Raw genomic sequence first — 57,671 nt, forward strand, 5'->3', positions numbered from 1 at the left:
GGTGATTTGTTTTTGTGTTGGTTTGCGCATTGCCCTGTAATGAGCAATGCCGCTATGAATTGATAAAGAAAAGCCTCGCGGCTCACGCCGCGAGGCTTTTTTGTTTAGCTCTCGCTGCTTTCACTACCCGTTGGGCAGATATTGTTGGCGGTCGATACCATGGCGCTGCAGTTTGTCGTAGAAGGTTTTGCGTGGGATCCCCAGCGACTCCAATGTTGCCTTGATGTCTCCTTGGTGGGCTTGAAGCGCGTCACGGATCAGCTGTGCTTCAAACTGCTCCATGCGTTCGGGCAGGCTTTGAGTATTACGCAATACAGAAGCGTGAGGGGCTGCTGGAGCGTCCAGCACGCCCAGCACCAACCGTTCGGCGAAGTGCGCAAGCTCTCGTACATTGCCCGGCCAGTCGTGCGACATCACATACTGATTGATCGAAGCGGGCATGTCAGGAATATCGCGTTGGAAGCGGCGCGATGCATGGCCAAGATAATGCGCAAACAGAAGCGGGATGTCGTCTCGGCGTTCGCGCAAAGGCGGAATACGGATCGTGACGACATTGAGTCGGTAGAAAAGATCTTCACGAAATTTTCCGCGGATGGCCGGATCGCCCAGGTCTTCCTTGGTCGCTGCCACTACCCGCAGGTCCAGATTGCGCACCTCATTGCTGCCCAGCGGCGTGATCTGGCGGGATTCAAGCACCCGCAGCAGCTTGACCTGCACCGCCAAGGGCATGCTTTCGATCTCGTCCAGGAACAAGGTTCCACCGCTGGCGTGTTCGATACGGCCGATGCGCTTCTTCTGCGCGCCCGTAAAAGCGCCAGGTTCATGGCCGAACAATTCGCTTTCGATGACGCTTTCCGGCAGCGCTCCACAATTGATTGCCACCAGCGCGTGATGCCGGCGGCGACTCAACCGGTGCAGCGCGGTGGCGACGACTTCCTTGCCCGTACCCGTTTCGCCTTCCACCAGCACGTCTACGTTTGCGTCCGCAATGTGGCGCAGCGTTTCCTTGATGCGTTGCATCGCCGGCGTCGTGCCAATGAATGGCACTTCGTCCGCCTCGACCGTAAACGCCGCTTCGCGCAGCCGGCGATTTTCCAACACCAGCCGGCGCTTTTCGGCCGCATGCAGGATCGCGGTAGTCAGCCGATCTGGCGCGTAGGGTTTGGCCAGGAAATCGTAGGCGCCGTCACGCATGCATTGCACCGCAGTAGCGATATCTCCATGACCGGTGATGAGAATGACCGGCAGCTCGGGATCCAAGTCGCGCAGACGGTGGAACAGCTGCACGCCATCGATATCGGGCATGCGGATATCCGTGACGACGACGCCTTCAAAGCCTCGGTGCAAGGCAGGCAGCGCAGAGCGCGCGGAGCCATAGGCATCAACCGTCATGCCGTGTAGTTTCAGCGTCTGGACATTGGCGCGGCGCAGCTCTTCATCGTCGTCGATAAAGACGACATGCGGCGGGGCCGGCGCGCGATCTTCAGGCTGCGCGGTGGAATCTGGGTAGGTGTCGGGCATACGGATCATGGCGATGTGGCCGGCCAGGAATTCGCGGCGGGGGCCTTTCGTAATGTGAGAATGAACGTGGCGCCGCCCTGGGCGCCAGGAATGGGCGCAAACGCAGGGTCGTCGGGATTCGCAGCCAACAGCTCGCCGCCGAACTCGGCGACGATGTCGCGGCAGATAACCAGGCCCAGGCCGAGACCTTCCGGTTTCGTCGTGTAGAAAGGCGTGAAAAGGCGCGCGCGCGTATCGCCAGCCAGGCCAGGACCGTTGTCGTTGACGTAGAGCCGGACTGTCGCGCCCAGGTCTTGCAGCACCACAAGCACGCGGCCGTCGCTGATATTTTCCAGCGCCTCCATTGCGTTTTGCAGCAGATTCACCAACACCTGCTCCAAGCGGATACGGTCAGCGCGGACCATCACGTCCAGGTCGTCAGGGCGTCGCACAACGGTGACCCCTTGCCTGCGGGCCCGAGGGCCGACTAGCAGCAGCGCACCGTCCATGGCGTCTTTCAGGCTGGTGGGGCCGACCGATGCCCCCGCCTTGCGCGAAAACGCGCGCAGTTCGCCAGTGATATGACCGATACGCTCGGTCAGCGTGGCAATCGTGCCCAGATTTTCGTGCACGGCGTTCACATCCTCGCGCCGCAGAAATTCGGTGGCGTTGTCCGCATAGGCGCGGATGGCGGCAACGGGCTGATTGATTTCGTGCGCAACGCCAGCAGCGACCTGACCCAGCAGCGCCAGTTTGCTCGCCTGCACCAACTCGTCCTGCATCGTGTGCAGACGCGCTTCGGCGCGTTGCCGTTCGTCCATCTCGTCCATCAGTTGCTCATTGACCTCGCTCAGTTGGGCCGTGCGCTCTCCCACCAATGCGGCCAACTGCGCCTGGATGGCGGCGTGCTGTTCGGCTTGCTCGCGATTGCGTTGACGGCGGTAGAGCACAAGGCCGATGGCGGCGGCCGACAGACTGAGCGCCAGCAGAGCGGCCAGTTGCGCGTTCGCGGTCGCTTGGTTCATCGCTGCCTGCACGGGCGACAACAGATGCAGCGTCCAACCCGCCGACTCGGCAATCGGCAGCGTCGTGTGCAGCAGCGGCGCACCTTTTGGAACTTGCGGCAGGGCCTCGTCGAGGTGGACCAAATCGCCATCGCTAATCAACGACAGGGGCGGGGTCAGCGGCAAGGTCTGAAAACGCGCATCACCGAATTGAAGGCTGGTGCGCAAGGTCTGCGCCAAATCAGCCGTGAGCGGCGCAAGGACGTCAAAGCGCCAGTCCGCCACACTGCCCAGCAGCACTACGCCGTGCTCGTCGGTCACGAAGATGGGCGCGCTGGATTGCCGCCAGTCGGATTCAATATCGCGGAAATCCACCTTCAGGACGATCACGCCCAACATGGCGCCGCGAGCATCGTCCACGCGACGAGACAGGTACAGCCCGGCTTCGTGGCTGATCGTGCCCAATGCAAAATGCTCGGCCCAGCCGCGCTCGACAGCGCCTTGAAAATAAGGTCGAAACTGATAATCCACCCCGACGAACGTGGCGGGCTCGCGCCAGTTGCTGGCGGCTATCGCCAGTCCCGTCTTGTCCAGCAGATAGATCGCCGAAGCGCCAACGCCACGCGTAAGCGTGTCGAGTTTGTCATCCAGCGATTCGATCTGGGTGGTGGTGGCGCCTTGCAGCACGGCGCGAACATCCACGTCGCGCGTCAGGACGAAGGGCAGCGCGCGGAATTTGTCCAGGTTGTTCCGCAGCAGCGCCGCGTTGATCTGGCCGGCACTGCGGGCCTGGACGGTGGCGTTTTTGAGCGCGGTTTCGCGCGCCCAATTCGTGGCAACTTGCAGCACCCCCGCGACCACGGCAACGGCGATCAATATCAGCAATGCGCGCGCACGCCAGGACCCTCTGGACCTGCGCGGCAGCAGCGCGCCAGACGACGACGGGCTTGACTGGGATGGAAAGGAGGAGGGCGGCTTGGACATGGTGTGCGGGTTTCCGCACATTCTATCCCGCTTTTGTGTGGCTTTCCGCTCATCTGGTCGCCCGTCGGGTGCATTCCTTCGGAAAAATCCAAGAATTATCAAAGACTTGCCTCTGTTTCGCGCTGCGCAAACCCGCTGGCACGGGTCTTGCATATAGACCGGTAAGCCGATGCGCGACCTGCGTGCGGTGAAATCGGCGTGCGTCCACTGCGCATTGCCATAAAACAGAAAACGCTCCGTCGCCCGCTGCGCTTAATCGCTCAAGGCTAGGGGCATTGGTGGGGACAAATCCCGATGATCGACGTAGATCAAGGCGCGCCCGCGCGCAAGCTCAAGTTCCATCAAATCCTGTATGTGCAGGTAATTTTCGCCATCGTGATCGGGGTGCTGCTGGGCGCGTTCAAGCCTGAACTCGGGCAGCAGATGCAGCCGCTGGGCGACGCATTCATCAAGCTGGTCAAGATGATCATCGCGCCCGTGATTTTCCTGACGGTTGCATCGGGCATCGCCGCCATGAGCGACCTGAAGAAGGTCGGGCGCGTGGCCGGCAAGGCGATGCTGTACTTCCTGACTTTTTCGACCCTGGCGTTGATCATCGGTATGATCGTCAGCCACATCGTGCAGCCGGGCGCGGGCATGCACATTGACCCCAGCACCCTGGACCAGAAGGCCGTGGCGAATTTCGTGGCGAAAGCGCACGACTCGACCATCACCGGCTTCCTGATGAACATCATCCCGACGACGATCTTCAGCCCGTTCGTGGGCGGAGACATTCTTCAGGTGCTGTTCGTGGCCGTGCTGTTCGGCATTGCGCTGGCGATGGTCGGTGAACGCGGCAAGCCGATCCTCAACTTCATGACGGCCCTGGCCCAGCCCATCTTCAAGCTGGTCGCCATCTTGATGAAGGCTGCTCCCATTGGCGCGTTCGGCGCGATGGCATTCACGATCGGCAAGTACGGCATCAAGTCGGTCGTGAACCTGGCCATGCTGGTGGGCACGTTCTACGCGACCTCGGTGCTGTTCGTCGTCGTGGTGCTGGGTCTGGTCGCGCGCTACAACGGTTTTTCGATTCTGAAGCTGGTGCGCTACATCCGCGAAGAGCTGCTGCTGGTGCTGGGTACGAGCTCGTCGGAAGCCGCCTTGCCCACCCTGATGCAGAAGATGGAACGCGCTGGCTGTTCGAAGTCGGTGGTTGGTCTGGTGGTGCCCACCGGCTATTCGTTCAACCTGGACGGCACCAATATCTACATGACCATGGCCGCGCTGTTCATCGCGCAGGCGTGCGACATCCCCTTGTCGCTGGGCGATCAGATTCTGTTGCTGGCCGTGGCGATGCTCAGTTCCAAGGGCGCAGCGGGCGTGACGGGCGCGGGCTTCATCACCCTGGCCGCCACCTTGTCCGTGGTGCCGTCGGTGCCGATCGCCGGGATGACGCTGATCCTGGGCGTGGACCGCTTCATGTCCGAATGCCGCGCCTTGACCAACCTGGTGGGTAACGCCACCGCCGCCGTCGTGGTGGCGCGCTGGGAAGGCGAGCTGGATCAGGAACAGCTGCATGCCGCGTTGGACGGCCAAGCAACTGCGACGGAACCGCTGGGCGATATGCCTGCCCCTGACTCGCGGGCTGCCATCAGCCACTCTGCCTGATCACCTGGCAAGGCTCGGATAAAAAATCCCCCGGCATCGAATTCGATGTCGGGGGATTTTCTTATGCAGAAAGCAGAATGCAGGATCCCGTTCAGGGGATCGGAATGCCAGCGCTGCGCAGCAGATTGGACGTTTCAAACAGCGGCAAGCCCATCACACCCGTATAGCTGCCGGAAATGTGCGAGATGAAGGTGCCCGCCAGACCCTGGATGCCATACGCGCCCGCCTTGCCGAAGGGCTCGCCGCTATCGCAATAGCGGCCGATTTCGTCGTCGCTCAATTCGCGCATGTGGACCTGGGTAATCGACACCGCCTCAAGCAATTGCTCACCTGCGGCGCAAACGGCCACGGCGGTATGCACCTCGTGAACCGAGCCTGACAGCGCGCGCAGGATGCGCATGGCGTCTTCGCGGTCGGCGGGCTTGCCCAACACCGCGCCATCGAGAATGACCGTGGTATCGGCCGCCAGAAGCGGCAGTTCGGCAAGTGACTGCGCGCGCATCCAGTCGCGTCCGCGCAGCGCCTTGTCGCGGGCGGTGCGCCGCACATAGTCGCTGGCGCTCTCGCCGTCGTGTTGGGGTTCGTCTTCGCCCGGCGGGGCGGGTACGAGCAGGACTTCGTGCGCCAGGCCGATCTGCGTCAGCAATTCACGCCGTCTCGGGCTGGCCGAGGCCAGGTAAAGGCGGGCGGGCGGGGCGTCGGTGTCTGCGATGTGAGTCATGCGTAAACAAGTGGGGCGCCGCCCGGCCAGCGGTCAGGCGCGGTGGTAGGGATGATTGGTCATGATGGCCCACGCGCGATAGAGCTGCTCGGCCAGTACCACGCGAACCATCGGATGAGGCAGCGTCAGCGACGACAAACGCAGTTGTCCGCTGCATGACGCCTTCAGGTCGGCATCCAGCCCGTCCGGGCCGCCGACCAGGAAAGCGACGTCCTGGCCGCCCGCGCGCCATTGTTCCAGTTTTTGCGACAAGGCCATGGTGGTCAGGTCGCGGCCGCGCTCGTCCAGCGCCAGGCGCAGCGCGCCCGGAGGCAGCGCGGCCTCGATACGCTTGGCCTCGGCGGCCATCATCTGGGCGGGCGTTTTTCCGGTGGTGCGCGGTTCGGGCTTGATCTCGCGCAGTTCAAGCGCGCAATCGGCGGGCAGGCGCTTGGCATAGTCGGCCCAGGCGGTCTCCACCCAGTCCGGCATGCGCGTTCCCACCGCGGCAACGATCAGTTTCACGGCTGGAACTCAGGCTTCGTCTTCGTCGTAGCCGTTGTCGGTCGGGATGGGGGCGACCCGGGTCGACTCGGGCAACAGCTTCACACGGACCGGCTTGCCGCCCCAGATTTCTTCCAGGTTGTAGTACTGGCGGATGGCGGGCTGCATGATGTGCACGACCACATCGCCCAAGTCGACGACGACCCATTCACCGGTGTCTTCGCCTTCGATGGTGATGCCGGTCAGTTCCAGAGAGCGGCCTCGGTCGGCGACGCTGGAAGCCAGGGCCCGGGTTTGGCGGTTGGAGGTGGCACTGGCAATCACGACGCGATCGAACAAGCTCGTCAGATGCGTGGTGTTGTAGACCTTGATGTCTTGCGCCTTGACGTCTTCGAGGGCATCGATGACGGCGCGTTGGAGTTTCGTTATATCCATAGCTGCAAATATAACCCGCGGACGGTCGGCGGATGCCGGCTCCGTGGCGCGTTCAGCGCCGGGCGGGTGTGGGTTTATCGGTAAAGTTGGTGCGCCGCAATATAGGCGGCGACAGGCGGGGCCAGCAGGCCGTCCGTGGGTTCGCCCGCGGCCAGGCGACGGCGGATGTCGGACGCGGACACCGCCATCGGGGCAAAGGGCAGTTCTTCCAGCTGGTGGCCTTGTTCGTGCAACCACGCGCTTAACTCCGCAGGCGGCGTCAGCGCGGTGCCGGGACGGGTAGCCACGGCCAGATCCACCAGGCTGGCGATGTCGCGCCAGTTGCGCCACGTGCAGAAATTGGCAAGTTGGTCGGCGCCCAGCAGCCAGACATAGCGGGCGTCCGAGGGCAGGGCGCGCAGCGTGTCGATGGTGTAAGTGGGGCCGTCGCGTTCGATTTCGATGGGGTTGACGAGCAGGCCGTCGTGGCCGCCGATGGCCAATTCAAGCATGTCGCGGCGCTGTTCGCCGGTGGCATGCAAGGCGGCGCGTTGCCACGGGTTGCCTGCGGGGATCAGCTCCACGGCGGCCAGCTCCAGCGTGGACAGCGCGTTTTGCGCCAGCGCAACGTGAGCGACGTGGACGGGGTCGAAGCTGCCGCCCAGGAGACCGATGCGCTTCAAACCCAGTCCCGCGGTGTCAGGTAGGGGGCAAGCTCGGCTTCGGGCGTACCCGGTTCGGGATGCCAGTCGTAGCGCCATTGCGCCATGGGAGGCATCGACAGCAGAATGGATTCTGTCCGGCCGCCCGATTGCAGCCCGAACAGCGTGCCACGGTCGAACACCAGATTGAATTCCACATAGCGTCCACGGCGGTAGGCCTGGAAGTCGCGTTCGCGTTCGGTGTAGGCCAAGCCGCGCCGGCGTTCGACGATAGGCAGATAGCTGTCCAGGAACGCGTCGCCCACGGAACGGGTCAACGCGAAAGAAGCATCAAAGCCGGGCGCGTTCAGGTCGTCGAAGAACACGCCGCCGATGCCGCGCGTTTCGTTGCGGTGCTTCAGGAAGAAGTATTCGTCGCACCAGCGCTTGTAGCGCGGGTAGTACTCGGGGCCATGGCTGGCCAGCGCGTCACGGCAGACCGTATGGAAATGGCGAGCGTCTTCCTCGAACGGGTAGTAGGGCGTGAGGTCTATGCCGCCGCCAAACCAGAAGATGTCGGCTTCGTCATGCCCGGGGCGAGCCGCCGCCACAAACATGCGCACATTCATGTGCGTGGTGGGCACGTAGGGGTTGCGCGGGTGCAGGACCATCGACACACCCATCGCCTCCCAGGCTCGGCCGGCAAGTTCCGGGCGATGCGCGCTGGCGGACGGTGGCAGTTTCGTGCCTTTGACATGGCTGAACAGCACGCCCGCGCGCTCGAACAGCGTGCCGCCTTCCAGCAGCCGCGACAAGCCGCCGCCGCCTTCCGGCCGGACCCATTCGTCGGCGCGGAAAGGGCCGCCTTCCGCGGCTTCCAGCGCCTGGACGATGCGGGCCTGCAGGCCGGTGAGGTAATCGCGGACAGTGGCGACGGGCAAGGCGTTCATCGGCGGCTTTCGGTTACGCGTTGGACTTGGGCTTTTGTTGCGACGGCTTGAGCGCGCGCCAGCCGATGTCGCTGCGGTACTGGCGACCATCGAAATGGATGCCGTCGATGGCTTCGTACACGCGGTCGCGGGCCATCTTGACCGAGTCGCCCAGGGCCGTCACGCACAGCACGCGGCCACCGGTGGTCTTGGTTTCGTCGCCGACCAGTTCGGTGGCGGCGTGAAAGACCATGCAATCTTCGGCGTCGGCGGGCAGGCCGCGGATGACGTCGCCCGTGCGCGGCGTGTTCGGATAGTTGTGCGAGGCCAGCACCACGCCCAGCGCGGTGCGGCGGTCCCAGACGATGTCGGCCTGGTTCAACGTGCCGTCCACGGCGTGTTCAAGGGCGTCCAGCAGGTCGCTCTTGACGCGCATCATGATCGGCTGCGTTTCCGGGTCACCCATGCGGCAGTTGAATTCCAGCGTCTTGATTTCGCGGTCGGGATCATCGCCCGGGGCGATCATCAGGCCGGCGTACAGGAAGCCGGTGTACGGAATGCCGTCGCGCGTCATGCCCTGCACGGTCGGCAGGATGATTTCGCGCATGATGCGGTGGTGCAGTTCCGGCGTGACGATGGGCGCGGGCGAATACGCGCCCATGCCGCCCGTGTTCGGACCCTGGTCGCCATCCTGCAGGCGCTTGTGGTCCTGGCTGGTCGCCAGCGCCAACACGTTGCGGCCATCGCACATGACGATGAAGCTGGCTTCTTCGCCCACCAGGCATTCTTCGATGACCACGCGCGCGCCAGCGGCGCCCATCGAGCCATCGCCCAGCATGGCGTCAACGGCGGCGTGCGCCTCTTCCAGCGTGGCCGCGACCACGACGCCCTTGCCGGCAGCCAGGCCATCGGCCTTGATGACAATGGGGGCGCCTTCCTGGTCGATGTAGGCATGCGCCTGGACCGGGTCGGTGAAGGTGGCGTAGCGTGCGGTCGGGATGTTGTGCCGGACCATGAAGGCCTTGGCGTAGTCCTTCGAGCTTTCCAGCTGCGCGGCGGCCTTGGTGGGGCCAAAGATCTTCAGGCCGCGTGCGCGAAAGACGTCCACGACGCCCGAGGCCAAAGGCGCTTCGGGCCCGACGACCGTCAGGGCGATCCCTTCGCGCTGGACGAAATCGGCCAGCTCCTCGGCATTGGTGAGCGGGATGTTTTCCATCTGCTCGGCTCGTTGCGTACCGCCGTTACCCGGCGCGACGAACACTTTGTGTACGCGCGGGGAGCGGGCCAGCCGCCAGGCGAGGGCATGTTCGCGGCCGCCCGAGCCAATTACCAGGAGTTTCATGTTGCGTGATTCTGAAGGTTGCCACTCTAGCCCGTGGAGAAGGCGACGGACCCGGGACAGCCCGGGGCCGATTCATATTCCGGCGTGCCGGCGGCCGGAGCCGTCGACGCGCCGGACCCGTGGGGTTTACTGCGCTTCGTCGAAAATGACGGTCGTATAGACTTCCTGCACGTCGTCCAGGCCTTCCAGGGCGTCGAGCAGTTTTTGCATCTTGATGGCGTCTTCGCCGGCCAGCTCGGTTTCGTTCAGGGCCTTCATGACGATGCCGTCGACTTCGGCTTTCAAGCCGGCCTCGTCGAAAGCCTTGCGCACGGCGGCGTAGTCGGCCGGCGCGCAAACGACTTCGATCACGCCTTCTTCGTCGGTCGTCACGTCTTCGGCGCCGGCATCCAGAGCGGCTTCCATGACCTTGTCTTCGGGCGTGCCGGGGGCGAACAGGAATTGGCCGCAATGCTTGAACATGAAGGCGACCGAGCCTTCCTGGCCCAGGTTGCCGCCGTTCTTGGCGAATGCGTGGCGAACTTCGGCCACGGTGCGGGTGCGGTTGTCGGTCATGCAGTCGACGATGACTGCCGCGCCGCCGATGCCGTAGCCTTCGTAGCGGACTTCCTCGTAGGCATCGCCGTCGGCGCCGCCGGCGCCACGCTGGATGGCGCGCTGGATGTTGTCCTTGGGCATGTTGGCGTCGGTCGCCTTGTCCCAGGCCATGCGCAAGCGCGGATTGCTGTCCGGGTCGGGGCCGCCGGCGCGCGCCGCCACGGTAATTTCACGAATGATCTTGGTCCAGAGCTTTCCGCGCTTGGCGTCTTGGCGCCCTTTGCGGTGCTGAATATTGGCCCATTTGCTGTGTCCGGCCATGGCTTCCCAGGATAAATTGTCTGCAAAAAAGGCATTTTACCGTGCCAGCGGCCATAGCGCCCGGGGCGTGTCCGCCTGTGTCGATATTGCCACGCGCACAAGCCACGCGGCAGGCTCTACACTTGGGCATTCTTTAGCTTCCTGGTCCCGGAGCGTCGCTCATGCCCAACCCCATCGTCATAGCCAAGAACGCGCAGACCGAGTTGGCGCTGCTGCCCGCCCTGGCCAACCGGCATGGTTGCATCACCGGAGCCACGGGCACCGGTAAGACCGTCACCCTGCAAGTACTGGCCGAATCCTTTTCGCGCATCGGAACGCCGGTTTTCATGGCGGACGTCAAGGGCGACCTGACTGGCATTTCGCAGGCAGGAACGGCCAGCCCCAAGCTGGCCGAGCGGCTCAAGAGCCTGGGCCTGGAAGAGCCGGCCTGGTCGGCCAGCCCGGTCACGCTATGGGACGTATTCGGCGAGCAGGGCCTGCCGGTGCGGGCAACCATTACCGACATGGGGCCGCTGCTGCTGTCGCGCATCCTGGAATTGAACGACACGCAGGAAGGGGTGCTGACCCTGGTATTCAAGGTGGCGGACGACGAGGGCCAGTTGCTGCTGGACCTCAAGGATCTGCGCGCCATGCTGCAAAACGTGGCGGACCGCTCCGCCGAGCTCAAGACGCGTTATGGCAATGTGTCGTCCGCCAGCGTGGGGGCGATTCAACGCGGCCTGCTGGCGCTGGAATCGCAAGGCGCCGAAAAGTTCTTCGGCGAACCCATGCTCGATGTTGCCGACCTGATGCGCACCGACGCCCAGGGCCGGGGCATGGTCAACGTGCTGGCCGCCGACAAGCTGATGCAGGCGCCGCGCCTGTACGCCATCTTCCTGCTCTGGCTGCTCGCCGACCTTTACGAAAAGCTGCCCGAAGTGGGCGACATGGACCAGCCCAAGCTGGTTTTTTTCTTCGACGAAGCGCACCTGCTGTTCAACGACGCGCCGCCCGCGCTGCTGAACAAGATCGAGCAGGTGGTGCGGCTAGTCCGCTCCAAGGGCGTCGGGGTTTACTTCGTGACCCAGAATCCGCTGGACATTCCCGACACCGTCCTGGGCCAGTTGGGCAATCGCGTGCAGCACGCCCTGCGTGCTTTCACCCCGCGCGATCAGAAGGCGGTCAAGACCGCGGCGCAGACGATGCGGCCCAACCCCGGGCTGGATATCGAAGCGGCAATTACCGAGCTGGGTGTCGGCGAGGCGCTGGTGTCATTGCTGGACGCCAAGGGTCGCCCGATGCCGACCGAACGGGCTTACATCGTGCCGCCGGCCAGCCGCATCGGCCCGGCGACCGACACCGAACGCCAGCAGTTGCGCAACGCCAGCCCGATGGCCGCCAAATACGAAACCGCCATCGACCGGGAATCCGCCTACGAGGTCCTGGCCCGGCGCGCGGCGGTTCCCGCTGACCCGTCTGGCGGCGCCCGCGACGTGCCGGGCGGGCAGGCCGGGGGCGATGCCGCCGCGCCATCCCAGGATTCGGGCGGCGGCCTGATGGGCCGTTTGAACGACGTGCTGTTCGGCTCGACGGGCCCTCGCGGCGGAAAGCGTGACGGAGTTGTCCAGACCATGGCCAAAAGCACCGCCCGCTCCATCGCGCGTGAACTTACCCGTGGCATCCTCGGGTCGCTGCTGGGCTCCAAGACCCGGCGCTGATACGTTCATCGTCCTCGGTCATATCGGTCCTCGTGCGACCTCACCGTTTTGTAACGGGGGGTATTGCGCGTGGGCCGTTTATGCCTATGATTCTGGGCGGTCTATCAAAGGAAAACACAAGGAAACGTGGTGGCTAAGAAACACAAGATTGCGGTGATTCCAGGGGACGGGATTGGCAAGGAGGTCGTTCCCGAAGGCTTGAAGGTGCTTGACGCCGTGGCAACGCGGTTCGGCATCGAATTCCAATGGGATCATTTCGACTGGAGCTGCGACTATTACGCCCAGCACGGCAAGATGATGCCGGACGACTGGAAGGCGCAGATCGGACAACACGAGGCGATTTTCTTCGGCTCGATCGGCTGGCCCGCCACCGTGCCCGACCACGAGGCGCTGTGGGGCTCGCTGTTCAAATTCCGTCGTGAATTTGATCAATACATCAATTTGCGACCGGTGCGCCTGATGCCTGGCGTGCCGTCCCCGCTTGCCGACCGCAAGCCGGGCGACATCGATTTCTTCATCGTCCGCGAAAACACGGAAGGCGAATACTCCAACAGCGGTGGCCGCCTGTTCGAAGGCACCGAGCGCGAAGTCGTCATCCAGGAAAGCGTGTTCACGCGCATCGGTGCGGAACGCGTGCTGAAGTTTGCGTTCGAACTTGCCCAAAAGCGCGGCAAGCACCTGACCGCCGCCACCAAATCCAACGGCATTTCGATTTCGATGCCGTGGTGGGATGAGCGGGTTGCCGAAATGGCCGGGAACTATCCTGACGTGCGTTGGGACAAATATCACATCGATATCCTGTGCGCGCATTTCGTGCAGCATCCGGATTGGTTCGACGTGGTGGTGGCTTCCAATTTGTTCGGCGACATTCTTTCCGACCTGGGACCGGCTTGCACGGGCACGATCGGTATCGCCCCGTCGGCGAACCTGAATCCCGAGCGCAAGTTTCCGTCCTTGTTCGAGCCGGTCCACGGTTCGGCGCCGGACATTTACGGCAAGGGCATCGCCAACCCGATCGGGCAGATCTGGAGCGGGGCGTTGATGCTTGATTTCCTGGGTTACCCCCAGGCCTCGGAGGCGGTGGTCAAGGCGATCGAAACCGTGTTGGCGGATGGTCCGCGCACACGGGATATGAAGGGCACCGCGTCGACCGTCGACGTCGGCAACGCAATTGCGTCGCTGATCTCGGCTGGTTGAATGCATTCAGCGGGTACGGCCAATCAGGCTAGTTGATGGAACATTCAATCTCCTCCACCTCTGCCGCCCACGTGGGCGGTGGCCGTGCCGACCGCTTTGTGCGCAAGCTGTTCCGTTTGCTGCGTTCGCGCACGCAACGGCACAACCAGCACCTGTGGCCGTTCGTGCGTATCTGGCGCGACCGGTCGGGGGCCATCTGCGGGTTCCGCGCATTTGGCCGCTCGCTGCCCTTGACGCCGCTTTCGGAAGGGTACGACCCCGCCGATGACACGGTGCACCTGATCCTGAGCGGCCCGTCGGTCGCCCAGATTCCCTACGACCAGCTCGACATACGGGTGGCGATGGGCGTGAATGGCGCGATCGCGCTGGCCCGCAAGTTCGATCTGCCGTTCAAGTACTACTGCATCATCGACCAGAATTTCGTGCGCGAGCGCATCGCGCTGGTGCGCGAAATCGTCTCCCGCGACCTGACGCTTTATGTCTTTCCGGAAGTACTGCGCTACATCATGCAGGGCATTCCGCAAGACCAGATCCGTTGCCGCATCTGCATCATCGAAATGATTTCCGAGCGCGCCTACCAGCGCAGCGCGGCCCCCGCCGTGCTCAAGCGGATCGCCGCCGCCACGCCCGACGTGCAATTGCTGGATGCAAAGCAGGGCCTGGGCTACAGCTTCGACGCGTCGCTGGGCGTGTTCGACGCCGACACCGTGGCCTATGCCGCTTTGCAGGTGTTGGTGTCGGGCGGCGCCCGCCAGGTGTTCGTGCACGGGCTGGACCTGACCGTGCAGAACGGGATGCGCTTCTACGACGAAGGCGGCCGGCCTCAGACCAGCCGCCTGACCCGCAATTTCGCGCATCTGATCGAACCCTCGTTCCGCTTTGCCGCCGCGCAATGGCGGACGCGCGGCGTGTCGGTGTTCAATCTATCGCCCGTCAGCGCCTTGTCGTCCGACATCATCGAACGGCGCGATTGGCAGGCATTCTTGAAGCAAGACGCGCTGGACATGCAATAGCCGTTGCTGAACGGTCGGCCAAAAAAAATGGGCGCCAGCGATTTCGCTGGCGCCCATTTTGCTGTTCGGACGGCTTGCCTCAGTGAGCGCCCGCCGCCGCTTCGGCCGCGCCGCCGTCGCCCGACTTGGCCGAGCGGGGGCGTGCAAACCATACCAGGCCCGTCAACATCAGGAAGATCACGGCCGACGCATAGAACACGTCGACCGCTGACATCGTGAAGGCCTGCGCATTGATCAGGCCGTCGACCATGCTCAAGGCTTGTTGATGCGACATGCCCATGCCGTTTTGCAGCGTCGCGACCGTCTGGTCAAACGCCTGCTGGCCCGGCTTGGCGATTTCGGTCAACTGCGCATGATGCATGGTCGCGCGGTTTTCCCATAGCGTGGTGGCGATCGAGGTGCCGAAGGCGCCGGCCGTCAGCCGCAGGAAGTTCGACAGGCCCGACGCAGCGGGAATGCGCCACGGCTCGATGCTGGACAGCGTGATGGACGTCAGCGGCACGAAGAACGCCGCCATCGCCGCGCCCTGGATGATGGTGGGCAGCATCAGCGTGCGTACGTCGGTCTGCGTGTTGAAACCGGAGCGCATGAAACACACCAGCGCAAAGATCAGGAACGCCACCGTCACGATCTGGCGCGGGTCGCGGGTGGCCAGCATCTTGCCCACGATCGGGGTCAGCAGGATGGCCAGCAAGCCCACCGGCGCCGTCACCATGCCGGCATAGGTGGCGGTGTAGCCCATGTTGCTTTGCAGCCATAAGGGCAACAGCACCACGTTGCCGAAGAACACGCCATAGGCCACCGCCAGCGTCAGCGCGCCGACCGTGAAGTTGCGGACCTTGAACAGTCGCAGGTCCACCACGGGGTGGGCGTCGGTCAGCTCCCAGATCAGGAAGAACACGAAAGCCACGAAGGCAGTCGCCGCCAGCAAGATGATGGTGGGGCTGGCGAACCAATCCAGCTCCTTGCCCTTGTCCAGCATGATCTGCAACGCGCCGACCCAGACGACCAGCAGCACCAGCCCGAGTTTGTCGATGGGCAGCTTGCGCGTGACCGATTCGCGGTTGCCGTAGATGCGCCAGCTGATCCATGCGGCCAAGAGACCCACGGGCACGTTGATGTAGAAGATCCACGGCCAGGTGTAGTTATCGGAAATCCAGCCGCCCAGCAGCGGCCCGGCCACCGGCGCGACCAGCGTGGTCATCGACCAGACCGCCAGCGCCATGCCCGCCTTCGACTTCGGAAAGCTGGCCAGCATCAGGGTCTGCGACAGCGGGATCATCGGACCGGCCACCGCGCCCTGCAACACGCGAAACGCGATCAGCGCTTCGAGCGATGGCGCGAAGCCGCACAGCCAGGACGCCAGTACGAACAGCAAGGTCGAAATCAGGAACAGCCGCACCTGTCCGAAGCGCTGAGTCAGCCAGCCGGTCAGCGGCACCGTGATGGCGTTGGCGACCGCGAACGACGTGATGACCCAGGTGCCTTGGCTGGTGCTCACGCCCAGGTCGCCCGAGATGGTGGGGATGGACACGTTTGCGATCGACGTGTCCAGCACATTCATGAACACCGCCGTGGACAGCGCGATGGACCCGATGATGCGGGCCGCGCCTTCCAGCGGCGGGTGAGTGCCCGGCGGGCGGGCGGGTTCGACGGGGGGCGCGCCAGCGCCCGCGGGCTGGGCGGTCGTGCTCATGATGCGAGGTTGTCGTCGATGATTTTCTTGATCATGGCGTCGACGTCGTCGTGCGCGGGCTCGAAGGCGCGCGTCGACCAGGCGGGTTCATTGCGCACGGCTTGCATCAGCCCTTCGCCTTCCTGCTGGCCGACGTCCACTTCGACGTCCATCGACAGACCGACACGCAGCGGGTGCTTCTTCAGGTCTTCCGGGTCGAGCAGAATGCGCACGGGCACGCGCTGCACCACCTTGATCCAGTTGCCCGTGGCGTTCTGCGCAGGCAGGAGCGCGAACGCGCTGCCGGTGCCAGCATCCAGACCCGCGACCTTGCCGTGATACTCCACCGAGCTGCCGTACAGGTCGGCGACCATCTTGACCGGCTGGCCGATGCGCATCTTGCGCAGTTGGCCTTCCTTGAAGTTGGCTTCCACCCAGACCTGGTCCAGCGGCACCACGGTCATCAGCGCATTGCCGGGGGCCACACGCTGGCCCACCTGCACGCTGCGGCGGGCGATGACGCCGCCCACCGGCGCGGGCAACACGGTGCGCGACTGGGCCAGCCAGGCATTGCGCAGGCCGGCGGCGGCTTGCAGCACGTCGGGGTGATTGGCCACCGTGGTGCCTTGGGTCAGCGCCTGATTGGTCGCGAGCTTGGCGCGCGAGGCGGCCAGCGCCGCGCGGGCCTGGGCAAGTCCGGACTGCGCGGATTTCAGCGCAGCTTCCGCGTGCAGGATCTCTTCACCGCTGACGCCGCCCGACTTGGCCAATTGCTGGCGGCGGGTCACGTCGCTTTGTGCGCGGGTCAGTTCAGCCTGGGCGCGCAGGATGTCGGCATTGCGCAGATCCACGTCGGCGGCTAGTGCATCGTTCTGGACGTAGTAGGTGCGGACCTGGCGCACCATCTGCGCCAGCTTGGCCTGCGCTTGTTGCAACGCCACGTCGGTGTCGGCGGGGTCCAGCCGCACCAACGGCTGGCCTGCCGCGACAGTTTCCGTGTCGTCGGCTTCGATGGCGATCACGGTGCCCGGCACTTGCGGCGTGATCTGCACAAGGTTGCCATGCACGTAGGCGTCGTCGGTGCTTTCAAAGTGGGCGCCGAAAAGCACCCACCAGATGCCGTAGACGATGGCGATGAGAATGAAGACACCGGTGGCCAGCAGCAAGAGGCGTTTGCGGGCGGGATTGGTGGTGGGAGTGGCAGCGTTCATGACGTCTGAATCCGGGGATCGTTCAATGAATGGGGTTCGTGGCGGGGGCGGACTGCGTGGCTTGCGCGGTGTCCGTTTGCGCGGGCGGGGCGTAGCCGCCGCCCAGCGCGTTGGCCAGGTTGGCGTCAAGCTGGTAGGCGCGGATACGCAGATCGGTGTCCAGGCGCGCCTGGGTCAGCACGCCGGTCTGCGCGATCAGTACGGTGATGTAGTTGCCCAGCCCGGCCTTGTAGCGGTTCACGGCCAGGTCGTAGGCGGCCTCGATGGCTTCGCGCGCCTGACGCTGTTGGGCACGTTCCTGATCCAGCAGGCGCAGGCCGTCCAGCGCGTCGGCCACCTGGTGCACGGCGTCCAGCACGGCCTGGTTGTAGTCCGAAATGGCCAGGTCGGCATCGGCGCGGCGTCCGGCCAGGTTGGCGTTCAGCTCGCCGCCGTGAAAGATGGGCAGCGTCACGGCCGGGCCGAAGCCGGCGGTGCGGGCGGCGGCCCCAAGCAGATTGCCGGTGCCCAGCGCCTGGAAGCCGGCAAACGCCGTCAGGTTGACGTTGGGGTAGAACTCGGCCTTGGCCGTGTCGATGGCGCTGCGTGCCGCTTCGGCGCGCCAGCGCGAGGCGACGACGTCGGGCCGGTGGCCCAGCAGATCCAACGGTATGGCCGCGGGCACGACGCCAGCCGGCGCGCTCAGGTCCACCGCGACCAGCGATTGGCCGCGTTGCGGACCCGCGCCCGTCAGTGCCGCCACCTGGTTGCGCAGCTGCGCCAGCGTGGTTTCTGTTTGCGTGAGTTCGACCTGGCCGGCCGCCAGCGAGGATTCCGCCTGCTTCACTTCGACCTGCGTATCCAGCCCGGCGCTGTAGCGGCCCTGGGTCAGCGACAACACGTCAGCGCGTTGCGCGATCACGCGCTTGAGCACGTCGCGCTGCGCGAAGGCGTTTTGCAGGTTCAGGTAGGCGCGCACGGTGGCGCTTGCCAGCATGTTGCGCGCGGCTTGCGCATCGGCGGTGGCGGCCTCGAGCTCGGACACGGCCGACTTCAGGCGCGAGCGGTTCTTGCCCCAGAAGTCCAGCTCATACGTGAAATCCAGCGCCAGCCGGTTGTCGCTGACCACGGTACCGCCCAGCGGAGCCGGGTAGATATAGTCGGCCGACAGGTGTTCACGGTTCAACGTGTAGTTGGCGTCCACGCGGGGCAGCAGCGGGGCGCGCGCCGTGCTGACGGCGGCATTGGCCTTGGCCAGTCGCGCTTGCGCGGCGCTCATCGACGGGCTGTTTGCCAGCGCTTCGTCCATCAGCGCATTGAGCTGGCTGTCGCCGTAGCGTTGCCACCATTGCGTGTTGGGCCAGGCCGTGTCGTGGCCGGTCAGCCCCAGTTTGGCCGCATCCAGCGCTACGACGGGTTCGGGCCCGGGCTCCATCAGTGCGCAGCCGCTCAAGGCCAGCACCAATACGGTAGAAAGAAGGCGTTTCATCCTGACTGTTTGCTGAAAGTAATTGATTGATCTGTATTTGCCTAGGCAAACATTATGCCAAATAAAAGCCCCGTATCAGGGGGGCAAGCCGTAGCGGGTCAGCGTGGTCAGCGCTCCGGCGCAGTGCCGGAAGCCGAGCCGTTGGCGATCATGCGGCGCAGGAAATGCATCAGCTGCGTAACTTCGTCGGACGAGAAGCCGCGCAGGTGATGGTTGAGCGAACGCGCGATATTGGGGGCGATTTCACGGGCCTTGGCCTCGCCCAGTTCGGTCAATTCGATCTTGACGACGCGGCGGTCCTGCTGGCTGCGATTACGGCGCAGCAAGCCTTTGGCTTCAAGACGGTCCAGCGCGCGAGTCATGGCGCCGGTGTCCATGTCGTTCAGGCGGGCGAGCTCGGCGGGGGTATCGGCCCGGCCCAGGAAGACCATGGCCAGCGGACGCCATTGCATGGCGGTCAGGTCCAGCGGCGCCATTTCCTGGTCGAGCATGCGGGTCAACGAGTGATAGACCAGCTTGATGAGATAGCCCGCGTTCTCTTCCCCCATGCAGCGATGATCGCTGCGGTAATGGACGGGGGAATTGGCGGTGGGCGGGGCAGTTTCGGCATTCATGGCCGGAATTTTACTGCCTAGTCAGATATTGTCAATGAGGCGAATTTGCCACGCTTTGCGCCTCGGGCGCGCCTTTGCGCAGGCCCGACCAGACGATGGCGGCCACGATCAAGGCAGCGCCCGCGATCATGCGGGGCGTGGGCTGCTGGCTGAATAGCGCCCAGGCGAAGGCAATCGCGTATACCGGCTCCAGCGCAATCACCAGGCCGGCAGTGCGCGCGTTCAGGCGCGTCAGGCTGGAGACAAACAGATAGTGCGACAGGCCCGTGCAGAAAACCCCCAGCAACGCCAGCCACATCCAATCCACCGCCGCCAGCGCCGGCAACTGGCCCACCGCGAACGGCACCATCACCAACGCCACCACGACGTTCTGCCAGCAAGCCACCTGCATCGGATCCATGCCGGAAGCAGAGCGGCGATTGCTCAGGGCCAGCAGCGCGAACGTCAGGCCGGACAGCAGCCCCCAGGCCAGCCCGATGGTGCCCTGGTCCGCAAGATTGAACGAGGGCGTGACCAGGATGAGGCCCGCCGTGACCAGGCCCAGCAACATCCACTCGGCGGCGCGGATGCGTTCGCGAAAGAGCAGGCCTTCGAATAGCGTGATGAATGCGGGAAAGCTGGCGAACCCCAGCGTGGCGATGGCGATGCCGCCGACTTTGACCGAAATGAAGAAGGTGACCCAGTGCGCCGCCAGCAGCGCGCCGGCCAGCACCAGCACGAACAATTGCGCGGGGGTCAGCACCCCCAGCAGCGGCTTGCCACGCATGCGGGCGAAGGCCCCCAGCGAAATCACCGCGAAGACGGCGCGGCCCAGCGTGATGACGGCGGCGCTGGCTTGTATCAACTCCCCGAAAACGCCGGTCAGGCCGAAGAGCACGGCGGCAATATGGATGTTCGTCAGAGCGCGTTGTCGGGTCATGCGGGGGGTGTCGATGCCAAAAAGCGATGTTGGAGCGTGCAAATCGGGTTGCACTGAATCTAAAATCATCGCATGAATCGTATCGCCAGGCTTTTGCCGCTCTATATCCCCACCGGCCGCGCGGCCGGAATCCTCATGGCGATGCTTGGCGCGGTGCTGTTTTCCGCCAAGGCGATTGTCGTCAAGTTCACCTATCGCTATGGCATCGACGCGGTCACGCTGATCGCGTTTCGCATGCTGTTCGCGATGCCTTTCTTCGCGGCGGTGGCCTGGTATCAGTCGCGCCGGGCCGCGCGCGGCGAAATCGTGGTCATGACGACCAAGGAGCGCGTCCAGGTCATCGTCCTGGGTTTGCTGGGCTACTACCTGTCCAGCTTCCTGGACTTCCTGGGGCTGCGCTACATCACGGCTAGCCTGGAACGGCTGATCCTGTTCCTGTCGCCTTCGCTGGTCGTTCTGCTGTCCGCCTTCTGGTTCAAGCGGCCGATCGAGCGCCGCCAGTGGTTGGCCATGGTGCTGTCGTATGCGGGCGTGGTGCTGGTGTTTGCCCACGACCTGTCCTTTGGCGCCGGCAGCGAGGTGCTGTTAGGGTCTTTGTTCGTTTTCGGTTCGGCGACGAGCTATTCTGTCTACCTGATCTGTTCCGGCGAACTGATCAAGCGGGTCGGGCCGACGCGTCTGGTGGCCTACGCCATGCTGGTGTCCTGCGTGGCCTGCATCATCCAGTTTTTTGTGATTCACTCGCCCTCGATGCTGATCCAGCCGGCGGGCGTGTACGGATATTCCATCATTCATGCCACGCTGAACACAGTGGTGCCGGTTTTCATGCTGATGTGGGCGGTGTCGCTGATCGGCGCGCCGACGGCATCCTTGCTGGGCATGATGGGGCCGGTGTCGGTGCTGTTCCTGGCGTCGTGGTTCCTGGACGAGCCCATCACCCTGTGGCAGATGGCGGGAACCGCGCTGGTGTTGACCGGCGTATTCGCATTGATGGGCGGCGGCGCCGGCAAACCGGTATCCGACGCAGGACGCCAGGCGCAGCCACCGCCGCGCTGAGGTCCGGTTTTCTTGATTTATTCGCATCATTTCCATTCAAAGGAGGCCAGCATGGCCAGCAATCTCGTCAAGGCAATTCGTATCGAGCAACATGGTGGTCCCGAAGTCCTGAAGCTGGTTGAGGTCGAAGTGCCGCCGCCGGCCGCCAATGAAGTCACGATCCAGCAGCACGCTGCGGGTCTGAACTTCATCGATATCTATTTCCGCACGGGCTTGTATCCCCATCCGCTGCCGCATGGCCTGGGCTTTGAAGCCGCTGGCGTAGTCACCGCCGTCGGCGCCGACGTCAAGCATCTGAAAAAGGGCGACCGCGTCGCGTATGGCCAAAGCCCCATCGGCGCCTACGCCCAGGCGCGCAACGTGCCCGCCAATCAAGTGGTGAAGGTGCCCAAGGGCATCGGCTTCGACGAGGCCGCAGCACTCATGCTCAAGGGCTTGACGGTGCAGTACCTGTTCCGTCAGACCTACCGCCTGCAAGGCGGCGAGACCATTCTGTTCCACGCGGCCGCGGGCGGCGTGGGCCTGATCGCGTGCCAGTGGGCCAAGGCCCTGGGCGTGAAGCTGATCGGCACGGTGTCCAGCCCGGAAAAGGCCGAACTGGCGCGCGCCAACGGCGCCTGGGAAACCATCGACTACTCGCGCGAAAACGTCGCCGAACGCGTGCTGGAACTGACCAAGGGCAAGAAGGTGCCGGTGGTGTATGACGGCGTGGGCAAGGACACCTGGGAAACCTCGCTGGACTGCATCGAGCCGCGTGGCCTGATGGTCAGCTTCGGCAACGCCTCGGGCCCGGTCGCTGGCGTGAACCTGGCCGTGCTGAACCAGAAGGGCAGCCTGTACGTGACGCGTCCGTCGCTGGGCGTGCACGTGAATACGCTGGAAAAGTTGCAGGCCGCTTCCAAGGAAGTGTTCGACCTGGTCCTGCAGAAGAAGATCAAGGTCCGCATCGACCAGCGCTACAGCCTGGAACAGGCGGGCGAAGCGCAGACCGCGCTGGCATCGCGCAAGACCACCGGCGCCACGGTGCTGATGCTGGACTGATACGCAAGATAGCGCCCGGCGCCCCCAGGGCGGCGGACGCGAACAAGGCCAGCCAGGGCGCGCAATGCGCGGCCTGGCTGGCCTTTTTTATTGGCGCGCGGCCGTGCGCAGAATGACAAATCCCCATGCACGGCCCGACAAGCCAGCGCGCGATGCCGTTGCTATTCTGGCTCCACACTTTTCGTTGGAGCTTCCCGATGTCTTCAGCACGCAGCAGCGCCGCCGATCCCGTCGCCGCCGACCGCCCGGAACTGGCCGCCATCCGCGAATTCATGCTGATAGACGGCAAGCCTGTCCACGAAGGCCAAGGTCAGCCTGTCCCGGTCCACGACCCGGCCACGGGCCGCATCATTGCCCACCAGCCCGACGCCGGCCCTGCGCAGGTAGACCTTGCGGTGCAAGCCGCGCGGCGCGCCTTCGACTCGGGCACGTGGCGCGACATGCTGCCCGCTGGCCGCGAACGCCTGTTGCTGAAACTGGCAGATCTCATCGAGCAGAACGGCGTCGAGCTGGCCCGACTTGAAACCCTGAACAACGGCAAGCTGCTCGGCATCGCGCAAGGCCTGGAAGTGGGTGCAAGCGCGCAGTGGCTGCGCTACATGGCCGGGTGGGCGACCAAGATCACGGGCGACACGCTTTCCCTGTCGATCCCGTTTCCCCCCGGCACGCACTATCACGCCTATACGCTGGCCCAGCCGGTGGGGGTCGTGGGCGCCATCATTCCGTGGAACTTCCCCTTGCTGATGGCGGTGTGGAAAATTGCGCCGGCCTTGGCCGCTGGCTGCACGGTCGTACTCAAACCCGCCGAAGAAACGCCGCTGACGGCCTTACGGCTGGCCGAACTCGTGATGCAGGCGGGCTTTCCGCCCGGCGTCGTAAACGTCATCACCGGGCGTGGCGAAACCGCGGGCGCCGCGCTCGTTGCGCATCCGGGTATCGACAAGATCGCTTTCACGGGGTCTACCGAAGTCGGCAAGCTTATCGGCCGCCGCGCCATGGACGACATGAAACGGGTGTCGTTGGAACTGGGCGGCAAGTCTCCCGTGATCGTGCTTGACGACTGCGATGTCGATCGCGCCGTGCAGGGCGCCGCCGCCGCGATCTTCTTCAATCAGGGCCAGGTCTGCACGGCAGGTTCGCGCCTGTACGTGCAGCGCGGGCTGTATGCAAAGGTGGTGCAGGGGTTGGCCGACGTGGCGTCCAGCATGACGCTGGGCTCCGGCTTTGATCCGGCCACGCAGATCGGCCCCTTGATTTCGTCGCGGCATCAGCAGCGTGTGCTGGATTACATCGGCATCGGCCGGGCCGAGGGCGGCCGGGTGCTGACAGGCGGCGCGGCGGGCGAGGGCGATGGCTATTTCGTGCGCCCCACCGTGTTCGCCGACGTGCCGCAGCACGGCCGCATCGCCCAGGAAGAAATCTTCGGGCCTGTCGTCGTGGCGCAGCCGTTCGACAGCCTCGATGACGCGGTGCGGCTGGCCAACGACAGCGCGTTCGGCCTGGGCGCCAGCATCTGGAGCAACGACCTGACGCGCGTGCAGCGCCTCATTCCGCGCATCGACGCGGGCACGGTGTGGGTCAACACACACAACATGCTGGACCCGAACATGCCGTTCGGCGGATTCAAGCAGTCCGGCGTGGGCCGCGAGCATGGCAAGGCCGTGCTTGAGATGTACCTGGAAAAGAAGTCCGTTTGCATGGCGTACTAGAACGCAGGGCGCCGACTCTTGCCGATCACGCCGGGGCATACCGGTGGCGGCGCGTGCGCTCGAGACCAAGGGGAGAGGGATGGCAAGCAAGACATACCGCCGCGCTCGCGCGGGCGCCGCGTTGGTGCTGGTGTCGGCAGGCGCGACGCAGCCGGCTTGGGCCGGCGACCCCAGCGCACGCGACTGGATTCCGGCGCCCGTGGGCACCAATCTCGTCGCGGGCTATCTGGCGGGCCTGCGCTCGTCAGGCCTGTATTCGGAAGGCAAGCGCATCGATGGCGCAGCGGTCGACGTGAACGCGCTGGTCTATCGACAGATGCACTATCGTGATTTCTACGGCAAGACGGTGCAGCTTGAATTCATCCTGCCCATGACCCGCACGTCGCTGGACGTGCCGGGTGCGCCGGGTGATCACCAGACCGGCATCGGCGATCTCACGCTGGGCTCGGCGATCTGGCTCTACAACAACGAGCAGACCCGCACCTGGTTCGCCTGGGAACCGTTCGTCGTCGCGCCGCTGGGCCGCTATGACGGCTCGCGCCCCGACGTGTCGCCCGGCAAGAACCGCTGGTCCACCATCCAGGACTTTTCCTTCGTCAAAGGCGTGGGCGAATCGACCTATCTTGAAGCGATCGCCGAAGTCGAAATCTACGGCCGCAACACCGATTGGTACGGCCAGACGCTGAAGAAAGACCCCTCAGTGCGCTTCTTCGCATTGGCCTCCACCAACCTGACGCCCGACACGTACACCGGCATCCGCTACCGCTTTGAAACCGGTGGCCGCGAGACCTCGTCGGGGCAAACCGTCACAACGCGGGCGCGCAACCATCAACTGGCCGCCGAGATCACCCACCAGATCAACGACGCCAACCAGATTCAGATGCAGTACATCCACGACCTCAAGGTCGAGAACGGGCCTCGCATGCGTGGCGTGCAGCTGCGCTACGTCTACGCGTTCTAGGAATTCGGATCATGACACCAGGAGAATATCGATGATTGCGCGTCAAGCCAGATTGCCGGCGTCGCGGGTGGGCCGATGGGCGCTGTGCGCCGCCTTGGCCGCCGCCGCCGGCGCAGCCTGGGCGGACCTGCCCATAGAAGAACTCAAGGGCGGCACGCGCTTGCCGCCAGCCACCGCGCACCGCGTGTACGTCATGGATACGGTCTTCAACCATATGGTCGACAGCCGGATCCATATCTATGACGGCGACACGGGCAAATTCCTGGGCCTCGTGCCGACCTCGCTCAACGGCCACATGACGGTATCGGCCGATGGCCGCGAGATCTATTTCATGACGACCTACTACGAGCGGCTCAATCGCGGCAAGCGTACCGATGTCATCGAAGCATGGGATGCCGAAACGCTGACACCCAAGTACGAAGTGCCGATACCGCTAAAGCGCGCGCAAGCGTTGAACTACCGCAACTACCTGCGCCAGACCACCGATGGCGGGCTGCTTCTGGCGCAGAACGCCACGCCTGCCACCTCGGTCACCGTGGTCGACTTGAAGACGCGTCAGTTCGCCGACGAGATCACGGCCACGGCGGGGTGTTGGAGCGTCATCCCCTTGCCCTCGCGCCCGCGCAGCTTCGCTACCGTGTGCGGCGATGGCGCGCTGCTGACCATCGACCTTGACGCGGCGGGCAAGCCGGCCTCGCAGCAGCGCAGCAAGCCGATGTTCGACATGGAAAAGGACCCGGTCTTCATTCATACCGAGAACCTGGGCGATACCTTTTACTTCGTGTCCTTCTACGGCAACGTCTACACCGCCGATTTCAGCGGCAAGGAAGTGAGCTTTGGCGCGCCCTGGTCGCTGTTGGACGCGGGCGGCAAGGATCGCGGCTGGCGGCCGGGCGGCTACAACCTGCTGGCCGTCAATCGCGCCTTGAAGCGCTTGTATGTGGGCATGCATCCGAACGGCGCGGAAGGCTCGCACAAGGAGCCCGCCGCCGAGATCTGGGTCTATGACCTCACATCGCGCAAGCGCATCGCGCGGGTGCCAGCCAAGGGCGCGCTGTCGATGTCGGTATCGCAGGATGACCAGCCGCGCCTGTTCACCATCGACGGCGGCAACCTCAGTGTCTTCGACGCCGCGCCGGCGGCGCCGGTCTGGAAGACCACCATCCAGGCAGCGGGCGAAACCGCGGTGCAGGTCGAACCGCAGCCCATCAGGAGCGCGCCATGAACGACCCTGTCCTGTTCTATGGCGCAAGCGCCGCGCTGGCGTGCGTGCTGCTGCTGGGCGCGCTGGAAAAACTGAAGGACCTTGCTTCGTTCACAAGTGCTGTCGTCGCCTATGACCTTCTGCCCGCCCGTCTTGCCAGCGTGTTCGCACGGACCTACGCCATGGTCGAACTCGCGGCGGGGGCGCTGCTGCTGATACCCGGGCGCCAGCCGATGGGCGCCGCGCTGGCGCTTGGGGTACTGGCCGTGGCCACGCTCGGGCTGGCCTGCAACCTGGCGCGGGGGCATCGGGATATCGATTGCGGGTGCAACGGGCCGCTTGGCCGGGTGCCGGGCGCGGCGCATGGCGGGCTGTCATGGTGGCTGGTCATGCGCAATGGGGCGCTGGCGCTTTGGGCCTGGCCGGCGCTGGCATCGTTGTCGGGACAGGCGCGCGCGCTTCAGTGGACGGACGCCGCCGCCGTCTTCGGCCTGGCGATGACCGCCGTGGGCCTGTATTTCATCGCCAATCATCTGTTGGCCTCGCATCTCAAGCTGCGGAATCTTTAAAGGAGTTTCATGTGGATGCCTTGATCATTTCCAATTTCCTTTTGTGGGGCGTGGTGCTGTGCCTGGTGCTGGTCATCCTCGCCCTGTCGCGCCAGATTGGCGTGCTGTACGAACGCGTGGCGCCGATGGGTGCGTTGACGATGGACAAGGGCCCCGCCGTGGGTGATGCCGCGCCAAGCTTTGCATTGTCCGATCTGCTGGGCCGCCGCATCACCATCGGCGAACGTGGCCAGCACAGTCAGTTGCTGTTCTTTTTGTCGCCCACCTGCCCGGTGTGCAAGAAGCTGCTGCCCATCCTCAAATCCGTGGCCAGCACGGAAAGTGCGTGGCTGCGCATCGTGCTGGCCAGCGACGGCGAGATGCCTGAACACCTGGCGTTCTACAAGCAGGCCGGGCTGGAGCGATTCCCTTATGTGTTGTCCACCGAACTGGGCATGAAGTTTCAGATCAGCAAGCTGCCTTATGCCGTGCTGCTGGATGAAACCGGCGTCTTGCGCGCCAAGGGGCTGATCAATTCCCGCGAGCAGCTGGAAAGCCTGTTCACGGCCAAGGAGCTTGGCGTGGCCTCGGTGCAGGAGTTCCTGGCCGCGAACACGCTGGACGAGACCCGGGTTTCCCGCAAGGAGAGCGGCAATGCACTGGCTGGATAAATTGGGAGAGCGCGCCACGCGCTCGGTCGCACACGCCACCTCGCGGCGCAGTGTGTTGAACCGCATCGGCAAATTACTGGTCGGCGCTGCGTTTGTCGTGCCGGTATTGCCCGTGGCCCGGTCGGCGCAGGCGGCGGGCAAGAAGCCGCAGACGGACGAAACGGCTTGCGATTACTGGCGCTATTGCGCGGTGGATGGCTTTCTGTGTTCGTGCTGCGGCGGCAGCATGACGTCGTGCCCGCCAGGGACCTCGCCCTCGGCCGTCTCCTGGGTGGGCACTTGCCACAACCCCCTGGACGGCAAGGACTATCTCATCAGCTACAACGATTGCTGCGGCAAGGCGGCTTGCGGCAAATGCATGTGCGCGGCGGCCGAGCGCGAGCGCCCGGGCTATCAGATGTTCCTGCACAACGATGTGAACTGGTGCATGTCCAACGACTCCTCGATCTTTCACTGCACGACGTCGGTGATCGTGGGCTTGGCCAAACCTCAGCTCAAGGCGCCAGCGAAACCATGAGGCTAGGCGGCAAGGCACGAATGGGAAGGTGGCATTGGACGCTGTCCGCCGCCTTGCTGCTGGGCGGGGGGCAGGCTGCCCAGGGCGTTACGCCCGAGGCCGACCGCTTGTGGCAAGCCGCCCGGGCCGACTACGTCTTGCAGTGCGCGGGGTGCCATCGGGTGGACGGGCGGGGCAGCAACCCGCATGGCATTCCCGATTTCCGCCAGTCGGTGGGTGCCTTCGTGCATCTGCCCGCGGGTCGCCAATACCTGATCCGCGTGCCGGGCGCTGCCCATTCGCAACTGAGCAATGCCGAGCTTGCCGACGTGCTGAACTGGCTGCTGAAAGAATTCAGCGCGTCGCAGTTGCCGGCCGATTTCATCCCTTATGACGAAGCGGAGGTGGCGCGCGCGCGGCCGCAACGGTATGACGATGTGGTGCCCGTCCGGCATCAGTTGGCCGAGGAACTGACGTCAATGGGCTACTCGTTGTCGGCTTATTCTTACGGTAGTGACAGAAAGCCGTAGCGCAGCGATCCCTTAGGGGTTGTCACTGATACTCGCTGGTCAGGTGCGGTGCTAGAAAGAGGCAGCATTTCCACGCACGCCGTCGCCGTGCCCTGCGGCTGGCCGTCCCAGGCATGAACGGCACGCTGTTTCAAGACGCCGGAGTCGCCATGTCCTCATCCGTGTTGCGCAGTTCGCCCAGGCAGTTTTTGGATTGCGCCAGTTGGCAAGAAAGCATCAGCAACACCTTCGTACCCTTGGAAGTGTCCGCGGTATCTCCTGCGCGCTTTCGCAACAGCGTTGCGGTAGATTCCCTGGGTTGGATGCATGTCAGCGAACTGCGCAGCAGCGCGCAGCGCGTGCGCCGCAGCAAGCTGCTGGCGGGCCGGTCGGAAGAGGCCGGCTACAAGGTGACGCTACAGTTGGCCGGCCGAAGCGAGATCCGTCAATCCAGCCGCAGCGCTTTGCTGATGCCGGGCGAATGGAGCATCTATGACACCACGCGCCCTTACGAAGTCGACGTCGATGACGGGGCGCATTTTCTGGTGATGCAGGTGCCGGGCAAGCATGCCGAAAGCTGGCAGCCGCATATGCATAACGCCGTGGCGCGCAGCTTCAGCGCCCGGCAGGGCTGCGGCCGCATGGCCATGGACCTGCTTCGAGTCGCGCTGGGCGAACACGCCCACCTGTCGGAAAGCGCCGCGCGCGATGCGGCCAACGCGGTGCTGCAAATGATGGGGCTGGATATCAGCGAGCGGGCAGGGGGCTTGGCGGAACAAGACCAGATGGGGCTCAAGCACGCGCAGCTGCGGCGCGTGCAGCAGCACATACTTGAAAACCTGCATGACCCGGCTTTGTCGCCCGCATCTGCCGCTGCGACGTTCCGGATGTCGCGCCGCTATCTGTACAACCTGTTCGCGCTGGCCTCGACCACGCCCGCCGATTTCATTCTGGGCGCCCGCTTGGAACGGTGTCGAGAGGTGCTGGGGGATGCCGCGCAGTCGGCGCGGCAGATCGGCGACATCGCCTATCGATTCGGATTTTCGGATGCGGCCCGCTTCAGCCACGCGTTCCGCAAACGCTACGGGGCGTCGCCGTCTGAATATCGGCGCGAAAAGCGCTGAACCGGCGGCGCTACCTCAAGACGGGCGGCGCAGCGCGATGATCAGAGCTGCTCTTCGTTGATCAGGTCTTCCTTGCCGTAGAACTTCACGCCGATGTGGATGCGTTCGCGCCCTTGCGCGCGGCGATGGCGGTTGGTGTCGCGCAGCGAATACACGCAGCCGCAATATTCCTGCTGATAGAAGTTCTCGCGCTTGCTGATTTCGATCATGCGGGCCGAACCGCCGCCCTTGCGCCAGTTGTAGGTCCAGTAGATCAGGTCGTCGTAGCGCGCTGCCGCGCGTTCGCCGCAACCGTTGATCTGGTTCATGTCCTTCCAGCGCGAAATGCCGAGCGAGCTGGTGATGGTGTCAAAACCATGTTCGTGCGCGTACAACGCCGTGCGCTCAAAGCGCATGTCGAAGCAGGCCGTGCAGCGCTCGCCGCGTTCGGGGGCGTCTTCCATGCCCTTGACGCGGTCGAACCAGTTGTCCATGTCGTAATCGGCGTCGATGAATTCGATGCCGTGTTGCTCGGCGAAGCGGATGTTTTCCTGCTTGCGGATCTCGTATTCTTTGACCGGATGGATGTTCGGGTTGTAGAAGTAGATCGCGTAGTCGATGCCGGAAGCCGTCATGGCTTCCATGACCTCGCCAGAACAGGGCGCGCAGCACGAGTGCATCAGCACTTTGCTACGGCCGGCGGGAAGGTCAAGCTTGGGGCGGACGAGTTCAGACATGGCGTGCAGGCAAAAAGGCGGAAAACTCCTTATTTTACCGCGAGTTGCCCCGGGGTTGCGCCACCGCCCAGGACCGACTCCCAGAGTTCGCGCACCGCCGTCCGTTCGGCCGACAGCTCGTCGGGTCCCACCCGCGCCTTTTCCACCCCCTGCATGCGCAGCTGATGCTGCACGCGGCGCAGTGTGCGATACGCATCGGCGGCGCGCGCGGCAAGCTCGGGCGCGATCAGTCCGGCTTCGCCCGCCAGGCGCAGCAAGGTGATGTTGCCCAGGTTCTTCACGAACACCGGGTGGGTGCCCGCATAGCAGAGCACCAGGTATTGCGTCACGAATTCCACGTCGACCATGCCGCCGCGGTCGTGTTTCAGATCGAACTGCTGGCTGGTGTTGGGATGGCCGGCGTTGATTTTCTCGCGCATGGCCAGCACCTCGTCGCGCAGCGCGGCCGGGTCGCGCGGCTGCACCAGGATCGCTTCGCGGATCTGTTCGAAGCGGGCGCCCACGGCGGCGTCGCCCGCGGCAAAGCGCGCGCGCGTCAGCGCCTGGTGTTCCCAGGCCCAGGCGTGCTTGTGCTGGTATTGCTCGAACGCTTCCATCGAGACGGCAAGCAGCCCGGCGTCTCCGTCGGGGCGCAGGCGCAGATCCACCTCGTACAGCCGGCCCGATGACGTCATGGTCGACAGCCAGGAAGTCATGCGCCGGCCCAGCTTGGCGTAGACCTCGGCGGCGTCGTCGCGCGCATCGTCGAACAGAAACACCAGGTCCAGGTCGGACGCGTAGCCCAGCTCTTTGCCGCCCAGCTTGCCATACGCGATGACCGCAAACCGGGGGGTGGCGCCGTCCACCTTGTTCACCAGCGGCCAGGCGCGGCGGATGGTCTCGGTCAGCAGCAGGTCGGCCAGCGCCGACAATTGGTCCGCCAGCTTTTCAACCGTGAGTTCGCCCTCCAGATCCTGGGCCAGCAACTGGAAGCTGGCCTGGCGCTGCACGTCGCGCATCAGGTTCATCTGGCGCTCGATGTCGGGCGTGCCATCGGGCAGGCGGCAGGCGTCCAGGTCGGCGGTCAGTTGGCGCGCAATCTGTGCGAAGTCCAGGGGCTCGAACAAGGTGCGCCAATCGATCAGGCTATCGAGCAACAGCGGGTGCTGCGTCAAGTACTGCGCGGCCCAGGGGCTGGCGGCCACCATGCGCGCCACGCGTGCAAGGGTGTCCGGATACTCGGCCAGCAGAGCCAGGTAGGCGCTGCGCTGGGCAATCTTCTCGATCAGGTCGACCAGGCGGACGGCGGCTTTCAGCGGCGCCGAGGTCTGCCGCGCGGCTCGCACCGCCGCTGGCAGCAAGGCTTCCAGGCGGCGACGGCTGCTCTCGGGCAGGCTGCGCACACGATGGCTGCCCAGCAGCGTTTCGGTGCGTCGTATCAGGTCCTGGGCCTCGTCGCCGAAAGCGAGTCGGATCTGTTCGGTCAGCTCGCATTGCTCTTCGGCTTCGTCCGACTCGTCCGCCGCATCGGTAGACGTGCCAGTGTCCTCGGCGTCGCCCATGCCGACCATGCGGAACACGTTGCGGAAGGTCTGCGAGACAAACTTGCGGTGCGCGGCCAGCGTGCTTTCGAAGTCGTCGTGACTCATGCCCAGCGCGGCGGCAAGCGCGGCGCGCTGTTCCGGGTCGCCGGGCAACAGGTGCGTCTGCTCGTCTTCACGATACTGCAGCGCGTGTTCGGTGCGGCGCAGGTAGCGGTAGGCTTCTTCCAGACGCTTCGCGTCTTCCTCGGGCACCAGGCCCGCGTCGCGCTCGGCGTGCAGCGCTTCAAGCAGGCCGCGTTTTTGAAGCGCGGGCATGCGGCCGCCGCGGATCAATTGGGCAAGCTGCACCACGAACTCGATCTCGCGGATACCGCCGTCGCCCAGCTTGATGTTGTTGGCGCTGTCGATGCCGTTGCGCGCCATCGCGCGCCGCTGCCAGTCCTGGCGAATGCGTTCGCGCAGGGCGCGCAAGGCGGCCAGCGCGTCGAAGTCAAAATATTTGCGATAGACGAAAGGCACGCGCAGGCTTTCCAACTGGCGGACCTGCGGGGCGCTGTCGCTGCCCTCGAACGCCTGCGCCGGCATGATGCGCGCCTTGAGCCACGCATAGCGTTCCCATTCGCGGCCCTGACCGATCAGGTAGTGTTCCAGCGCGTCCAGGCTCCAGGCAAGCGGGCCCGCGTCGCCGTCGGGGCGCAACCGCAAGTCGGTGCGGAAGACCTGGCCGTAGGCGTCCACCTCGGAAATCACCGGCATCATGCGGCGTGTCAGCCGGCCATAGAACTCGTGATGGCTGATGCGGCGCGGCCCATCCGTTTCGCCTTCTTCGCCATACAGCATGATCAGGTCGATGTCCGAAGACACGTTCAGTTCGCAGCCACCCAGCTTGCCCATGCCGACGATGAGCATTTCCTGGGGCTTGCCGGTGCTGGGGTCGCGCGGCACGCCATGCACCGCCGCCAGGTCGGTGGCGACGCTGCGATACGCCTCGGCCACCGCGATGTCGGCCAAGGTGGTCATCGCGCCCACCACTTCTTCCAGGTCGGCCTGGCCGGACAGGTCACGCGCGATCAGCACGCTGAAGACGCGGTCGCGCAATTTGCGCAGCACCATGCGGCAGGTGTCCACCTGCATGGTGGCGGGCGCGTCGGGCCCGGCCAACTCGGCTTGCCATTGCGCCATCAATGCGGCGGTCACGGGCTGCTCGACGGCCTGCGCCAGCCAGGCAGCGAAGTCGGGATGAGCGTCCAGGCGGCGGCGCAGATGGCCGGACCAGGCAAGGGCGGGGGCGAGCAAGGAGGGCGAGGGCATGGTTTAGGCGGCAGACGAATGGACGCGTTTCAGGTATAAGTGGGGACGATACCGCAAGACATATTCTCCTGCCCACCGATCCGTGTCTGTTTCAAAAAAAGCCCCCGCGCCGCGCACGCGTAGCGTGCTCCGCTGCCTTTTCTGGGCCGCGCTGATTGTTTATGGCGTCGTGGCCGTGGGCTTCCTGGGCGTGCGCTATTGGGTATTGCCGCGCGTGGGCGAATGGCGGCCACAGATCGAAGCGTACGCCAGCGACGCGTTGGGCGCGCGGGTCACCATCGGCGACATCAAGGCAAACTGGCAGGGCCTGAATCCCCGGCTGGACCTCACCTCGGTACAGGTGGTCGACGACAGCGAGACGCCGGTTCTGTCCCTGCCTTCGGTATCTGCCGTACTGGCCTGGCGCAGTGTGTTGACCCTGTCGCCCCGACTCGTGCGCCTGCAGCTCCACAAACCTGAACTGACCCTGCGCCGCGATCCGGCCAACCACCTTTGGGTGGCGGGCCAGGACATCGACCTGAATGCCAGCGACCACCGCTCCGACCTGAATCATCCCGCCCTGCGTTGGCTGGCGCGTCAACGCGAGCTATCGGTCGATGACGCGACGATTATCTGGCAAGACGATCTGCGGCGCGCGCCCGCGCTGCCGTTGACGGGCGTGGACTTCCTGATGCGCAACGGCAGTCTGTCGCATCGCTTCGTGCTGCGTGCCTCGGCGGGCGATGCCTTGGCACGCAAGGTCGAACTGCGAGGCGAATTCAACCGCAGCCTGTTCGCGGCCAACTCGTCCAACCCTGCCAACTGGAGCGGCCAGCTCTATACCGAACTGGACGACGTCGAGCCGCGGGCCTGGGCGCCGTGGATACCGGTCCCCGTCATCTCGGGACGCATCGCGGCCCGTGCCTGGCTGCAACTGGAGCGCGGCAAATTCACCGAGCTGACCAGCGACGTGGCGCTGCGCGGCGTCGATTGGGCCGCCGACCATGACGGCCCTTCGGTACGCGGCGCATCCGCGCAATTCCGCTTGCAAGGCCTGCCCGGCGATTTCGTGCAGATCGAGGACGTGCCCTTGGCGCGCAGCCCGGGCGCGCCTGATGTATCGGTGAAGGGGGCGGCGCAGCACCTGCGTGTGACGCTTCCCGGCGTGTTCAAGGAGCCGACGCTGGTGGCGCACGAGTTGTCCGTCGATGCGCAGGTAAAAGGACCGGATGCGAAAAACTGGTTTGTCGACGTCGCCAAATTTCACGTGGTGAACGACGACCTGGACGTGCGCCTGCAAGGCCAATGGAAGCGGGAAGGCAAGACCGTGGCGGGCAGCGTGGACATGCGCGGCACCATGGTGCGCGGCGCGATGCCGGCCATCCACCGCTATCTGCCGCTGGAAGTGAACGCCGATGCCCGCGAATGGCTGGAAGTGGGCCTGCCGGCTGGGGAAATGCGGTCGGCCTCGATCACGCTCAAAGGCGATCTGGACGATTTTCCCTATGCCGCACCCAACGCGACGGGCGAATTCGTCATCGCCGGCGCGTACGCCGGCGCCAAGGTCGACTACGCGCCACCGGCCGAGCGTCGCAAGGGCTGGCCGGTGCTGGAAAACCTGTCGGGCAATTTCCGCATCGACAAGGTCAGCCTGACGCTGGACAGCGCGGGCGGGGCCATTGCGCGGACCGGGCCCGGCGATGTGGTCAACCTCGGTGTGGTGACGGCCACGATCCCCGACATGGATCACGGCGCGGAATTGTCCCTTGACGGTGAAACCTCCGGTCCGGTGTCGGCCTATCTGGCCATGGCGGCGAACTCCCCGCTGGGCGGCCTGTTGGACGGCGCGCTGGACGAGGCGCGCGGCACGGGCGATTGGCGCGTTCCGCTCAAGCTCAAGGTGCCGCTGCTGAACACCGACGACACGCAAGTTCAGGGACACATCCTGTTTGCGGACAACAGTTTCACCTTCATGCCGGAAATGCCGCTGCTCAAGGACCTGCACGGCGACCTGGAATTCTCTGAAAAAGGGGTGCAGACCAAAGAGATCCGCGCGCAATTCCTGGGCGGGCCGGTGAAGCTCTTCGGCACCTTGGCGCAAAGCTCGGACGTGTTGCAGTTCGAAGGTTCGCTTACGGGCGCCGGCCTGGCGCAACTGAGCAATACGCCTTCCATGTCGCGCTTTTCCGGCAAGACCGCCTACAAGGGGCGGCTGGGTTATCAGAAGGGGGGATCGGTCGAGATATCGATGGAATCGAATCTGGCCGGCATGGCCATCGACATGCCGGCCCCGGTAGGTAAAGCCGCTTCCTCGTCTCAGTTGTTGAAGTTGCAGTGGGGTGGGGCGCAGGACCGGGGCGCCAAAGACCGCCGCTGGCTGACGGCCAGCCTGGGCGAGAACGTCAATGCGCTGTTCGAGCGCGATCCGGGCGACGCGACGCCGTCCTACTTTGCTCGCGGCGCGTTCGGCATCGGCCGGCCGGCCACGCTGCCGGAGCGCGGATTGAGCCTGAACGCCAGCCTGCCCGAGCTGGACATGGACGGCTGGGAGACCGTGGTGGACGGCTTCGACGCGCCGGCAGGCAAGGGCGCGGCCCGGAAATCGGCGCCGAAGCCGGTGTTTCCGCCGCCGGAGCGCATCAGCCTGGCCACGGGCCTGCTGCGCGCAAGCGGCTACACGCTCAATGACCTGACGCTGTACGCCATGCGCCCGGGGCCATCGCAATGGCGGGTGGACATCCAGTCGCGCCAGGCGACCGGTTCGCTGGAATGGCAAGAGGCGTCCGGCGCGATTGCCGGGCAGATCAAGGCCCGGATGAAGCATCTTTCGTTTGGCGGCGAGGGCGACACGAACGAGGCCGACAAGGCCTTGGCCTCGGGCAACGATCTGTCGGACATCCCCGCCATCGATTTGCAAGCCAAGGAATTCTTCCTGTACGGCAAGAACGTGGGCGAGCTTCAGGTCGTGGGCACGAACCTGGAACGAGGCCGCCAGTGGCGGCTGGACAAGCTGACGATCACCAACGATGCGGCAAACCTGAATGCCACGGGCAACTGGCGGCTTGAAGGGCCCGATCGTGGCCTGAGCGTGGACGCGAACGCGAATTTCACCGACCTGGGCAAATTCCTTGCGCGTATCGGCTTCGAGAACGTCGTGTCCGGAGGCTCCGGCACGGCGCAAGGCAGGGCAACCTGGCGCAACCTGCCCTGGACGCACAACGTGGCGGACGTGTCGGGCGAGGTCGACATCAGCTTGGACAAGGGCCGCTTCATGCACGTGAATTCGCGCACGGCCCGCCTGCTGGAACTGTTGTCGCTGCAATCCTTGCAACGGCTCGCGCGGCTGGACGTCAATCCGACCAACCTGCTGCGCGACGGCTTCCCGTTCGACACCATCCGGGGGCGCGTGAAGATGGCGGATGGCAAGATGACGACCGAAGGCTACAAGATCAATGGGCCGGTGGCGGCGATCGTGCTGGCGGGCGGCGTCAACATCATCAGCGAACGCTGGGACCTGAAGGCGGTGGTGATCCCTAACCTGGACGCCAGTGGCGCGGCCATGGTGACGGCGCTGGCGGTGAACCCGCTGATCGGCCTGGGTGCATTCGTCACGCAATGGTTGCTCAAGCAGCCGCTGGCGCGCGCCATGACAATGGAATATTCGGTGACGGGTAACTGGGACGATCCGCAGATCGAGCCGATCGACGCGTCGAGCAAGTCGGCGGACAAGTCGGGGGACAAACAGACGCCGCGTCCCGCCAATGCGCCCGCACGTGGCGTGCTGCCGGAATTCATCGAGCACTGAACCGGGCGGTGACGCGACAGGGGATCGAGCGCCTGGAGCTACCCGCCCAGGTCTGCCCGCCCGGGGCTGCCCGCCCGGGGCTACCCGCCCGGGTCTGATTCCTTTAAGCGCAAAAAAACCGCCCGCAGGCGGTTTTTTTTGGCACGCGTGGCGCCCGCTTACTTCTTCTTCATCATGTCGAAGAATTCGGCGTTGGTCTTGGTTGCGCGCATCTTGTCCAGGATGAATTCCATGGATTGCACTTCGTCCATGTCGTGGATGAACTTGCGCAGCACCCAGACCTTTTGCAGCAGGTCGGGGGCGATCAGCAGTTCTTCGCGACGCGTGCCCGACTTGTTCAGGTTGATGGACGGGTAAACGCGCTTTTCCGCCAGACGACGCTCAAGGTGGACTTCGGAGTTGCCCGTGCCCTTGAATTCTTCGTAGATGACTTCGTCCATGCGGCTGCCGGTTTCGATCAGCGCCGTACCCAGGATGGTCAGCGAGCCGCCTTCTTCCAGGTTACGGGCCGCGCCGAAGAAGCGCTTGGGGCGTTGCAGGGCGTTGGCGTCCACGCCGCCGGTCAGCACCTTGCCGGAGGCAGGCACGACGGTGTTGTAGGCGCGGGCCAGACGGGTGATCGAGTCCAGCAGGATCACGACGTCTTTCTTCATTTCGACCAGGCGCTTGGCCTTTTCGATGACCATTTCAGCCACTTGCACGTGGCGGGTGGCGGGCTCGTCGAAGGTCGAGGCCACGACTTCGCCGCGCACCGTGCGCTGCATTTCGGTCACTTCTTCCGGGCGCTCGTCGACCAGCAGGACGATCATGACGGCGTCGGGGTAATTGGTGGTGATGGCGTGCGCGATGTGCTGCATCATCACCGTCTTGCCGGACTTGGGGCTGGCGACGATCAGGCCGCGCTGGCCCATACCGATCGGGGCGAACACATCCAGGATGCGGCCCGTCAGGTTTTCTTCGCTCTTGATGTCGCGTTCCAGACGCATCGTCCGGTTCGGGTGCAGCGGCGTCAGGTTTTCAAACATGATGCGATGCTTGATCGCTTCAGGCGCCACGCCGTTGACCTTGTCCACCTTGACCAGTGCAAAGTAGCGCTCGCCATCCTTGGGCGTACGCACTTCACCTTCGATGGAATCGCCGGTGTGCAGGTTGAAACGGCGGATCTGCGAGGGCGAGATGTAGATGTCGTCCGTGCTGGCCAGATACGAGGTCTCGGGCGAGCGCAGGAAACCGAAGCCGTCAGGCAGGACTTCCAGAACGCCGTCGCCAAAGATCTGCTCGCCTTGCTTGGCGCGCCGTTTCATGATGGCGAACATCAATTCCTGCTTGCGCAGGCGGTTGGCGTTCTCGATTTCCAGGCCAGCGGCCATTTCGAGCAGCTGCGAGACATGCAGCGCCTTCAGTTCGTTGAGGTGCATCGCGGTGAATGTGGGGGAAAAGTAAAGGAGGGGTCTGGCGGCGCGCCACGGACGGGCTCGCGCGGTACTGAATGAGCGCCGCCTCCGGGGCGGCGCCTTCGTTCACAGCACGCGGATTACAACGCGCCGTCCAGGAATGCGGTCAGTTGCGACTTCGACAGCGCGCCAACTTTGGTGGCTGCGGCTTGGCCGTCTTTAAAGAGCATGAGGGTGGGAATGCCGCGGATACCGTACTTGGTGGCGGTGCCCTGGTTTTCGTCCACGTTCAGCTTCGCGATCGTCAGACGACCTGCGTACTCGGTGGCGACTTCTTCCAGGATGGGGGCAATCATTTTGCAAGGGCCGCACCAGGCAGCCCAGTAGTCCACCAGCACCGGCTGGCCGGATTTCAACACATCGGCATCGAAGCTTGCGTCACTGACGTTCTTGATTTGGTCGCTCATGATGGTGATTCTCGGTTCGGCAGCAAAAGGCGCGTAAAAAAGGAACGCGCCTTGCCGTTGTTCTTGTATGTGGAATGGATTAAAGCATACCACTGTCAATAACAACAGGCATACCACTGTTAATAACAACAGGGTTTGCTGGTTTTGTGTAGGATGTTGCGGCGCAGACTTTGTGATCCGGGCCGTTGGGCCCTGACGCGCTGGCTGTGACTTGTCATCATCCTACCGAATTCGGAGGTGGTCAGGTCGTGCGCAACCCACTGGGAGCCGCGCAGAACCTGGGCTTATCCGTAAAATGTCGGTTTTTTTCCACAGATGTTGGGGATAACTTGGCCACTCCACGTTACACCGAGGCGTCCATTCGCGTCCTGAAGGGGCTGGAGCCCGTGCGCCAGCGCCCGGGCATGTACACCCGCACCGAAAACCCTCTGCACGTCGTGCAGGAGGTCATTGATAACGCCGCAGACGAGGCCCTGGCCGGCTACGGCAAACAGATCCAGGTCACGTTGCACAGTGATGGCAGCGTGTCCGTCGAGGATGACGGCCGGGGCATCCCCGTCGGCCTGCATCCCGAAGAAGGCGCGCCCGTCGTCGAACTGGTCTTCACCCGCCTGCATGCGGGCGGCAAGTTCGACAAGGCGGGCGGCGGCGCCTATGCGTTTTCGGGTGGCCTGCACGGGGTGGGCGTTTCCGTCACCAATGCGCTGGCGACCCGGCTTGAAGTCGTCGTCTGGCGCGATGGCGCGGTCAACCGCCTGGTCTTCAAGGGCGGCGATGTCGCCGAGCCCCTGGCGCCCTACGAGGCGGGCGGCCGCAAGAAATCCGGCACGCGCGTGCGCGTCTGGCCCGACGCCAAGTATTTCGACAGCCCCAATATCCCGCTGGGCGAGCTGACGCACCTGCTGCGCAGCAAGGCCGTGCTGCTGCCCGGCGTGAAGGTCACGCTGGTCAACGAGAAAACCGGCGACACCAAGACCTGGCAATACCAGGACGGTCTGCGCGGCTATCTGGCCGAAGCCCTGACCGGCGCCGAACTCATGGTGCCGTTCTTCGAAGGCCAGCAATATGCCGGCGCCGACCACGAGAACTTCGCCGAAGGCGAGGGCGCTCAGTGGGTCGTGGCCTGGACCGAGGACGGCAACGCCGTACGCGAGTCCTACGTGAACCTGATCCCGACGCCGGCAGGCGGCACGCATGAATCGGGTTTGCGCGAAGGCCTGTTCGGCGCGGTGAAGGGCTTTGCCGAACTGCACAGCCTGTTGCCCAAGGGCGTGAAGCTGCTGCCCGAAGACGTGTTCGCGCGCGCCAGCTTCGTGCTGTCGGCCAAAGTGCTGGACCCGCAATTCCAGGGCCAGATCAAGGAACGCCTGAACAGCCGCGACGCCGTGCGTCTGGTGGGCGGCTTTGCCAAAAGCGCGCTGGACCTCTGGCTGCACAGCAACGTCGAATACGGCAAGAAGCTGGCTGAACTGGCCATCCGCCAGGCGCAGGCGCGCCAGCGTTCGGCCCAAAAGGTTGAAAAGCGCAAGAGTTCCGGCGTGGCCGTGCTGCCCGGCAAGTTGACCGATTGCGAATCCAGCGACGCCAGCCGCACCGAGGTGTTCCTGGTCGAGGGCGACTCGGCCGGCGGCTCCGCCAAGATGGGGCGCGACAAGGAATTTCAGGCCATCCTGCCCTTGCGCGGCAAGGTGCTCAATTCCTGGGAAGTGGATCGCGATCGGCTCTTTGCCAATAACGAAATCCACGATATTTCGGTGGCGATCGGCGTGGACCCTCACGGTCCGAACGACACGCCTGACCTGTCCGGCCTGCGCTACGGCCGCATCTGCATCCTGTCCGATGCAGACGTCGATGGCTCGCACATCCAGGTCTTGCTGCTGACCCTGTTCTACAAGCACTTTCCCAAGCTCGTCGAAGCCGGCAACGTGTTCGTGGCCAAGCCGCCCTTGTTCCGTCTGGATGTCCCCGCGCAGGGCAAGCGCCCGGCGCGCAAGATCTACTGTCTGGACGAAGGCGAGCTTGAAGCTGCGCAGGACAAGCTGCGCAAGGAAGGCGTGCGCGAAGGCGCCTGGGCGGTCAGCCGCTTCAAGGGCCTGGGCGAAATGAATCCTGAACAGCTGTGGGAAACCACCATGAATCCGGACACGCGCCGCCTGCTGCCCGTGGGTTATGGCGATCAGACCCCCGAAGACACCACCCGCATGTTCGACATGCTGATGGGCAAGGGCGAGTCCTCGCAGCGTCGCGCCTGGATCGAGGAAAAGGGCAATCTGGCCGAGCTGGATATCTGATGACGTCCTCGCTCCCTGATACCGTGCGCATGACCGTCGACATGACGGCCGACGACTACGCGGAATTCGCTGCCTATGTATATAAGCGGCCCGAGATGCGCCGGCGTCGCTACCGGTCGCATCTGCGTTTCGGCATCCTGATGATCGTCGCGCTTTTCGCTTACCTGGTCTGGCAGACCTGGGACGGCAAGGGGCCCAACTGGTCTCAGATGCTGCCCGTGTATTTCGAGGGGCTGGCGGTCGGCCTGGGCATCCTGGCGCTGTTGGCGCTGGCTTACGAATTTGTCCTGCCGCCGCTGGTCCGCATGAATACGCGGCGCATGCTCAAGAAACAGCCCGACGACCTGTTCCTGGGACGCCATCAGCTGGACTTCGGCCCCGAGGGCATTCTGGATACCACCGCCGGCGCCTCCGGGCAGATGCAGTGGTCGGATATCCGGCGCGTCGAGGAAACGCCGCAGCACCTGTACGTCATCCTGGGCACCTTGCAGGGCGTGATCATTCCCAAGCGCGGCCAGGACGCCGCCACGCTGGCAGCGGTGCGCGCCCAGATGCGCGCGCATGTCGCCGACACCCAGCTGGCCGCGTCCGCGTGAAGGCGCATTGACGCCGTTTCGATGAAATTGTCTACCTGAACACAACATGACCGACAGCAATCAACCCGGCCTGTTCGACTCCACCCCGCCCGACGGCGATGGCGACGCCAATGCCGCCATCACGCTGGCGCGTTACGCGGAACAGGCTTATCTGGACTACGCGGTCTCCGTCGTGCGCGGCCGCGCCTTGCCCGACGTGGGCGACGGGCAAAAGCCCGTGCAACGCCGCATCCTCTTCGCCATGCAGGCAATGGGGCTTGCCGCCGGCGCCAAGCCGGTGAAGTCGGCGCGCGTCGTGGGCGACGTGCTGGGCAAGTACCACCCGCATGGCGACCAGGCCGCTTACGACGCCATGGTCCGCATGGCGCAGGACTTTTCCCTGCGCTATCCGCTGATCGACGGCCAGGGCAACTTCGGCTCGCGCGACGGCGACAACGCCGCCGCCATGCGATACACCGAAGCGCGCCTGACTCCCATCGCCAAGCTGCTGCTCGATGAGCTGGACGAGGGCACGGTCGACTTCGTGCCCAACTACGACGGCAGCCAGCAAGAACCGCAGATGCTTCCCGCGCGCCTGCCCGTGATGTTGCTGAACGGCGCATCGGGCATCGCCGTCGGCATGGCCACCGAGATTCCGCCGCACAACCTGCGCGAAGTCGCGCAGGCCTGCGTGGCGCTGATCAAGCAGCCGCAGTTGCCGGACGCCGACCTACACGCCATGATCCCCGGACCCGACTTTGCCGGTGGCGGCCAGATCATCACGCCAGCGGCCGACATCGCGCAGATCTACGGCACGGGACGCGGTTCGCTGAAAGTGCGCGCGCGCTGGACCTTCGAGGAAATGGCGCGCGGCCAGTGGCAGCTGGTGATCACCGAGCTGCCCCCCGGTACCTCCGGCCAGAAGGTGCTGGAAGAGATCGAGGAAATCACCAACCCCAAGGTCAAGTCCGGCAAGAAGAGCCTGACGCCCGAGCAGACGCAGGCCAAGGCGGTAATGCTGAACCTGCTGGACGCCGTGCGCGACGAATCGGGCAAGGACGCGGCCGTGCGGCTGGTGTTCGAACCCAAGACCTCGCGCGTGGACCGCGACGAATTCGTCAATACGCTGCTGGCGCAGACCAGCATGGAAAGCAGCTCGTCGATCAACCTGGTGTGCATCGGCACCGATGGCCGGCCCCGCCAGAAGGGCTTGCGCGACATCCTGGTCGAATGGGTGGCGTTCCGCACCCATACCGTGGTGCGCCGCACGCGCTTCCGCCTGGATAAGGTCACCGACCGCATCCACGTGCTGGAAGGCCGCATGCTGGTCTACCTGAACGTCGACGAAGTCATCCAGACGATCCGCGAATCCGACGAGCCGCGCGCCGCGCTGATGGAGCGGTTCAAGCTGTCCGAGCGCCAGGCCGAAGACATCCTGGAAATGCGCTTGCGTCAGTTGGCGCGCCTGGAAGGCTTCAAGATCGAGCAGGAGTTGGCCGACAAGCGCAAGGATCAGATCTCGCTGCAAGAGCTGCTGGACAATCCCACGACGCTCAAGCGCCTGCTGATCAAAGAGATCGAGGCCGACGCCAAGCAGTATGGCGACGAGCGCCGCACGCTGATTGAAACCGCCGAACGCGCCGTGCTGGAAACCAAGGTGCTGGACGAGCCGGTGACGGTGATCGTGTCGCAAAAGGGTTGGTTGCGGGCTCGCCAGGGCCACGGCCATGACGCCTCGCAATTCACGTTCAAGCAGGGCGACGACCTGTACGGCGCCTTCGAATGCCGCACCACCGACACGCTGATCGCCATGGGCGACAACGGCCGCGTGTACTCGGTGCCCGTGGGGGGGCTGCCGTCGGCGCGTGGCGATGGCCAACCGGTCACCACGATGATCGACCTGGAATCCGGCACGCGCATCGTCCACACCATCGCAGCCGCGCCCGAATCGCGCTGGCTGCTGGCCACGCGCGGCGGCTATGGCTTTGCGGCCAAGCTGTCCGACATGGTCAGCCGTCAACGCGCCGGCAAGCAGTTCATCACGCTGGAAACCGGCGATGAAATGCTGCGCCCGGTGCCCTTGTTCGAGGGCGCCACGCAACTGGCCCTGCTGTCGGCCAAGGGCAAGTTCCTGGTGTTCGGGCTGGACGAGTGCAAGTCCTTGTCGGGTGGCGGCCGGGGCACCATCCTGATGGGCCTGGACGCGTCGGACAAGCTGGACCAGACGGTGCCGATTGGCGCTCGCGGCCTGCGCGCCACGGGTATCTACCGCAACAAGCTGACCGAAGACATCCTGGCCGGCGACGCGCTGGCGCCCTATGTGGGCAAGCGCGCGCGCAAGGGTCGCCAGCTGGATGTGCGTCCCAAGCAGCCCGTGCTCTCGCCGGTGCTGGCATAACGCGGTTCCTGGACGCGGGAGCGCCCCGCGTCCAGGGCATCGGGCCGTGATGAACCGTCGGCTTCTGGCCGGCTGCATGTAATGAACCTATCAACGCGCAAGCACTGCGCAGGGGCGTGCCCATGACCGTAGCCCCGACCCTGGCCGGGCCGCGCCTGCATCATGTCGATGCCCTGCGCGGCTTCGCGCTGTTCGGCATCCTGATCGTGAACATCGGCGTGTTCTCGTCGCCTTTCTATGGCGCGGGCATGGCCGACCCCAACTATTCCAGTGCGCTGGACGTGGCGGTGCGCTGGCTCATCGCCTGCCTGTTCGAAACCAAGTTCTATCTGCTGTTCTCATTCCTGTTCGGCTACAGCTTCACTTTGCAGATGTCGGCGGCCGAACGTGGCCAGGCGGCGTTCGGCCCGCGCTTCCTGCGGCGGCTGGCGGGTCTGGCCGCGCTGGGGTTGATGCACGCCGTGCTGTTCTATCAGGGCGACATCCTGCTGACCTACGCCTTGCTGGGCCTGGGCCTCTTGGCGTGTCGCACATTGGCGCCCAAGCACGCGTTGCGCGCCGCGCTATGGCTGATCGTGGTGGCTTCGCTGGTCTGGGCCCTGTTGGGCCTGCTCAGTTATCTGGACCCCGTGCCCGCCGACTACATCGCGCAATACCACGCCGAGGCGCTGGCCTCCATCCAGGCGTATCGCGGCACGATCGGTACGACGATCGACCAGCACATCCACGAACTGTCCACATCGGTCTGGTTCATGGTGCTGTTCGTGCAGGGGCCATTTGTCTTCGCCATGTTTCTTGCCGGGTATGCGTTGGGCCGACGCCGCGCCCTGGACGATCCGTGGCGTCAGCCGCGCGTGCTTTGGCTCTTGTGCGCGATTGGCCTGCTGCCGGGGCTGGCGGGGTCGGCGCTGTACGCCACCTCGTCCCTGCCGTCTGCCGGCGTGGCCTGGGAATTGCCCGGCCTGGCGGCTGATCTGCTGACTGCGCCGCTGTTGAGCATGACCTATGCCGCTGCCTTTCTGCTGGCGATCCGCACCCGGGCGCTGAGTCGCCTGGGCGCCTGGCTGGCGCCGGCGGGGCGCATGGCGTTGAGCAACTACCTGATGCAGTCGGTGATTTGCGCATTCCTGTTCACCGGCTGGGGTTTGCGGTTGTTTGCGTCGGTGTCGCCGCTGACTAGCGTGGGCATTGCCGTGGCGATTTTCGGCTTGCAGCTGCCCTGGTCCGCGTGGTGGCTGCGGCGCCACGCTTACGGACCGGTGGAATGGGTGTTGCGCGCGCTCACGCTTTGGGCGTTGCCGCCGTGGCGGCGGACGCGCGCGGCCTGATCGGACCGCCGATTTCGTCGACCGGACCGATCAGACCGTCGACCCCATCGCGTGGACCGATCACTCCGCTTCTCACATCGCGCAGTCCGATTACACCCCCCCGCTCATATCGCGCAGTCCGATGAGACCGCCGATCTCATCGCGCGAACCAATCAGACCGCGAAGGCTTCAGACCGAGACCGCGCAGTCCTTTCATACCGCGCATGCGTGCACACCGCCAACCGCGCCGCCGTCCCGCCGACCTTGACGCAGCCACATGCCGGCCAGCAGCAACAGCGCCGGCAGGTAGAACCAATAGTCCGACCAGCGCTGCGGATTCGGCGCTTTCACCTGCACCACGTCCCAGCCTTGTTCCCAGCCTGCGCGCTGCGCGCGGCTGCCGAAGCGCACGCCGCCGATCTGGATCTGGTCGCCCAGGCTCATCAGCGTCACCCCGGCTTCGGCCAGGCGGCGGCGGCCGGCATCGGGTGCGTCGGCGTCCGCCTGTAGCGCGGGCAGAGCCACGGCGACGGTCTTGTTCAATTCATCGCCTTCCAGGTTGATCCCGCGCAGCACGACGGTCAGGCGGCCGTTGTCCGGCATCGTGGCGGCCAGCGCCTGCATGTCGGAGGCGGGCCGGCTCTCGTCGGGCGAGGCGAAATGGTCCATGAACCAGTCCGGCCGGAACAGCATGAAAGTCACCAGCAGCAGCACGCCCACCTCGGTCCACGTGCAGCGCGTGCGAAACCAGCGCATGGTGGCGGCGGCAAAGGTCAGGGACGCCAGCGTGGCGCCCGCCACCACCAGCGCCAATTCCCAACCGTAGTTGACGTCGATCAGCAGCAGGGTGGGGTTGAACACGAACATGAACGGCAGGATGGCGGTGCGCGCGGCGTACGTCACGCCCTGGATGCCGGTCTTGATGGGGTCCTCGCCCGAGATCGCCGCGGCCGCGAAGGTCGCCAGTCCTACGGGTGGCGTGATGTCGGCCATGATGCCGTAATAGAACACGAACATATGCACGGCGATCAGCGGGATGACCAGCCCGTTCTGCGCGCCCAGTTCCACCACCACGGGCGCCATCAGCGTCGCCATCAGGATGTAGTTGGCCGTGGTGGGCATGCCCAGCCCCAGGATCAGGCAGACCAGCGCCGTGAAGATCAGCATCAGCAGCACGTTGCCCATCGACACCAGTTCGACGAAGGCGGTCATGCGCAGCCCCAGGCCCGTCAGCGTGATGGCGCCGACGATCAACCCCGCCGTGCCGCACGCGATGGCGATGCCGATCATGTTGCGGGCCCCGTCCTGCAAGCCGCCGATGGCGTCGCGCCAGCCCTGCCGCCAGGCGGGCGCGGCGTCCTGCTTGCGAAACCAGGCGATCAGCGGACGCTGCGTGACCATCTGGAACAGCATCGCCATCGCCGCCCAGAACGCGGACAGCCCGGCGGACAGCTCCAGCACGCTCAAGCACCACACCAGGATGCCGATCGGGATCAGGAAATACAGGCCGGCGCGCACCGTGGGCCAGGGCTGCGGGCGCACGGGGTGTTTGATGTCGATGTCCTGCGGCAAGTCCGGATGCGCGGCGGCGACACGCAGCAACCACACGTACAGCGCCGCCAGCATCGCCAGCAACACCCAGATGGCCGCCGCACCCGCCATGGCCTGCACGCCGGTGCCGATCCAATACACCGCGCCCATCACCAGCAAGGTGCCGCTGATGCCCATGCCCCAGCCCGCCAGCTTTTGCAGCGGCGTGCGCGACGGGCCCGATGCCATCATGGGCTGGATACCCAGCTTCAGCGCTTCCAGGTGGACGATGTAGAAGAGGGCGATGTAGGAAATCGCGGCGGGCAGGATGGCGTGGCGGATGATGTCCGTGTAGGGGATGCCCACGTACTCGATCATCAGGAACGCGGCTGCGCCCATGACGGGCGGCATGATCTGGCCGTTGACCGACGACGCGGTTTCGATGGCGCCCGCGCGCACGCCGCCATAGCCGGCCTTCTTCATGAGCGGGATCGTGAAGATGCCGCCCGTCACCACGTTGGCCACCGACGATGCCGACACCAGCCCGTTGACGGCCGAGGACACCACCGCCACCTTGGCCGGACCGCCTCGCAAATGGCCCAGCAGCGCGAACGAAACCTGCATCATGTAATTGCCCGCGCCGCACTTGTCCAACATCGAGCCGAGCAGCACGAAGATGAAGATGTACGACACCGATACGCCCAGGGCCACGCCGTACACGCCCTCGGTGGTCAGCCACATATGCGACATCAGGCGTTCCAGCGATGCGCCGCGATGCGCCAGCACGTCGGGCAGCCAGGGGCCGGCCAGCACATAAGCCACGAACACGATGCCCAGCACGGTCATGGGCAGGCCAAGCGCGCGGCGCGTCACTTCCAAGAGCAGCGCCAGCCCCACTACGGCCGTGCCGACGTCCATCGGCGTGGGCTGGCCGGGGCGGCCGGCCAGTTCGTTATAGAACACATACAGATAGCTGCCGCAAAAGCCCGCCGCCAGCGCCAGTACCCAGTCATACCAGGGCATGCTGTCGCGCGCCGAGCGCTTGCTGGCCGGGTACGCCAGATAGCCCAGGAACATGGCGATGCCCAGGTGCAGCGCGCGCGCCTCGGTGTCGTTGAAGATGCCCCAGTTGAACGAAAAAGGCAGCGGCGAGGCATACCAGAGTTGGAAGAAGGACCAGGCGAGCGCGCCAGCGGCCAGCGTGGCGCCCGCGATGCCGCCAACATTGCGGCCCCCTCGGTCGGCATCCGCCACAAGCTGTTCCAGGTCCGGGGCCGTCGTGTGCGGCACTTTTTGCATGGCTTTCCCCTACGTGTCATGGCGCGCGCCGCCGCAGCGGCGCGCGTTGAAACCCCGCGCGTCGATCACGCGCCGGGCGAGCCTTAGAGCAGGCCCTTTTCCTTGAAGTACTTTTCCGCGCCCGGATGCAAGGGCGCCGACAAGCCGTTCTTGACCATGTCCGCCGGCTTCAGGTTGGCGAAGGCGGGGTGCAGCTTCTTGAAATCGTCGAAGTTGTCGAACACCGCCTTGACCACGGTGTAGACCGTGGCATCGGGCACGTCCGCCGACGTGACGAAGGTGGCGGTGACGCCATACGTCTTGGTTTCAGTGGGGTTGTTTGGATACAGCCCGGCAGGGATCGTGGCGTACGCGTAGTAGGGGTACTTGGCCACCAGCTTGTCCACCGCCGGCCCGGTCAGCGACACCAGTTTGGCGCCGCAACTGGTGGTCGGGTCCTGGATGTTGGCCGAGGGGTGGCCGACGCCGTAGAAGAAGCCATCTATCTTGCCGTCGCACACCGCCGAACCGTGCTCGTCAGGGCGCAACTCCGAAGCCAGCGAAAAGTCCTTCATCGTCCAGCCCATCGTGGCCAGCAGTTCTTCCATCGACGAGCGCGTGCCCGAGCCGGGGTTGCCCACGTTGAAGCGCTTGCCCTTCAAGTCTTCGAAGCTCTTGATGTTCGCGTCCTTGCGGGTCACCACCGTGAACGGTTCGGGGTGGATCGAAAAGACCGATCGCAGTTTGGTGAACGGGCCCGCCTGCTTGAATTGCCCCTCGCCGTTGTAGGCGTTGAAGCCTACGTCGGACTGCACCACGCCCAGGTCCAGTTCCCCGGCCTTGATGGTGTTGGCGTTAAAGACCGAGCCGCCGGTCGATTCCACCGAGCAGCGGATGCCGTGCGTGGCGCGGTCCTTGTTGACCAGGCGGCAGATGGCGCCGCCCGCGGCGTAGTAGACGCCGGTGACGCCGCCTGTGCCGATACTGACAAACTTTTGTTGAGCGGCGGCGGGCGCCGGCGTGGTGGACAGCAATGCCGTTGCCAAGCCTGCCGCGGCGAGCGTCCAGGCGTTGCGATGGCCCAAGGGGTGTTTGACGAACGTGGTCATGCAAACTCCTTAAGGGGTTTTTCCCCGTGATTTGCCGGTCTTTGCCGGCGGTGGGTGCGCTCCGCGAGCCTCTCGGGGCGCCCTGTGCAAATCATCACGTGCCCGCTTGCGCGGGCGCTGCGTGGCGGAGGGACCGCCACGCGCAAAGCAGTGGCCGCTAGGCGCCTTCAGTCCCGACGGCTTTCAAGGCGGTGTCGATCGCGCCGACCAGGCGCTCGGTCAATTGGTCCAGCTCGTCATCGGAAATGATGAACGGCGGCGCCAGCAGCACATGGTCGCCATGGCGTCCGTCGATCGTGCCGCCCATCGGGTAGACCATCAGCCCTTGCGCCATCGCCTCGCGCTTGATGCGCGCGTGCAGCGACAGCGCCGGGTCGAACGTCTGTTTCGTGGCCCGGTCCTGCACCAGCTCGATGCCCATGAAGAGGCCCCGGCCGCGGATGTCGCCCACGTTAGGGTGCGCGCCCAGCGCCTGCTCCAGCCGTTGCCGCAAGCCCGCGCCTTGCTCGCGCACGCGTTGCAGCAGCTTGTCGCGGTGGATGACCTCTTGCACGGCCAGCGACGCGGCGCAGGCGACGGCATGGCCCAGATAGGTGTGGCCATGCTGGAAAAAGCCGCTGCCTTGCTGCATGGCGTCCACGATGCGGCCTTGCGCCATGACGGCGCCGATCGGCTGATACCCGCCGCCCAGGCCCTTGGCGATGGTGATCAGGTCGGGCACGATGCCTTCCTGTTCGACCGCGTACAACGTGCCCGTGCGCCCCATGCCGCACATGACCTCGTCAGCAATCAGCAGCACGCCGTGGCGGTCGCACACTTCCCGGATGCGGCGGAAGTAACCCGGCACCGCCGTCACCGCGCCGGACGTGGCGCCGACCACGGGTTCCGCCACGAACGCCATCACCGTGTCGGGGCCCAGCTTTTCAAAGGTCTGCTCCAGCTCCTGCGCCAGGCGCTCCCCGTATTGCTCGGGGCTTTCGCCTTCGCGCTGATCCCGGTAGGCATAGCAGGGCGAGACATGTTCAACGTCGATCAGCAACGGCGCGAACTGAGCGCGGCGCCAGGCATTGCCGCCCACCGCCAACGCGCCCAGCGTATTGCCGTGATAGCTCTGGCGACGCGCGACGATACGGCGGCGTTGCGGCTGGCCGATCTCCACGAAGTACTGGCGCGCCATCTTCAGGGCCGCCTCGACCGCTTCGGAACCGCCCGACACGAAGTACGCGTGCGAAATGCCGGGCGGGGCGTCGGCCACCAGCCGCGCCGCCAACTGCTCTGCCACCTCGGTCGTGAAGAAGCTGGTGTGCGCGTAGGCCAGCGCGTCGATCTGGGCGTGCATGGCGGCCTGGATGTCGGGATGGTTGTGGCCCAGGCAGGAGACTGCCGCGCCACCTGAACCGTCCAGGTACGCGCGGCCCGCGCTGTCATAGACCCAGACCCCTTGGCCGCGCACGGCGACTGGGGGCGTCTGGCGTAGGGAACGATGCAGGACGTGGGTCTGGCTCATGGTGTTTTCAGGAAGCTAAGGTGAAAGGAAAATTCAGCCGGGTCGGCGGGAAGTCGGAGCCGTCCAATAGACGTTATCGGCGCGCAGGCGTTGTTCCACTTCGGTCAGGCGGCTCAGTACGTCAGCGCCGCCACGGGCCGTGAGCCTTGCGATCAGGTGCTCGGCCAGGCCCAGCAAGCCAGCCGTGGTGTGGAAGAACGAGCCGAGCCCCTGGCGCGCAGGCCGCGCCTGCACGCCGTCGCGATCGGGCGGCGCGAAGCGCAACGTATGGCGGGCGTCGACGGCCAGCGGCGATAAGGGGTCGTCGGTCAGCGCGATCAGCGCGACGCCGCGCTGCGCGGCTTGGCGGGCCAATTGCACGGTGGCGGTGGGATAGGGCGCTTGCGAGATGACGATCAGTGCGTCGCTGCCGTCCAGGTTGTCGGCCTGCTCGGCCGGCGCGCCGCCCAGGCCGTCGATCAGCACGCTGTTACGGCGCACCAGCTGATAGGCGTAGCGCATCTGGAACGCAATGCCGAACGCGGAGCGCGTTCCCAGAAATCCTACCTGGCGCGCCTTGAGCAATGTTTCGACGGCGGCGTCGAACACGTTTGCCGGGTTCAACGCGCATACCGATGTCATGGCCTGGACCTGGTAGTCGGTCAGGACGTCGTGCCCTGGCTCGGCGGGCTCTCCGGCCGCGGCCTGCAAGGCCGCCGCGCGATCGCGCAGCCCGGGCTGGCTATTGCCGGCAAGCACCTGTTGAAAAGGCTCTCGAAATGCTTCGTAGCTGGCATAGCCCAGCGCCCTGGCGAGCCGCAGCATGGTGGCCGGCGCCACCCCCAACGCTTGCGCCTGACGCCGCATGGACCACAAACCGACCTCGGCCGGATGCGCCACCACCCAATGCGCTGCGCGTTGCAGCTCGGGTGGCAGGCCTTCCAGCTTTTCCTGCAAGGTGGGGATCAGGTTGTAGGGCAGGGACATGGGGCATCGGCGCGATAAAAAACAAATGATATATCGACAGATTTTAATAAAACATATGTTTTTTATTGGTGCTTTCCCGAGGCGGCAGGGCGGCATTTACGTGAGCATGCCGTCGGCGCGCGCGGGGGTGATGCCCGTCTGCAAGTCCGGCAATCCTGCATTTATCTCCTGCAATTCCGTGTTCATTTATTTACATCGTGCGGGGGATTTTTGTTTGACTCGAATAGATCGGGCGCATATCATTCGTGTAGAAATGAATTTGACCGAACCTTTCTCTTCCATGACCAGCCCCGCGAAAACTGATCCCTCACAGCAATACGATCTGCGCATCTTGCGAGCCCTGCGCCGCATTACGCGTTCGATCGCACTGCACTCGCGACAGTTGTCCGCGGTCAGCCATATCACTGCGCCGCAGTTGATGTGTCTGCGCACGGTGATCGCCAACGGCCCGATGACGGCCACGGCCATCAGCCGCGAAATGCATGTCAGCCCCAGCACGGTGGTTGGCATCCTGGACCGCCTGGAAGACAAGGGTTTGATCCGCCGTGAACGCGGCCGCGAAGATCGCCGCATCGTTTTCGTCACTGCCACCGACGCCGGACGCGAGCTTGCGCAAGGCGCGCCGTCGCCGTTGCAAAAGCATCTGGCCGACGCGCTGAACGCGTTGCCCGAGCTGGAGCAGGCCACCATCACGCTATCGCTGGAACGCATCGTGGCGTTGATGGAGCAGGAAGGCCAGGCCGTGGCAGCCGAACCGCACGGCGATGTATCGTCGCCCATCCTTGAAGTGCCCACGGGCGGGGCACCCCCAGAATCAGGAATCGTTGCATGAAGAAAAACGAACTGGATACACCTTCGCTCTCAAGTGCCGTGGCGCCGGCGGTTCGCGCGCAGACCCATACGATGCGTCTGCCCACCCGCAAAGACGGCGCCGCCATTCACCACCTCATTTCCGAGTGCCCGCCGCTCGACCTGAATTCCCTCTACGCCTACTTGCTCCTTGGTGAGCATTTCAGCGACACCTGCGTCATTGCCGAAAGTTCCGGCGGACGTATCGACGGTTTTATCTCCGCTTACGTAATCCCGACCCGACCCGACGTGTTGTTCGTCTGGCAGGTTGCGGTGCACGCCCGCGCACGCGGCCATCGGTTGGGCCGCGCCATGCTTCGCGAACTCTTGCAGCGCAAGGGGCTGGAGCATGTTCGATATCTTGAGACCACGGTGGGGCCTGACAACCAGGCATCGCGCCGCAGCTTTGCCGGCCTGGCCGGCGAGCTTGGCGCCCACGTTTCCGAACAACCGTTCTTCGACCGGAAATTGTTTGGTGGCGCGGACCATGACGACGAGATGTTGTTGAAGATAGGCCCGTTCGCATTGCCCGCCCCGTAGGGCGCGCAACCTTCGCGGACTTATCGAAATTACCGGGATGGCAATGCCTATCCGAATGCGTCCACCGCATCCGGAGGGATCTGGCCGTCTATTCAACTTATTAGATGAAAGGGAGGATTGATCATATGGACTTGAAAATCTTTGACCGGATGGAATCCGAAGTGCGGGGCTACATTCGGTCGTTTCCCGTGATATTCAGCCAGGCCCGAGGCTCGACGCTGATCGACGAAGACGGCACCGAGTACATCGACTTCTTCAGCGGCGCAGGCACGCTGAACTACGGCCACAACAATCCTGTTCTCAAGGAAAAGCTGCTGGAGTATGTGCAGGCGGACGGCGTCGTCCATGGCCTGGACATGGCGACCAGCGCGAAGAAGCGTTTCCTGGAGACGGTGGATCGCGTGCTGCTCAAGCCGCGCAACTGGCAATACACGCTGCAATTCACCGGCCCCACCGGCACCAATGCCGTGGAAGCCGCGTTGAAGATCGCGCGCCAGGTCAAGGGCCGCTCCAATGTGATTTCGTTCACGCACGGCTTTCACGGCGTCAGCGGCGGCTCGCTGGCGGTGACGGCCAACATGAAGTTCCGCGAAGCGTCCGGCTACGCCCTGGGCAACACGACGTTCATGCCCTATGACGGCTACTTCGGTCCCGACGTGGACACGATGGCGTACCTGGAACGCATGCTGGAAGATCCCAGCAGCGGCATGGACAAGCCGGCCGCCGTCATCGTGGAAACGGTGCAGGGCGAAGGCGGCGTCAACGTTGCGACGCTGCGTTGGCTCAAAGACCTGGAAAAGCTGTGCAAGCGCCACGACATGCTGCTGATCGTGGATGACATCCAGGTGGGCTGCGGCCGCACCGGCACCTTCTTCAGCTTCGAGGCCGCCGGCATTCGTCCGGACATCATCACGCTGTCCAAGTCGCTATCCGGTTTCGGCCTGCCGATGTCGCTCGTGTTGATGAAGCCCGAGCTGGACATCTGGAAGCCCGGCGCCCACAGCGGCACGTTCCGGGGCAACAACCTGGCCTTCGTCACCGCCACGCAGGCGTTGGAAACCTATTGGGCCAACACCGCCTTCACCGCCGACATCCAGCGCAAGGAGCGCACGGTGCGCGACTGGCTGGAAAACCTGGTGCACAGCTATCCGAATGCCGGCCTGTCGGTGCGCGGCCGCGGCCTGATCCAGGGCCTGGTGTGCAACACCACGCCCGCGCTGGCCAACCGCATCGCGCAGCAGGCGTTCAAGAAGGGCGTCGTCATCGAGACCTCGGGCGCGCATGACGAAGTGCTCAAGCTGCTGCCTGCGCTGACGATCGAGGAAGATTTGTTGAGCAAGGGCCTGGACGTGATCGAAGCCAGCGTGGCCGACGCGCTGGCCGAGGAAGGCCAGTCCGCCCGTATTCTGAAATTTGGAGGAAAACGTCAATGATCGTACGTAATGTCAAAGATGTGATCGGCACCGCCGACGAAGTCCGTACCGACACCTGGGTCAGCCGCCGCGTGCTGCTCAAGAAGGATGGCATGGGCTTTTCCTTCCACGAGACCACCATCTTTCCCGGCGGCCGCACGCACATCCACTACAAGAACCATCTTGAAGCGGTGTGGTGCATTGAAGGCGACGGCTCTATCGAGACCATCGCCGACGGCAAGAAGTATGACCTGGGCCCCGGCGTGGTCTACGCGCTGAACGAGCACGACGAGCACTGGCTGTGCGGCGGCAAAGAGCCGCTGCGCGTCATCTGCGTCTTCAACCCGCCGCTGACCGGCCAGGAAGTGCACGACAAAGAAGGCGTCTACGCCTTGCCTGAAGCCGAAGCCAAAGCGGCTTGATACAAGGAGGTTCGCATGATCTCACCTGCACAGGATCCGTACGCCTCCCGTACGGACAGAAGTTCCGCCATCATTGCGCGTCAGGACCCGGTGGTCTATGGCGATGGCCAGTACGCCAACGCCTTGTCCGGCGAACAGGTCGGGCAGTATGAGCGCGATGGTTTCATCCTGCTGGAAAACCTGTTCTCGGAAGCCGAAATCAGCGCGCTGTCGGCCGAAGTCGAGCGCATGACGCGCGACCCGTCGATCATCCGGCGCGAAGAATCCATCACCGAGCCGGGCAGCAATGCCGTGCGATCCATTTTCATGGTGCACGTGCTCAACCCCATCTTGTCGCGCCTGGTGCGCGACCCGCGCCTGGTCAACGTGGCGCGGCAGATCCTGGGATCCGAGGTTTACATCCACCAGTCGCGCGCCAACATGAAGCCGGGCTTCAAGGGCAAGGAGTTCTACTGGCACTCGGATTTCGAGACGTGGCACGTGGAAGACGGCATGCCGTCCATGCGCGCGCTCAGTTGCTCGGTGCTGCTGACCGACAACAATGAGTGCAACGGCCCGTTGATGCTCGTACCGGGTTCGCATCGGCAGTTCATCTCTTGCGTGGGCGAAACCCCGAACGACCATTACAAGCAATCGCTCAAGAAGCAGGAATATGGGGTGCCGGACCCGGTCAGCCTGCAACTGCTGGTCGAGCAGGGCGGCATCCAGTCGATGACCGCCAAGGCGGGGTCCGTGGTCTTTTTCGACTGCAACACCATGCACGGCTCGAACAGCAACATCTCGCCGTGGCCGCGCGCCAATGTCTTCATGGTCTACAACAGCATGGAGAACACGCTGAATCCGCCCAAGTACGGGCTGACGCCGCGTCCGGAACACATCGCGACGCGCAAGGGGTTCAAGGCGGTGACGCCGCTGGACACCTTGAAGCTGGTGGGCGGTTGATCCCCGCCAGCCGGCTCCGCGCGTAGCGCACGAGCGGGTCGGCGGCACCGCAACGAAACCCGGGCTTTGCCCGGGTTTTTTCATGGCCGCCGCGTGCGCAAATAGCGGCCGTGGCGGGACCGGCTCTCTGCTATTCTTGCGCGGATCCCAACCACGCCTGTTCGATGCCGCCATGACCGCCCGTATCCTGAGCTTGCATATCTACCCGATCAAATCCTGCGCCGGCATCGATCTGGCGGAGTCGCCCATCGACCGCGCCGGCCTGGCTTACGATCGCCGCTGGATGCTGATCGGGGCCGATGGCCAGTTCATGACGCAGCGCCAGTGGCCGGCGATGGCCCTGGTGCGCACGGCGCTGACGGCCGACGCATTGCGCGTCAGCGCTCCCGGCATGCCCGATCTGGACGTGCCCCTGGACGGGTCCGGGCTGGAATCCGCCGCGCAGTCCGTGGCGGTCTGGGGCGACACCATTTCCGCTCGGCACGAAAGCGCCGCCGTGGGCAAATGGTTTTCCGAATTTCTCAAGACGCCATGTCGGCTGCTCAAGGTGGACAGCGCCGCCGCGCGCGATGCAAAGCCTGATTGGGTGTCGCGCTGGGTGGACGCGCATCCCGATCTGGCGGACTCCTTCGTGGGCACGCACCATTTCGGCTTTGCCGACGGCTTTCCCTTGCTGATCGCCAATCAGGCCTCGCTGGACGACCTGAACGCACGCCTGCAAGCCAAGGGCGTGGCGCCCGTGCCCATGGATCGCTTCCGTCCCAACATCGTCGTGCAAGGCGAATGGGAGCCGTTCGAAGAAGACCATACCGCCATGATCTCGGCGGCGGGCGTCCGGATGGCCTTCGTCAAGCCGTGCACCCGTTGTTCCATTCCCGATATCGACCAGCGCACCGCGCAGCAGCACGACGAGCCCGGCCGGACGCTGGCGGGCTATCGCAATCTTGATATCGGGGTGGTATTTGGCCAGAACGCCATTCTGGACGCGCCGGAAGGGGCCCGTCTGAAAGTAGGCGACGCGGTGGAAATCGAACTGGATTTCTGACCGGCCGCCGCCTGGCCTGGGTTACGCCGAGGACAGTTTCAGGCCGATCAGGCCCAGCACGATCAACGCGACGCTGACGATGCGCATCCAGCTGGTGGATTCCCCGAACAGCACGATGCCGGCCACGAACGCGCCAACAGTACCGATGCCTACCCACACGGCGTAGGCAGTTCCCAGCGGAAGCGTTTTCATGGCGACGGCCAGCAGCCAGACGCTGATGGCCATGCCGCCCGCCGTGATCACGGACGGCCAGAGGCGGGTGAAGCCATGGGTGTATTTCAGGCCCACGGCCCAGACGATTTCGAACAGGCCCGCGAGCACCAGGATGATCCAGGTCATAGACGACTCCTTTGTTGCGCTGCCGGCGTTGCGCCGGCATTGAGGGGTCGTCCCCGGATAAAAAACACCGGTCGATTGACCGCGCGCAGCAACGGGCCGTCCCGCTGCGGCAAAAATTATAGAATACCGGCTTCCAACGGCAAAACCGGATGCCGGGCATCACCTTTGCAACACGTCGCGGACCGGACCGCGAACCAGGAATTTCCATCATGCAACGCATCATGCTGCGGGCAAAGCTACACCGCGTCACCGTCACCGAAGCCGACCTTCACTATGAAGGCTCCTGCGGAATCGACGAAGACCTGCTGGACGCTGCCGGCATGCGCGAGT

At 64.6% G+C, this 57,671-nt stretch carries 49 protein-coding genes (1 of these 49 running past the window's edge); 26 read left to right on the forward strand and 23 right to left on the reverse strand.

Annotated features, from left to right (window positions below; all coding sequences use genetic code 11):
* Positions 1-123: 123 nt before the first annotated feature.
* Together API01S_RS27610 and API01S_RS27615 are read right to left on the reverse strand one after the other, a co-directional pair.
* On the reverse strand, positions 124-1,521 hold the full coding sequence (locus API01S_RS27610; protein ID WP_050731013.1) for a sigma-54-dependent transcriptional regulator: 1,398 nt from the start codon (positions 1,519-1,521) through the stop codon (positions 124-126).
* Positions 1,522-1,526: 5 nt separating this feature from the next.
* The gene (locus API01S_RS27615) at positions 1,527-3,389 is read right to left on the reverse strand and encodes a sensor histidine kinase (protein WP_006218503.1); all 1,863 of its coding nucleotides are present in this window, start codon (positions 3,387-3,389) and stop codon (positions 1,527-1,529) included.
* 393 nt (positions 3,390-3,782) lie between these two features.
* Here API01S_RS27615 and API01S_RS27620 point away from each other — a divergent pair, with 393 nt between their 5' ends.
* The gene (locus API01S_RS27620) at positions 3,783-5,135 is read left to right on the forward strand and encodes a dicarboxylate/amino acid:cation symporter (protein ID WP_006218504.1); all 1,353 of its coding nucleotides are present in this window, start codon (positions 3,783-3,785) and stop codon (positions 5,133-5,135) included.
* A 91-nt stretch (positions 5,136-5,226) separates the two neighbouring features.
* Here the strand turns inward: API01S_RS27620 and API01S_RS27625 are convergent, their stop codons facing one another.
* The 7 genes from API01S_RS27625 to API01S_RS27655 form a co-directional block, all read right to left on the reverse strand.
* The gene (locus API01S_RS27625; protein WP_061306649.1) at positions 5,227-5,856 is read right to left on the reverse strand and encodes a Maf family protein; all 630 of its coding nucleotides are present in this window, start codon (positions 5,854-5,856) and stop codon (positions 5,227-5,229) included.
* A gap of 33 nt (positions 5,857-5,889) precedes the next feature.
* Positions 5,890-6,360, reverse strand: coding sequence for a 23S rRNA (pseudouridine(1915)-N(3))-methyltransferase RlmH (gene rlmH / locus API01S_RS27630; RefSeq protein WP_006218506.1), 471 nt, complete (start codon positions 6,358-6,360; stop codon positions 5,890-5,892).
* Between the two features lie 9 nt (positions 6,361-6,369).
* Positions 6,370-6,774 (reverse strand): ribosome silencing factor, encoded by a 405-nt coding sequence (rsfS, locus tag API01S_RS27635; protein WP_050731014.1) that lies wholly within the window; start codon positions 6,772-6,774, stop codon positions 6,370-6,372.
* A gap of 74 nt (positions 6,775-6,848) precedes the next feature.
* Complete coding sequence (gene nadD / locus API01S_RS27640; RefSeq protein WP_061306650.1) at positions 6,849-7,436, reverse strand: nicotinate (nicotinamide) nucleotide adenylyltransferase; 588 nt, start codon at positions 7,434-7,436, stop codon at positions 6,849-6,851.
* Positions 7,433-8,344: an oxygen-dependent coproporphyrinogen oxidase gene (hemF, locus tag API01S_RS27645; protein WP_061306651.1), complete on the reverse strand. Its 912-nt coding sequence runs from the start codon at positions 8,342-8,344 to the stop codon at positions 7,433-7,435. Before hemF ends, nadD begins: the two co-directional genes overlap by 4 nt.
* 13 nt (positions 8,345-8,357) lie before the next feature.
* Positions 8,358-9,665 (reverse strand): phosphoribosylamine--glycine ligase, encoded by a 1,308-nt coding sequence (gene purD / locus API01S_RS27650; RefSeq protein ID WP_006218510.1) that lies wholly within the window; start codon positions 9,663-9,665, stop codon positions 8,358-8,360.
* A gap of 126 nt (positions 9,666-9,791) precedes the next feature.
* On the reverse strand, positions 9,792-10,523 hold the full coding sequence (locus API01S_RS27655) for a YebC/PmpR family DNA-binding transcriptional regulator (protein WP_061306652.1): 732 nt from the start codon (positions 10,521-10,523) through the stop codon (positions 9,792-9,794).
* A gap of 161 nt (positions 10,524-10,684) precedes the next feature.
* Between API01S_RS27655 and API01S_RS27660 the strand changes: the two genes are divergently transcribed.
* The 3 genes from API01S_RS27660 to API01S_RS27670 all read left to right on the forward strand — a co-directional run bounded on the left by API01S_RS27660 (position 10,685) and on the right by API01S_RS27670 (position 14,430).
* Positions 10,685-12,220, forward strand: coding sequence for a helicase HerA-like C-terminal domain-containing protein (locus API01S_RS27660; RefSeq protein WP_061306653.1), 1,536 nt, complete (start codon positions 10,685-10,687; stop codon positions 12,218-12,220).
* A 129-nt stretch (positions 12,221-12,349) separates the two neighbouring features.
* Positions 12,350-13,417, forward strand: coding sequence for a tartrate dehydrogenase (locus tag API01S_RS27665; RefSeq protein WP_050731015.1), 1,068 nt, complete (start codon positions 12,350-12,352; stop codon positions 13,415-13,417).
* A 35-nt stretch (positions 13,418-13,452) separates the two neighbouring features.
* Positions 13,453-14,430, forward strand: coding sequence for a hypothetical protein (locus API01S_RS27670; protein WP_006218514.1), 978 nt, complete (start codon positions 13,453-13,455; stop codon positions 14,428-14,430).
* Between the two features lie 79 nt (positions 14,431-14,509).
* Here the strand turns inward: API01S_RS27670 and API01S_RS27675 are convergent, their stop codons facing one another.
* The 5 genes from API01S_RS27675 to API01S_RS27695 form a co-directional block, all read right to left on the reverse strand.
* Positions 14,510-16,126: a DHA2 family efflux MFS transporter permease subunit gene (locus tag API01S_RS27675; RefSeq protein WP_006218515.1), complete on the reverse strand. Its 1,617-nt coding sequence runs from the start codon at positions 16,124-16,126 to the stop codon at positions 14,510-14,512.
* On the reverse strand, positions 16,123-17,316 hold the full coding sequence (locus API01S_RS27680; RefSeq protein WP_061306654.1) for an HlyD family secretion protein: 1,194 nt from the start codon (positions 17,314-17,316) through the stop codon (positions 16,123-16,125). The genes API01S_RS27675 and API01S_RS27680 overlap by 4 nt, the downstream gene beginning before the upstream one ends.
* A 22-nt stretch (positions 17,317-17,338) precedes the next feature.
* On the reverse strand, positions 17,339-18,784 hold the full coding sequence (locus API01S_RS27685) for an efflux transporter outer membrane subunit (RefSeq protein ID WP_050731017.1): 1,446 nt from the start codon (positions 18,782-18,784) through the stop codon (positions 17,339-17,341).
* Between the two features lie 107 nt (positions 18,785-18,891).
* Complete coding sequence (locus API01S_RS27690; protein ID WP_050731018.1) at positions 18,892-19,398, reverse strand: MarR family winged helix-turn-helix transcriptional regulator; 507 nt, start codon at positions 19,396-19,398, stop codon at positions 18,892-18,894.
* 31 nt (positions 19,399-19,429) lie between these two features.
* A complete protein-coding gene (locus tag API01S_RS27695) occupies positions 19,430-20,317 on the reverse strand; it encodes a DMT family transporter (protein ID WP_050731019.1) in 888 nt (295 codons plus the stop codon).
* A gap of 72 nt (positions 20,318-20,389) precedes the next feature.
* Between API01S_RS27695 and API01S_RS27700 the strand changes: the two genes are divergently transcribed.
* The 10 genes from API01S_RS27700 (at position 20,390) to API01S_RS27745 (ending at position 29,636) form a co-directional block, all read left to right on the forward strand.
* Positions 20,390-21,373 (forward strand): DMT family transporter, encoded by a 984-nt coding sequence (locus tag API01S_RS27700; protein ID WP_006218520.1) that lies wholly within the window; start codon positions 20,390-20,392, stop codon positions 21,371-21,373.
* Positions 21,374-21,424: 51 nt separating this feature from the next.
* The gene (locus API01S_RS27705; RefSeq protein WP_006218521.1) at positions 21,425-22,414 is read left to right on the forward strand and encodes a quinone oxidoreductase family protein; all 990 of its coding nucleotides are present in this window, start codon (positions 21,425-21,427) and stop codon (positions 22,412-22,414) included.
* Between the two features lie 197 nt (positions 22,415-22,611).
* Complete coding sequence (gene styD / locus API01S_RS27710) at positions 22,612-24,123, forward strand: phenylacetaldehyde dehydrogenase StyD (protein ID WP_061306655.1); 1,512 nt, start codon at positions 22,612-22,614, stop codon at positions 24,121-24,123.
* Between the two features lie 79 nt (positions 24,124-24,202).
* On the forward strand, positions 24,203-25,084 hold the full coding sequence (locus API01S_RS27715) for a transporter (RefSeq protein ID WP_061306656.1): 882 nt from the start codon (positions 24,203-24,205) through the stop codon (positions 25,082-25,084).
* 31 nt (positions 25,085-25,115) lie between these two features.
* Positions 25,116-26,309 (forward strand): amine dehydrogenase large subunit, encoded by a 1,194-nt coding sequence (locus API01S_RS27720; protein WP_061306657.1) that lies wholly within the window; start codon positions 25,116-25,118, stop codon positions 26,307-26,309.
* Entirely contained in the window at positions 26,306-26,857 is a 552-nt protein-coding gene (locus API01S_RS27725) for a MauE/DoxX family redox-associated membrane protein (protein ID WP_061306658.1), read from the forward strand. Before API01S_RS27720 ends, API01S_RS27725 begins: the two co-directional genes overlap by 4 nt.
* Before the next feature lie 11 nt (positions 26,858-26,868).
* The gene (gene mauD / locus API01S_RS27730) at positions 26,869-27,507 is read left to right on the forward strand and encodes a methylamine dehydrogenase accessory protein MauD (protein ID WP_061306659.1); all 639 of its coding nucleotides are present in this window, start codon (positions 26,869-26,871) and stop codon (positions 27,505-27,507) included.
* On the forward strand, positions 27,491-28,024 hold the full coding sequence (locus API01S_RS27735) for a methylamine dehydrogenase light chain (protein WP_006218527.1): 534 nt from the start codon (positions 27,491-27,493) through the stop codon (positions 28,022-28,024). Before mauD ends, API01S_RS27735 begins: the two co-directional genes overlap by 17 nt.
* 20 nt (positions 28,025-28,044) lie before the next feature.
* Complete coding sequence (locus tag API01S_RS27740) at positions 28,045-28,533, forward strand: c-type cytochrome (RefSeq protein ID WP_231689528.1); 489 nt, start codon at positions 28,045-28,047, stop codon at positions 28,531-28,533.
* 149 nt (positions 28,534-28,682) lie between these two features.
* On the forward strand, positions 28,683-29,636 hold the full coding sequence (locus API01S_RS27745) for an AraC-like ligand-binding domain-containing protein (RefSeq protein ID WP_039884015.1): 954 nt from the start codon (positions 28,683-28,685) through the stop codon (positions 29,634-29,636).
* Between the two features lie 41 nt (positions 29,637-29,677).
* Here the strand turns inward: API01S_RS27745 and API01S_RS27750 are convergent, their stop codons facing one another.
* A complete protein-coding gene (locus API01S_RS27750; RefSeq protein ID WP_050731025.1) occupies positions 29,678-30,352 on the reverse strand; it encodes an epoxyqueuosine reductase QueH in 675 nt (224 codons plus the stop codon).
* A 29-nt stretch (positions 30,353-30,381) separates the two neighbouring features.
* Entirely contained in the window at positions 30,382-33,186 is a 2,805-nt protein-coding gene (gene glnE / locus API01S_RS27755) for a bifunctional [glutamate--ammonia ligase]-adenylyl-L-tyrosine phosphorylase/[glutamate--ammonia-ligase] adenylyltransferase (RefSeq protein WP_050731026.1), read from the reverse strand.
* 124 nt (positions 33,187-33,310) lie between these two features.
* Between glnE and API01S_RS27760 the strand changes: the two genes are divergently transcribed.
* Entirely contained in the window at positions 33,311-36,970 is a 3,660-nt protein-coding gene (locus API01S_RS27760) for a YhdP family protein (protein WP_082306186.1), read from the forward strand.
* Positions 36,971-37,128: 158 nt separating this feature from the next.
* Here API01S_RS27760 and rho read toward each other — a convergent pair whose 3' ends face one another.
* Positions 37,129-38,388 carry a transcription termination factor Rho gene (gene rho, locus API01S_RS27765; RefSeq protein WP_006218533.1) on the reverse strand — a complete coding sequence of 420 codons (1,260 nt, stop codon included), beginning with the start codon at positions 38,386-38,388 and terminating at the stop codon, positions 37,129-37,131.
* Between the two features lie 116 nt (positions 38,389-38,504).
* A complete protein-coding gene (gene trxA, locus API01S_RS27770) occupies positions 38,505-38,831 on the reverse strand; it encodes a thioredoxin TrxA (RefSeq protein ID WP_006218534.1) in 327 nt (108 codons plus the stop codon).
* Between the two features lie 329 nt (positions 38,832-39,160).
* On the opposite strand from trxA, the gene parE reads away from it, so the two are divergent.
* The 4 genes from parE (at position 39,161) to API01S_RS27790 (ending at position 45,423) form a co-directional block, all read left to right on the forward strand.
* On the forward strand, positions 39,161-41,122 hold the full coding sequence (parE, locus tag API01S_RS27775; RefSeq protein ID WP_050731028.1) for a DNA topoisomerase IV subunit B: 1,962 nt from the start codon (positions 39,161-39,163) through the stop codon (positions 41,120-41,122).
* Positions 41,122-41,718: a YcxB family protein gene (locus API01S_RS27780; protein ID WP_050731029.1), complete on the forward strand. Its 597-nt coding sequence runs from the start codon at positions 41,122-41,124 to the stop codon at positions 41,716-41,718. The genes parE and API01S_RS27780 overlap by 1 nt, the downstream gene beginning before the upstream one ends.
* A gap of 46 nt (positions 41,719-41,764) precedes the next feature.
* Positions 41,765-44,095, forward strand: a complete 2,331-nt coding sequence (gene parC, locus API01S_RS27785; RefSeq protein WP_050731030.1) for a DNA topoisomerase IV subunit A — start codon at positions 41,765-41,767, stop codon at positions 44,093-44,095.
* Between the two features lie 122 nt (positions 44,096-44,217).
* A complete protein-coding gene (locus tag API01S_RS27790) occupies positions 44,218-45,423 on the forward strand; it encodes a DUF418 domain-containing protein (RefSeq protein WP_050731031.1) in 1,206 nt (401 codons plus the stop codon).
* A 192-nt stretch (positions 45,424-45,615) separates the two neighbouring features.
* Here the strand turns inward: API01S_RS27790 and API01S_RS27795 are convergent, their stop codons facing one another.
* The 4 genes from API01S_RS27795 to API01S_RS27810 all read right to left on the reverse strand — a co-directional run bounded on the left by API01S_RS27795 (position 45,616) and on the right by API01S_RS27810 (position 51,792).
* Positions 45,616-48,231 carry a TRAP transporter permease gene (locus tag API01S_RS27795; protein WP_061306660.1) on the reverse strand — a complete coding sequence of 872 codons (2,616 nt, stop codon included), beginning with the start codon at positions 48,229-48,231 and terminating at the stop codon, positions 45,616-45,618.
* A gap of 83 nt (positions 48,232-48,314) precedes the next feature.
* Positions 48,315-49,319: a TAXI family TRAP transporter solute-binding subunit gene (locus API01S_RS27800; protein ID WP_050731033.1), complete on the reverse strand. Its 1,005-nt coding sequence runs from the start codon at positions 49,317-49,319 to the stop codon at positions 48,315-48,317.
* A 157-nt stretch (positions 49,320-49,476) separates the two neighbouring features.
* Positions 49,477-50,826, reverse strand: a complete 1,350-nt coding sequence (locus API01S_RS27805; RefSeq protein ID WP_050731034.1) for an aspartate aminotransferase family protein — start codon at positions 50,824-50,826, stop codon at positions 49,477-49,479.
* Between the two features lie 33 nt (positions 50,827-50,859).
* Positions 50,860-51,792, reverse strand: a complete 933-nt coding sequence (locus API01S_RS27810) for a MurR/RpiR family transcriptional regulator (protein WP_061306661.1) — start codon at positions 51,790-51,792, stop codon at positions 50,860-50,862.
* A 280-nt stretch (positions 51,793-52,072) separates the two neighbouring features.
* Between API01S_RS27810 and API01S_RS27815 the strand changes: the two genes are divergently transcribed.
* The 6 genes from API01S_RS27815 (at position 52,073) to API01S_RS27840 (ending at position 57,002) form a co-directional block, all read left to right on the forward strand.
* Positions 52,073-52,624, forward strand: a complete 552-nt coding sequence (locus API01S_RS27815) for a MarR family winged helix-turn-helix transcriptional regulator (RefSeq protein WP_039883062.1) — start codon at positions 52,073-52,075, stop codon at positions 52,622-52,624.
* Positions 52,621-53,181, forward strand: coding sequence for a diaminobutyrate acetyltransferase (gene ectA / locus API01S_RS27820; protein ID WP_006218544.1), 561 nt, complete (start codon positions 52,621-52,623; stop codon positions 53,179-53,181). Before API01S_RS27815 ends, ectA begins: the two co-directional genes overlap by 4 nt.
* A 125-nt stretch (positions 53,182-53,306) precedes the next feature.
* Positions 53,307-54,614, forward strand: a complete 1,308-nt coding sequence (ectB, locus tag API01S_RS27825) for a diaminobutyrate--2-oxoglutarate transaminase (RefSeq protein ID WP_006218545.1) — start codon at positions 53,307-53,309, stop codon at positions 54,612-54,614.
* Positions 54,611-55,015 carry an ectoine synthase gene (locus tag API01S_RS27830; protein ID WP_006218546.1) on the forward strand — a complete coding sequence of 135 codons (405 nt, stop codon included), beginning with the start codon at positions 54,611-54,613 and terminating at the stop codon, positions 55,013-55,015. The genes ectB and API01S_RS27830 overlap by 4 nt, the downstream gene beginning before the upstream one ends.
* Before the next feature lie 15 nt (positions 55,016-55,030).
* Positions 55,031-55,957, forward strand: a complete 927-nt coding sequence (gene thpD, locus API01S_RS27835) for an ectoine hydroxylase (RefSeq protein WP_006218547.1) — start codon at positions 55,031-55,033, stop codon at positions 55,955-55,957.
* Between the two features lie 172 nt (positions 55,958-56,129).
* On the forward strand, positions 56,130-57,002 hold the full coding sequence (locus tag API01S_RS27840) for an MOSC domain-containing protein (protein ID WP_050731036.1): 873 nt from the start codon (positions 56,130-56,132) through the stop codon (positions 57,000-57,002).
* A gap of 21 nt (positions 57,003-57,023) precedes the next feature.
* Here the strand turns inward: API01S_RS27840 and sugE are convergent, their stop codons facing one another.
* The gene (sugE, locus tag API01S_RS27845) at positions 57,024-57,341 is read right to left on the reverse strand and encodes a quaternary ammonium compound efflux SMR transporter SugE (RefSeq protein ID WP_006218549.1); all 318 of its coding nucleotides are present in this window, start codon (positions 57,339-57,341) and stop codon (positions 57,024-57,026) included.
* A 209-nt stretch (positions 57,342-57,550) separates the two neighbouring features.
* Here sugE and panD point away from each other — a divergent pair, with 209 nt between their 5' ends.
* Positions 57,551-57,671 carry the beginning of an aspartate 1-decarboxylase gene (gene panD / locus API01S_RS27850; RefSeq protein WP_039883066.1) on the forward strand. 248 nt of this gene lie beyond the right edge of the window, so only the first 121 of its 369 coding nucleotides appear in the window; it begins with the start codon at positions 57,551-57,553; its stop codon lies off the right edge, out of view.

This window comes from Achromobacter piechaudii NBRC 102461 (assembly GCF_001571245.1).
GTDB classification, from domain to species: Bacteria; Pseudomonadota; Gammaproteobacteria; order Burkholderiales; family Burkholderiaceae_B; genus Achromobacter; species Achromobacter piechaudii.

Bases quoted from the DNA above. Each gene is read 5' to 3' on its own strand.
- API01S_RS27815 (WP_039883062.1), top strand. From the start codon at position 52,073: ATGACCAGCCCCGCGAAAACTGATCCCTCACAGCAATACGATCTGCGC.
- rho (WP_006218533.1), bottom strand. From the start codon at position 38,388: ATGCACCTCAACGAACTGAAGGCGCTGCATGTCTCGCAGCTGCTCGAA.
- API01S_RS27660 (WP_061306653.1), top strand. From the start codon at position 10,685: ATGCCCAACCCCATCGTCATAGCCAAGAACGCGCAGACCGAGTTGGCG.
- API01S_RS27680 (WP_061306654.1), bottom strand. From the start codon at position 17,316: ATGAACGCTGCCACTCCCACCACCAATCCCGCCCGCAAACGCCTCTTG.
- parC (WP_050731030.1), top strand. From the start codon at position 41,765: ATGACCGACAGCAATCAACCCGGCCTGTTCGACTCCACCCCGCCCGAC.
- sugE (WP_006218549.1), bottom strand. From the start codon at position 57,341: ATGACCTGGATCATCCTGGTGCTCGCGGGCCTGTTCGAAATCGTCTGG.
- API01S_RS27750 (WP_050731025.1), bottom strand. From the start codon at position 30,352: ATGTCTGAACTCGTCCGCCCCAAGCTTGACCTTCCCGCCGGCCGTAGC.
- styD (WP_061306655.1), top strand. From the start codon at position 22,612: ATGTCTTCAGCACGCAGCAGCGCCGCCGATCCCGTCGCCGCCGACCGC.
- API01S_RS27685 (WP_050731017.1), bottom strand. From the start codon at position 18,784: ATGAAACGCCTTCTTTCTACCGTATTGGTGCTGGCCTTGAGCGGCTGC.
- purD (WP_006218510.1), bottom strand. From the start codon at position 9,665: ATGAAACTCCTGGTAATTGGCTCGGGCGGCCGCGAACATGCCCTCGCC.
- API01S_RS27780 (WP_050731029.1), top strand. From the start codon at position 41,122: ATGACGTCCTCGCTCCCTGATACCGTGCGCATGACCGTCGACATGACG.
- API01S_RS27690 (WP_050731018.1), bottom strand. From the start codon at position 19,398: ATGAATGCCGAAACTGCCCCGCCCACCGCCAATTCCCCCGTCCATTAC.
- API01S_RS27700 (WP_006218520.1), top strand. From the start codon at position 20,390: ATGAATCGTATCGCCAGGCTTTTGCCGCTCTATATCCCCACCGGCCGC.
- API01S_RS27790 (WP_050731031.1), top strand. From the start codon at position 44,218: ATGACCGTAGCCCCGACCCTGGCCGGGCCGCGCCTGCATCATGTCGAT.
- ectA (WP_006218544.1), top strand. From the start codon at position 52,621: ATGAAGAAAAACGAACTGGATACACCTTCGCTCTCAAGTGCCGTGGCG.
- trxA (WP_006218534.1), bottom strand. From the start codon at position 38,831: ATGAGCGACCAAATCAAGAACGTCAGTGACGCAAGCTTCGATGCCGAT.
- API01S_RS27670 (WP_006218514.1), top strand. From the start codon at position 13,453: ATGGAACATTCAATCTCCTCCACCTCTGCCGCCCACGTGGGCGGTGGC.
- API01S_RS27735 (WP_006218527.1), top strand. From the start codon at position 27,491: ATGCACTGGCTGGATAAATTGGGAGAGCGCGCCACGCGCTCGGTCGCA.
- API01S_RS27715 (WP_061306656.1), top strand. From the start codon at position 24,203: ATGGCAAGCAAGACATACCGCCGCGCTCGCGCGGGCGCCGCGTTGGTG.
- API01S_RS27620 (WP_006218504.1), top strand. From the start codon at position 3,783: ATGATCGACGTAGATCAAGGCGCGCCCGCGCGCAAGCTCAAGTTCCAT.
- API01S_RS27810 (WP_061306661.1), bottom strand. From the start codon at position 51,792: ATGTCCCTGCCCTACAACCTGATCCCCACCTTGCAGGAAAAGCTGGAA.
- API01S_RS27725 (WP_061306658.1), top strand. From the start codon at position 26,306: ATGAACGACCCTGTCCTGTTCTATGGCGCAAGCGCCGCGCTGGCGTGC.
- API01S_RS27655 (WP_061306652.1), bottom strand. From the start codon at position 10,523: ATGGCCGGACACAGCAAATGGGCCAATATTCAGCACCGCAAAGGGCGC.
- API01S_RS27745 (WP_039884015.1), top strand. From the start codon at position 28,683: ATGTCCTCATCCGTGTTGCGCAGTTCGCCCAGGCAGTTTTTGGATTGC.
- rsfS (WP_050731014.1), bottom strand. From the start codon at position 6,774: ATGGATATAACGAAACTCCAACGCGCCGTCATCGATGCCCTCGAAGAC.
- API01S_RS27675 (WP_006218515.1), bottom strand. From the start codon at position 16,126: ATGAGCACGACCGCCCAGCCCGCGGGCGCTGGCGCGCCCCCCGTCGAA.
- glnE (WP_050731026.1), bottom strand. From the start codon at position 33,186: ATGCCCTCGCCCTCCTTGCTCGCCCCCGCCCTTGCCTGGTCCGGCCAT.
- API01S_RS27840 (WP_050731036.1), top strand. From the start codon at position 56,130: ATGACCGCCCGTATCCTGAGCTTGCATATCTACCCGATCAAATCCTGC.
- API01S_RS27805 (WP_050731034.1), bottom strand. From the start codon at position 50,826: ATGAGCCAGACCCACGTCCTGCATCGTTCCCTACGCCAGACGCCCCCA.
- API01S_RS27800 (WP_050731033.1), bottom strand. From the start codon at position 49,319: ATGACCACGTTCGTCAAACACCCCTTGGGCCATCGCAACGCCTGGACG.
- API01S_RS27740 (WP_231689528.1), top strand. From the start codon at position 28,045: ATGGGAAGGTGGCATTGGACGCTGTCCGCCGCCTTGCTGCTGGGCGGG.
- API01S_RS27625 (WP_061306649.1), bottom strand. From the start codon at position 5,856: ATGACTCACATCGCAGACACCGACGCCCCGCCCGCCCGCCTTTACCTG.
- API01S_RS27830 (WP_006218546.1), top strand. From the start codon at position 54,611: ATGATCGTACGTAATGTCAAAGATGTGATCGGCACCGCCGACGAAGTC.
- API01S_RS27795 (WP_061306660.1), bottom strand. From the start codon at position 48,231: ATGCAAAAAGTGCCGCACACGACGGCCCCGGACCTGGAACAGCTTGTG.
- API01S_RS27720 (WP_061306657.1), top strand. From the start codon at position 25,116: ATGATTGCGCGTCAAGCCAGATTGCCGGCGTCGCGGGTGGGCCGATGG.
- thpD (WP_006218547.1), top strand. From the start codon at position 55,031: ATGATCTCACCTGCACAGGATCCGTACGCCTCCCGTACGGACAGAAGT.
- hemF (WP_061306651.1), bottom strand. From the start codon at position 8,344: ATGAACGCCTTGCCCGTCGCCACTGTCCGCGATTACCTCACCGGCCTG.
- API01S_RS27705 (WP_006218521.1), top strand. From the start codon at position 21,425: ATGGCCAGCAATCTCGTCAAGGCAATTCGTATCGAGCAACATGGTGGT.
- API01S_RS27610 (WP_050731013.1), bottom strand. From the start codon at position 1,521: ATGCCCGACACCTACCCAGATTCCACCGCGCAGCCTGAAGATCGCGCG.
- API01S_RS27695 (WP_050731019.1), bottom strand. From the start codon at position 20,317: ATGACCCGACAACGCGCTCTGACGAACATCCATATTGCCGCCGTGCTC.
- ectB (WP_006218545.1), top strand. From the start codon at position 53,307: ATGGACTTGAAAATCTTTGACCGGATGGAATCCGAAGTGCGGGGCTAC.